63 protein-coding genes (2 of these 63 only partly in view) are annotated in these 55,746 nt (G+C 48.5%); 33 read left to right on the forward strand and 30 right to left on the reverse strand.

The window, feature by feature from the left end:
- Positions 1–183, forward strand: the 3' end of a protein-coding gene (locus LEUMU_RS0115645) for a SulP family inorganic anion transporter (RefSeq protein WP_022953236.1). 651 nt of this gene lie to the left of the window's left edge; 183 of the gene's 834 nt are visible here — the last part of the coding sequence; the start codon falls outside the window, past its left edge; the stop codon is at positions 181–183.
- A gap of 122 nt (positions 184–305) precedes the next feature.
- Here LEUMU_RS0115645 and LEUMU_RS26370 read toward each other — a convergent pair whose 3' ends face one another.
- The 6 genes from LEUMU_RS26370 to LEUMU_RS0115675 are packed head-to-tail and all read right to left on the reverse strand — an operon-like array spanning position 306 to position 7,967.
- Entirely contained in the window at positions 306–1,118 is an 813-nt protein-coding gene (locus LEUMU_RS26370; RefSeq protein ID WP_022953237.1) for a formylglycine-generating enzyme family protein, read from the reverse strand.
- The gene (locus tag LEUMU_RS29210; protein ID WP_022953238.1) at positions 1,115–4,183 is read right to left on the reverse strand and encodes a formylglycine-generating enzyme family protein; all 3,069 of its coding nucleotides are present in this window, start codon (positions 4,181–4,183) and stop codon (positions 1,115–1,117) included. Before LEUMU_RS29210 ends, LEUMU_RS26370 begins: the two co-directional genes overlap by 4 nt.
- On the reverse strand, positions 4,173–5,195 hold the full coding sequence (locus LEUMU_RS0115660; RefSeq protein ID WP_022953239.1) for an AAA family ATPase: 1,023 nt from the start codon (positions 5,193–5,195) through the stop codon (positions 4,173–4,175). Before LEUMU_RS0115660 ends, LEUMU_RS29210 begins: the two co-directional genes overlap by 11 nt.
- Positions 5,149–6,789 (reverse strand): hypothetical protein, encoded by a 1,641-nt coding sequence (locus tag LEUMU_RS0115665; protein WP_022953240.1) that lies wholly within the window; start codon positions 6,787–6,789, stop codon positions 5,149–5,151. The genes LEUMU_RS0115660 and LEUMU_RS0115665 overlap by 47 nt, the downstream gene beginning before the upstream one ends.
- Positions 6,770–7,108 (reverse strand): CU044_2847 family protein, encoded by a 339-nt coding sequence (locus LEUMU_RS28155; protein ID WP_022953241.1) that lies wholly within the window; start codon positions 7,106–7,108, stop codon positions 6,770–6,772. The genes LEUMU_RS0115665 and LEUMU_RS28155 overlap by 20 nt, the downstream gene beginning before the upstream one ends.
- Positions 7,109–7,157: 49 nt before the next feature.
- On the reverse strand, positions 7,158–7,967 hold the full coding sequence (locus LEUMU_RS0115675; RefSeq protein ID WP_022953242.1) for a formylglycine-generating enzyme family protein: 810 nt from the start codon (positions 7,965–7,967) through the stop codon (positions 7,158–7,160).
- Between the two features lie 203 nt (positions 7,968–8,170).
- Between LEUMU_RS0115675 and LEUMU_RS0115680 the strand changes: the two genes are divergently transcribed.
- A complete protein-coding gene (locus LEUMU_RS0115680; RefSeq protein WP_026744831.1) occupies positions 8,171–8,545 on the forward strand; it encodes a hypothetical protein in 375 nt (124 codons plus the stop codon).
- Positions 8,546–8,636: 91 nt separating this feature from the next.
- Here LEUMU_RS0115680 and LEUMU_RS0115685 read toward each other — a convergent pair whose 3' ends face one another.
- Positions 8,637–8,870 carry a type II toxin-antitoxin system VapB family antitoxin gene (locus tag LEUMU_RS0115685; RefSeq protein WP_022953244.1) on the reverse strand — a complete coding sequence of 78 codons (234 nt, stop codon included), beginning with the start codon at positions 8,868–8,870 and terminating at the stop codon, positions 8,637–8,639.
- A gap of 187 nt (positions 8,871–9,057) precedes the next feature.
- On the opposite strand from LEUMU_RS0115685, the gene LEUMU_RS0115690 reads away from it, so the two are divergent.
- From LEUMU_RS0115690 to LEUMU_RS0115705, 4 genes are all read left to right on the forward strand, one after another.
- Positions 9,058–9,429 carry a hypothetical protein gene (locus tag LEUMU_RS0115690; protein WP_022953245.1) on the forward strand — a complete coding sequence of 124 codons (372 nt, stop codon included), beginning with the start codon at positions 9,058–9,060 and terminating at the stop codon, positions 9,427–9,429.
- 181 nt (positions 9,430–9,610) lie between these two features.
- Complete coding sequence (locus LEUMU_RS26385) at positions 9,611–10,672, forward strand: type IV toxin-antitoxin system AbiEi family antitoxin (RefSeq protein WP_022953246.1); 1,062 nt, start codon at positions 9,611–9,613, stop codon at positions 10,670–10,672.
- Positions 10,659–11,498 (forward strand): nucleotidyl transferase AbiEii/AbiGii toxin family protein, encoded by an 840-nt coding sequence (locus tag LEUMU_RS26390; RefSeq protein WP_022953247.1) that lies wholly within the window; start codon positions 10,659–10,661, stop codon positions 11,496–11,498. Before LEUMU_RS26385 ends, LEUMU_RS26390 begins: the two co-directional genes overlap by 14 nt.
- Before the next feature lie 122 nt (positions 11,499–11,620).
- Positions 11,621–11,995 (forward strand): hypothetical protein, encoded by a 375-nt coding sequence (locus tag LEUMU_RS0115705; protein WP_022953248.1) that lies wholly within the window; start codon positions 11,621–11,623, stop codon positions 11,993–11,995.
- Between the two features lie 54 nt (positions 11,996–12,049).
- Here the strand turns inward: LEUMU_RS0115705 and LEUMU_RS0115710 are convergent, their stop codons facing one another.
- On the reverse strand, positions 12,050–12,835 hold the full coding sequence (locus tag LEUMU_RS0115710; RefSeq protein ID WP_022953249.1) for a DUF2189 domain-containing protein: 786 nt from the start codon (positions 12,833–12,835) through the stop codon (positions 12,050–12,052).
- Positions 12,836–13,018: 183 nt separating this feature from the next.
- Between LEUMU_RS0115710 and LEUMU_RS0115715 the strand changes: the two genes are divergently transcribed.
- Together LEUMU_RS0115715 and LEUMU_RS28820 are read left to right on the forward strand one after the other, a co-directional pair.
- A complete protein-coding gene (locus LEUMU_RS0115715; protein WP_040504496.1) occupies positions 13,019–13,327 on the forward strand; it encodes a TraR/DksA family transcriptional regulator in 309 nt (102 codons plus the stop codon).
- 114 nt (positions 13,328–13,441) lie between these two features.
- On the forward strand, positions 13,442–13,615 hold the full coding sequence (locus LEUMU_RS28820) for a type II toxin-antitoxin system VapC family toxin (RefSeq protein WP_022953250.1): 174 nt from the start codon (positions 13,442–13,444) through the stop codon (positions 13,613–13,615).
- Here LEUMU_RS28820 and kynU read toward each other — a convergent pair.
- A complete protein-coding gene (gene kynU / locus LEUMU_RS0115725) occupies positions 13,600–14,793 on the reverse strand; it encodes a kynureninase (protein WP_022953251.1) in 1,194 nt (397 codons plus the stop codon). The two genes, LEUMU_RS28820 and kynU, sit on opposite strands and share 16 nt — an antisense overlap.
- 132 nt (positions 14,794–14,925) lie before the next feature.
- Here kynU and LEUMU_RS0115730 point away from each other — a divergent pair, with 132 nt between their 5' ends.
- From LEUMU_RS0115730 to LEUMU_RS0115740, 3 genes are read left to right on the forward strand one after another with little or no spacing between them, the layout of a single operon-like run.
- Positions 14,926–15,846, forward strand: coding sequence for an acyl-CoA desaturase (locus tag LEUMU_RS0115730; RefSeq protein ID WP_022953252.1), 921 nt, complete (start codon positions 14,926–14,928; stop codon positions 15,844–15,846).
- Positions 15,839–16,174, forward strand: coding sequence for a metalloregulator ArsR/SmtB family transcription factor (locus LEUMU_RS26395; RefSeq protein WP_022953253.1), 336 nt, complete (start codon positions 15,839–15,841; stop codon positions 16,172–16,174). The genes LEUMU_RS0115730 and LEUMU_RS26395 overlap by 8 nt, the downstream gene beginning before the upstream one ends.
- A 4-nt stretch (positions 16,175–16,178) precedes the next feature.
- On the forward strand, positions 16,179–17,114 hold the full coding sequence (locus LEUMU_RS0115740) for a hypothetical protein (protein ID WP_022953254.1): 936 nt from the start codon (positions 16,179–16,181) through the stop codon (positions 17,112–17,114).
- 111 nt (positions 17,115–17,225) lie between these two features.
- Here LEUMU_RS0115740 and LEUMU_RS0115745 read toward each other — a convergent pair whose 3' ends face one another.
- Entirely contained in the window at positions 17,226–17,807 is a 582-nt protein-coding gene (locus tag LEUMU_RS0115745; RefSeq protein WP_022953255.1) for an LOG family protein, read from the reverse strand.
- Between the two features lie 80 nt (positions 17,808–17,887).
- Positions 17,888–19,123, reverse strand: coding sequence for an ATP-binding protein (locus tag LEUMU_RS0115750; RefSeq protein ID WP_022953256.1), 1,236 nt, complete (start codon positions 19,121–19,123; stop codon positions 17,888–17,890).
- 132 nt (positions 19,124–19,255) lie between these two features.
- On the opposite strand from LEUMU_RS0115750, the gene LEUMU_RS0115755 reads away from it, so the two are divergent.
- The 5 genes from LEUMU_RS0115755 to LEUMU_RS0115775 all read left to right on the forward strand — a co-directional run bounded on the left by LEUMU_RS0115755 (position 19,256) and on the right by LEUMU_RS0115775 (position 23,086).
- Positions 19,256–19,774 carry a chalcone isomerase family protein gene (locus LEUMU_RS0115755; protein ID WP_022953257.1) on the forward strand — a complete coding sequence of 173 codons (519 nt, stop codon included), beginning with the start codon at positions 19,256–19,258 and terminating at the stop codon, positions 19,772–19,774.
- Positions 19,775–19,854: 80 nt separating this feature from the next.
- Complete coding sequence (locus LEUMU_RS28160; RefSeq protein ID WP_022953258.1) at positions 19,855–20,478, forward strand: metallophosphatase domain-containing protein; 624 nt, start codon at positions 19,855–19,857, stop codon at positions 20,476–20,478.
- A 142-nt stretch (positions 20,479–20,620) separates the two neighbouring features.
- On the forward strand, positions 20,621–21,457 hold the full coding sequence (locus LEUMU_RS26405; protein ID WP_051156051.1) for an ATP-binding protein: 837 nt from the start codon (positions 20,621–20,623) through the stop codon (positions 21,455–21,457).
- A gap of 47 nt (positions 21,458–21,504) precedes the next feature.
- The gene (locus LEUMU_RS28165; RefSeq protein ID WP_026744834.1) at positions 21,505–22,329 is read left to right on the forward strand and encodes a DUF4184 family protein; all 825 of its coding nucleotides are present in this window, start codon (positions 21,505–21,507) and stop codon (positions 22,327–22,329) included.
- A gap of 10 nt (positions 22,330–22,339) precedes the next feature.
- Positions 22,340–23,086 carry an NAD(P)H-dependent oxidoreductase gene (locus tag LEUMU_RS0115775; protein ID WP_022953260.1) on the forward strand — a complete coding sequence of 249 codons (747 nt, stop codon included), beginning with the start codon at positions 22,340–22,342 and terminating at the stop codon, positions 23,084–23,086.
- Here LEUMU_RS0115775 and LEUMU_RS0115780 read toward each other — a convergent pair.
- Together LEUMU_RS0115780 and LEUMU_RS0115785 are read right to left on the reverse strand one after the other, a co-directional pair.
- Entirely contained in the window at positions 23,051–23,878 is an 828-nt protein-coding gene (locus LEUMU_RS0115780; RefSeq protein ID WP_022953261.1) for a metal ABC transporter permease, read from the reverse strand. The genes LEUMU_RS0115775 and LEUMU_RS0115780 overlap by 36 nt on opposite strands.
- Positions 23,871–24,602, reverse strand: a complete 732-nt coding sequence (locus LEUMU_RS0115785) for an ATP-binding cassette domain-containing protein (RefSeq protein WP_022953262.1) — start codon at positions 24,600–24,602, stop codon at positions 23,871–23,873. Before LEUMU_RS0115785 ends, LEUMU_RS0115780 begins: the two co-directional genes overlap by 8 nt.
- Positions 24,603–24,763: 161 nt before the next feature.
- Here LEUMU_RS0115785 and LEUMU_RS0115790 point away from each other — a divergent pair, with 161 nt between their 5' ends.
- Together LEUMU_RS0115790 and LEUMU_RS0115795 are read left to right on the forward strand one after the other, a co-directional pair.
- On the forward strand, positions 24,764–25,678 hold the full coding sequence (locus LEUMU_RS0115790; RefSeq protein ID WP_022953263.1) for a zinc ABC transporter substrate-binding protein: 915 nt from the start codon (positions 24,764–24,766) through the stop codon (positions 25,676–25,678).
- A gap of 19 nt (positions 25,679–25,697) precedes the next feature.
- Positions 25,698–26,150: a Fur family transcriptional regulator gene (locus LEUMU_RS0115795; RefSeq protein ID WP_022953264.1), complete on the forward strand. Its 453-nt coding sequence runs from the start codon at positions 25,698–25,700 to the stop codon at positions 26,148–26,150.
- 87 nt (positions 26,151–26,237) lie between these two features.
- Here LEUMU_RS0115795 and LEUMU_RS0115800 read toward each other — a convergent pair whose 3' ends face one another.
- Positions 26,238–26,795 (reverse strand): hypothetical protein, encoded by a 558-nt coding sequence (locus LEUMU_RS0115800; RefSeq protein ID WP_022953265.1) that lies wholly within the window; start codon positions 26,793–26,795, stop codon positions 26,238–26,240.
- A gap of 207 nt (positions 26,796–27,002) precedes the next feature.
- Here LEUMU_RS0115800 and LEUMU_RS0115805 point away from each other — a divergent pair, with 207 nt between their 5' ends.
- The gene (locus LEUMU_RS0115805) at positions 27,003–27,473 is read left to right on the forward strand and encodes a VOC family protein (protein WP_022953266.1); all 471 of its coding nucleotides are present in this window, start codon (positions 27,003–27,005) and stop codon (positions 27,471–27,473) included.
- Entirely contained in the window at positions 27,473–28,039 is a 567-nt protein-coding gene (locus tag LEUMU_RS0115810; RefSeq protein ID WP_022953267.1) for a sigma-70 family RNA polymerase sigma factor, read from the forward strand. Before LEUMU_RS0115805 ends, LEUMU_RS0115810 begins: the two co-directional genes overlap by 1 nt.
- A 65-nt stretch (positions 28,040–28,104) precedes the next feature.
- Here LEUMU_RS0115810 and LEUMU_RS0115815 read toward each other — a convergent pair whose 3' ends face one another.
- Together LEUMU_RS0115815 and norR are read right to left on the reverse strand one after the other, a co-directional pair.
- Positions 28,105–28,632, reverse strand: a complete 528-nt coding sequence (locus LEUMU_RS0115815) for a hypothetical protein (protein ID WP_022953268.1) — start codon at positions 28,630–28,632, stop codon at positions 28,105–28,107.
- Positions 28,633–28,882: 250 nt separating this feature from the next.
- Positions 28,883–30,448: a nitric oxide reductase transcriptional regulator NorR gene (norR, locus tag LEUMU_RS0115820; protein WP_022953269.1), complete on the reverse strand. Its 1,566-nt coding sequence runs from the start codon at positions 30,446–30,448 to the stop codon at positions 28,883–28,885.
- 322 nt (positions 30,449–30,770) lie between these two features.
- On the opposite strand from norR, the gene hmpA reads away from it, so the two are divergent.
- From hmpA to LEUMU_RS0115840, 4 genes are all read left to right on the forward strand, one after another.
- Positions 30,771–31,970 carry an NO-inducible flavohemoprotein gene (gene hmpA / locus LEUMU_RS0115825; protein ID WP_022953270.1) on the forward strand — a complete coding sequence of 400 codons (1,200 nt, stop codon included), beginning with the start codon at positions 30,771–30,773 and terminating at the stop codon, positions 31,968–31,970.
- A 134-nt stretch (positions 31,971–32,104) separates the two neighbouring features.
- Positions 32,105–32,587 carry a GNAT family N-acetyltransferase gene (locus tag LEUMU_RS0115830; protein WP_022953271.1) on the forward strand — a complete coding sequence of 161 codons (483 nt, stop codon included), beginning with the start codon at positions 32,105–32,107 and terminating at the stop codon, positions 32,585–32,587.
- Positions 32,588–32,698: 111 nt separating this feature from the next.
- Entirely contained in the window at positions 32,699–33,463 is a 765-nt protein-coding gene (locus tag LEUMU_RS28170; RefSeq protein ID WP_022953272.1) for a class I SAM-dependent methyltransferase, read from the forward strand.
- Between the two features lie 48 nt (positions 33,464–33,511).
- Positions 33,512–34,399 (forward strand): LysR family transcriptional regulator, encoded by an 888-nt coding sequence (locus tag LEUMU_RS0115840; RefSeq protein ID WP_022953273.1) that lies wholly within the window; start codon positions 33,512–33,514, stop codon positions 34,397–34,399.
- 42 nt (positions 34,400–34,441) lie between these two features.
- Here the strand turns inward: LEUMU_RS0115840 and def are convergent, their stop codons facing one another.
- The 5 genes from def to hutI form a co-directional block, all read right to left on the reverse strand.
- Entirely contained in the window at positions 34,442–35,017 is a 576-nt protein-coding gene (gene def, locus LEUMU_RS0115845; RefSeq protein WP_022953274.1) for a peptide deformylase, read from the reverse strand.
- Between the two features lie 97 nt (positions 35,018–35,114).
- On the reverse strand, positions 35,115–36,791 hold the full coding sequence (gene hutU, locus LEUMU_RS0115850) for a urocanate hydratase (RefSeq protein ID WP_022953275.1): 1,677 nt from the start codon (positions 36,789–36,791) through the stop codon (positions 35,115–35,117).
- 81 nt (positions 36,792–36,872) lie between these two features.
- Entirely contained in the window at positions 36,873–37,679 is an 807-nt protein-coding gene (locus LEUMU_RS0115855) for a phytanoyl-CoA dioxygenase family protein (protein ID WP_022953276.1), read from the reverse strand.
- An 11-nt stretch (positions 37,680–37,690) separates the two neighbouring features.
- The gene (hutC, locus tag LEUMU_RS0115860; protein WP_022953277.1) at positions 37,691–38,431 is read right to left on the reverse strand and encodes a histidine utilization transcriptional repressor HutC; all 741 of its coding nucleotides are present in this window, start codon (positions 38,429–38,431) and stop codon (positions 37,691–37,693) included.
- Positions 38,428–39,660, reverse strand: coding sequence for an imidazolonepropionase (gene hutI, locus LEUMU_RS0115865; RefSeq protein WP_022953278.1), 1,233 nt, complete (start codon positions 39,658–39,660; stop codon positions 38,428–38,430). The genes hutC and hutI overlap by 4 nt, the downstream gene beginning before the upstream one ends.
- Before the next feature lie 110 nt (positions 39,661–39,770).
- On the opposite strand from hutI, the gene LEUMU_RS26420 reads away from it, so the two are divergent.
- On the forward strand, positions 39,771–41,129 hold the full coding sequence (locus tag LEUMU_RS26420) for a formimidoylglutamate deiminase (RefSeq protein WP_022953279.1): 1,359 nt from the start codon (positions 39,771–39,773) through the stop codon (positions 41,127–41,129).
- A 3-nt stretch (positions 41,130–41,132) separates the two neighbouring features.
- A complete protein-coding gene (gene hutH, locus LEUMU_RS0115875) occupies positions 41,133–42,671 on the forward strand; it encodes a histidine ammonia-lyase (protein WP_022953280.1) in 1,539 nt (512 codons plus the stop codon).
- Between the two features lie 71 nt (positions 42,672–42,742).
- Here hutH and LEUMU_RS0115880 read toward each other — a convergent pair whose 3' ends face one another.
- On the reverse strand, positions 42,743–43,186 hold the full coding sequence (locus tag LEUMU_RS0115880) for a YtoQ family protein (RefSeq protein WP_022953281.1): 444 nt from the start codon (positions 43,184–43,186) through the stop codon (positions 42,743–42,745).
- Between the two features lie 286 nt (positions 43,187–43,472).
- On the opposite strand from LEUMU_RS0115880, the gene LEUMU_RS28175 reads away from it, so the two are divergent.
- Positions 43,473–44,105, forward strand: coding sequence for a putative signal transducing protein (locus LEUMU_RS28175; protein WP_022953282.1), 633 nt, complete (start codon positions 43,473–43,475; stop codon positions 44,103–44,105).
- On the opposite strand, the gene LEUMU_RS0115890 is transcribed toward LEUMU_RS28175, so the two are convergent.
- Both LEUMU_RS0115890 and LEUMU_RS0115895 read right to left on the reverse strand, forming a co-directional pair.
- A complete protein-coding gene (locus LEUMU_RS0115890) occupies positions 44,106–44,426 on the reverse strand; it encodes a DUF202 domain-containing protein (protein WP_022953283.1) in 321 nt (106 codons plus the stop codon).
- Complete coding sequence (locus tag LEUMU_RS0115895) at positions 44,427–45,317, reverse strand: radical SAM protein (protein WP_026744837.1); 891 nt, start codon at positions 45,315–45,317, stop codon at positions 44,427–44,429.
- A gap of 115 nt (positions 45,318–45,432) precedes the next feature.
- Here LEUMU_RS0115895 and LEUMU_RS29215 point away from each other — a divergent pair, with 115 nt between their 5' ends.
- A complete protein-coding gene (locus LEUMU_RS29215) occupies positions 45,433–45,861 on the forward strand; it encodes a type II toxin-antitoxin system RelE/ParE family toxin (RefSeq protein ID WP_022953285.1) in 429 nt (142 codons plus the stop codon).
- Positions 45,854–46,138, forward strand: a complete 285-nt coding sequence (locus LEUMU_RS0115905) for a helix-turn-helix domain-containing protein (RefSeq protein WP_022953286.1) — start codon at positions 45,854–45,856, stop codon at positions 46,136–46,138. Before LEUMU_RS29215 ends, LEUMU_RS0115905 begins: the two co-directional genes overlap by 8 nt.
- Before the next feature lie 88 nt (positions 46,139–46,226).
- Here LEUMU_RS0115905 and vapC read toward each other — a convergent pair whose 3' ends face one another.
- The 5 genes from vapC to LEUMU_RS0115930 form a co-directional block, all read right to left on the reverse strand.
- Positions 46,227–46,628 (reverse strand): type II toxin-antitoxin system VapC family toxin, encoded by a 402-nt coding sequence (gene vapC, locus LEUMU_RS0115910; RefSeq protein WP_022953287.1) that lies wholly within the window; start codon positions 46,626–46,628, stop codon positions 46,227–46,229.
- Positions 46,625–46,822 (reverse strand): type II toxin-antitoxin system VapB family antitoxin, encoded by a 198-nt coding sequence (locus LEUMU_RS0115915; protein ID WP_022953288.1) that lies wholly within the window; start codon positions 46,820–46,822, stop codon positions 46,625–46,627. The genes vapC and LEUMU_RS0115915 overlap by 4 nt, the downstream gene beginning before the upstream one ends.
- 89 nt (positions 46,823–46,911) lie before the next feature.
- On the reverse strand, positions 46,912–47,367 hold the full coding sequence (locus tag LEUMU_RS0115920) for a GNAT family N-acetyltransferase (RefSeq protein ID WP_022953289.1): 456 nt from the start codon (positions 47,365–47,367) through the stop codon (positions 46,912–46,914).
- Positions 47,368–47,411: 44 nt separating this feature from the next.
- Entirely contained in the window at positions 47,412–48,011 is a 600-nt protein-coding gene (locus LEUMU_RS26430) for a hypothetical protein (protein ID WP_022953290.1), read from the reverse strand.
- A 178-nt stretch (positions 48,012–48,189) separates the two neighbouring features.
- Positions 48,190–48,735, reverse strand: coding sequence for an RNA polymerase sigma factor (locus tag LEUMU_RS0115930; RefSeq protein WP_022953291.1), 546 nt, complete (start codon positions 48,733–48,735; stop codon positions 48,190–48,192).
- A gap of 232 nt (positions 48,736–48,967) precedes the next feature.
- On the opposite strand from LEUMU_RS0115930, the gene LEUMU_RS0115935 reads away from it, so the two are divergent.
- The 4 genes from LEUMU_RS0115935 to LEUMU_RS0115950 all read left to right on the forward strand — a co-directional run bounded on the left by LEUMU_RS0115935 (position 48,968) and on the right by LEUMU_RS0115950 (position 52,715).
- Positions 48,968–49,678 carry a spondin domain-containing protein gene (locus LEUMU_RS0115935; RefSeq protein ID WP_022953292.1) on the forward strand — a complete coding sequence of 237 codons (711 nt, stop codon included), beginning with the start codon at positions 48,968–48,970 and terminating at the stop codon, positions 49,676–49,678.
- An 11-nt stretch (positions 49,679–49,689) separates the two neighbouring features.
- Positions 49,690–50,418, forward strand: a complete 729-nt coding sequence (locus LEUMU_RS0115940; RefSeq protein WP_022953293.1) for a spondin domain-containing protein — start codon at positions 49,690–49,692, stop codon at positions 50,416–50,418.
- A gap of 96 nt (positions 50,419–50,514) precedes the next feature.
- Positions 50,515–51,237: a response regulator transcription factor gene (locus LEUMU_RS0115945; protein WP_022953294.1), complete on the forward strand. Its 723-nt coding sequence runs from the start codon at positions 50,515–50,517 to the stop codon at positions 51,235–51,237.
- Entirely contained in the window at positions 51,234–52,715 is a 1,482-nt protein-coding gene (locus LEUMU_RS0115950) for a sensor histidine kinase (protein ID WP_022953295.1), read from the forward strand. Before LEUMU_RS0115945 ends, LEUMU_RS0115950 begins: the two co-directional genes overlap by 4 nt.
- 168 nt (positions 52,716–52,883) lie before the next feature.
- On the opposite strand, the gene LEUMU_RS28180 is transcribed toward LEUMU_RS0115950, so the two are convergent.
- On the reverse strand, positions 52,884–55,746 hold the 3' portion of the coding sequence (locus tag LEUMU_RS28180) for a S8 family serine peptidase (RefSeq protein ID WP_022953296.1). Its footprint extends 2,675 nt past the window's final position; the window shows 2,863 of its 5,538 coding nt (coding positions 2,676–5,538); the start codon falls outside the window, past its right edge; its stop codon occupies positions 52,884–52,886.

Consider the following 55,746-nt stretch of genomic DNA (forward strand, 5'->3'; position numbering starts at 1 on the left):
GTGGCGGTGTTGAGTGGGCTGATTTTATGGTGTGCTTCGGACTTTCTGGCGTATATACCACGCTTTGTGATTGGCTCGGCAGTGGCTTATGTGGGGGTGTGTTTTTTGTTTGATTGGGTGATTAGGCCTGCTAAGCGCTTGTCTTGGGGTGAGTTTGCGGGGTTGGTTGGGTTTGGGGTTTGATTAGTGCTATTAACGTTCATCGCCCCTCTATGTGCGGCGCAATCAACACTGCTTATCTATGTCGCTCTCTAGCACAGCCCCGATTGCTTGCGCAAACCATACAGAAGCTCAAGCGCTACGTGCTAGTAACAACGAGCAAGCCGGAAACCATAGTTATCGTAGCGAACAACAGGTTGCCCATTGTCGCGGCAAGCAGAACGGCAGTACCTGCCATAGTAGAACCACGAGCCACCGCGCAATACACGGTCGACTCCTACTTCTGACCCAATAGGGTCTGTTGCGATTTTATCTGGATAAAGGCCATACCAATCCTGACACCACTCCCAAACATTGCCGTGCATTTGCCATAATCCCCAGTCGTTCTGATAAAACGACTCGACATCGACCGTATCATGTCGAAATTCACTTCTTCTGCCGTTGTTGTAAGGCTCTGTTCCATTAAAATTGACGAGTTCTGAATTAATCTGTTCACCCCAACAAAATGGCGTAGTACTTCCTGCCCGACAAGCATATTCCCATTGCGCTTCTGTCGGAAGGCATAATTTTAGCTCTGGTTTCATATGGTTCATTTTACTGATGAACTCTTGTGCATCATTCCAACTAACGTTGTCTACTGGGCGGTTTTCTCCTTTAAAGCGACTGGGACTCTCACCCATAACCGCCCCCCAAAGACCCTGAGTAACAGCAGTGTCAGCAATCCAAAAGCCTTTACTAAAAATCACTTCATACTGAGTTTCATTATCACTCCGCTCTGGCTCATCCTTCGGAGAACCCATCAAAAACGTCCCTGACTCACACCAACGAAATTGCTGCCGCGTCCCTTTATAAGTAAATGCCATCCAAAGGCCAAACTCATCCTCACCCCAGCCTGAGGCCCAGCTTTCGGGAAATTCATCAGGGTAGGCTTTGTGCCGACGGGTGTAAGCTTTTGTCATTTCATTCTCCCAGTCGCAAGACTGCCGATCTTCTGTTGTCCCATCCGGATAGAGCGGACCGGCGATTGACCATGATCTCGGGCAAGCCGAAAGCCAATGCTATAGTCGCGATGATTAGGATGGCGATAGCGACGATACGCGGAACGACAGAACCTGCCTAAGTCGATCCACGAGCCGCCCCGCAGCACACGGAGACCTTCTGACTCCCGCCCTTGCGGGTCAATTACAGAACCCTCCGGATACTCGCCATACCAATCTTCGCACCATTCGACAACATTACCGTGCATCTCGTATAACCCCCATTGGTTGGCAGGATAACTTTTAACCGGAAGTATTTTTCCGGCGGAATCAGATCCAGGGTTGGAATCATTCCACTTACCCGAATAGTTAACTTTATTTAGATCCAATTCATCCTCAACACCAAAATAGAAAGGTGTTTCTGTGCCTGCACGACAGGCATTTTCCCATTCGGCTTCGGTGGGTAAGCGTAAGCCTAGCTCTGGCTGCTTCTGGTTAATAAGTTGGAGAAAGTTTTGAACATCCTCCCAACTGACTTGCTCTACGGGATTGGCTTTATCTTTGGATTTGCTGGGATTATCACCAGTAACAGCCTGCCAGAGTTGTTGAGTACAAGTAGTTTCGGCAAGCCAATAACCTTGGCTCAGGGTGACTTGGCGTTGAACTTCACGATCTGATAATCGCCCTTTCTCATATTCAGGAGACCCCATTTGGAAGGTGGTCGGCTCTATCCAACGGAAGCGTTGGGTAATTCCAGCGATTTCGGCTTCTACTGCAACCCCATACTCATCGTAATAACACTCAGCAGCCCAATCTGGAGTCCAACCGGAGTACCTAGGTGAAAAAAACCAGACTCCACGAGTGCTATTAACCTTATGAGAGGTCAACTTTGGCTCCGATGACTCGGGCAATACAGCCTCGGACCAACTCTTCCACTTAATATAGTTCGGCGAATGCCAATACCAACGGTAAATACTCCCTTCACGAGACTCAGACTCAACAGAAAAGCCATTTTCATCAACGCTAACCACTGAGCGCATCCAAGGCTCTTTTCGTTGTTGTGCGGTACTAACATCCACGGTGATTAGTTCTCTGCCAATCTGAAACTGATGCTCTCTAGCACTACTAAAACCAAACCCTTTTTTAATTTTACTCAGATTCAGGCTAACCACTTTCTGATTCCCATGCCGATCTGTATTCACATGAAATATCCGCTCATCATCCAGAGTCATATTGAGCAGCAAAGCACCAGCGTGAGCATGATTGCCCCAATCATCTTCGGGTTCTGTTTTTTTCGTTACCTCACCATCCTTTGATTTTAATACCAGCTTCTCTCCTTGTTGCCATAACTCATATTCACGGAAGGTTTTTGCATGATTGATATAACGGCTGATCTCTGCAATTTCGTCTTCCGTTAAATAATCCGGGTACTCACTTTCCGCTGCACCTGTTCGCCGCTCCTCATGCAAATGAGAGAACGCCATAAACGCTAACCAAAAATCGTATTGCCCACGTAATTCCTTAGCTTGGTTTCGTAACAGATGGCGCTTCACCCAGCTATCCAGCAAGCCATGATCAGGATGCTCAGCGTAGGTTTTTACTAAGTCTTGCATATAGCGTTCGGTTGCTTGACTGACAACTTCAGGCACCATGCCTGATAGTTTTCCAGTGTTATCCAATCCTTCCAATAACATCAGATTGTGCATGGCTTCAAAGTACAACTCATCTGGCAACATCGCATGATAGCGTCCAATTAGCTCGACAAGCTTTGCCCGTTTTTTAACATCCAATTGTTGGAACAGTTTGAGTGCTTTTTCCTGATGATTTTCTCTGCTATTCGCCTGCCAACCCCACTCATCTCCCTCATAAACCGTATCGCGGTGCTGCCAAATGGCCACCTCATGCCCGATATCAAATGCGTTAAACAGGTAACGCGTTGCCCGTAGCAGGCCAGCATCAACCCGAAGCGTTGCAAAGAAATAACTGAGTAAATCATCAATACTTTCTGAATGATCAAGCTTATCTTTTTCTGCCTGATAACCCCCCTTCACGCGCTTTAGGTCACTACTACCATCCCAGATAAAACAATCAAAATAGCGCAATAAACGTTTATCTATGTCGCGCTCTGCCGCGGGCATCAGTACCATCGGGCGCACACCCTGAGCGTTTAACAACTGCCCAAAGACCAACCAACCATAGAGGGCGCTCCGTGTGTTTGAGTGCATCCCCAAGTCACTCAGAATAAGAAGAAGGGTTGTGTGTTTAGGAGCTGACCAAGGCTCGATAAATTCACGGCATTGCTCATAACGGACAACATAACCACCGGGCTCATCATGGATGTACTGGAGTTCTAACCCTTCTGTGCCTCGTGCCTGTATAAGCTTGTCACGTAAATGGAGGAAATCGCTGCGATAGGGAAAGTTGTCTTCGTTAATATCAATCAGCACCCTAACTTTTGTAGACCAGCTACGTCGCTGTTTACGGGGTATCCGATCAAAAGGTTTACCACTGGCAACCTGCTTAACTAACTGTTGCTCATCTACCTGCATACCTGAAACATTGGCACCTAGTATCTTTTTGAGAAATGGTTCGAGGCGTGACCAGCGGGTTAATTCAGTGTGGAGTGGTATGACGCGATGACAAGATGGAATCCGTGTTTTGGTTTCATCCAAGATAGTGGCGCTTGCTTGTGTAAACCAATCAGGCAATTGGTCAATGTCACTCGCATCAGAAGCCGATTGTTGTTCGTTTATTTTTCGATTACTGACACGATAATAGGCGGCGTTTTTTGACGGGCTTTCTTCTATTGGCAGACTCTGTTCAGGAGTCTCTTCACCAATAAGATCTTGATCTAGATTTTTCAGTATGCGGCCATCAGCCCTATCGAGGGATTCTTGCGTACTGTCTTGAGCGGGCGTCTTTTCAAGCTCAAAACCTAAAGATACCGCCAACTCATCGCGGGCCTGTTCATCTACCGACGAGGTATATAATCCCCACAACAAATCAGCCCGACTGAATCCATTCCGGCCCTGCCCCTCATTCGTCATGCATCACCGGATATTTGCGCATAACAAATTTTTTGATCTCTTCAAGCATTTCTAATTGCTTGTCTTGATCATTTCCACCGAGCACCGTCAAAGCGCGTAGCATGTCCAGATACTCCGCTTGTCCCGGAGGGGTTACGCCTTTTTCCTTTGCCAAATTACGGTCAGTAACTAATTGCTCTGCTGCTTTTTGCAGTATCACATCGCCACATTGCTTGAAGTGAAGCTTGCCTCTTTGTTTTAACAAAGTGATCAACTCATCATCATCTTTTGGAAGATTGAGATTCAGCACCAAACAACGACGGACAAAAGCCGGTGGTAGCTCTCGCTCTTCATTCGTCGTGATTATGACCAATGGCGGTACACTGTCTTTGCCACCGATGGTTTTATCCAACCACGGAATCTGGATGGCATTATTTCCCAAAATTTCCAACAGGCTATTTGGCAGTTCAGCATTGGCTTTGTCGATTTCATCGATAAGGATTACGCTGCCGTGTTCTTGCTCCCACCCCTTAGGCTTTTCAGGACTAGTTAGCTGGTATTGGCTGTCGTTGTAAGTTTTTGATGCAGATTTCCAGCACAGCGCCCACCAGAGAACGGCTGGAGAAATATAACGTTTTGTATCCAGAGCCTCCTTTCGTGCTTCTTCGCTCGTACCTGCCTGTAGCGTTTGTGCTTCTGCCAAGCGCCCTACTGCATCGAACTTCCAAAGCAAGTCCTGTCCTTCGGTATGAGAGTTGACTACTTCGTAAACGAATAGACGGTTTAGTGCGACTGCGGCAGCGTGGGCTAACTGGCTTTTACCTGTTCCAGGTTCTCCACGAAGGAGCACTGGGCGGCGTGCAGCTAAGGCAGTTTTTAGTACGTTGATACTGTCTTTATCAAATTGGTGGACTGAGGCTGACCATGAGCCGTAAGCGGGCAGTGGGAGTTGGCCGTTGTTTCCAAGCTCATCGAGTTCGGCAATATCACCCAGTAGCTTTTCGTTCAGTTTCTCTGGCAATTGTTGTGTCATATGCATCAACCTTCTCGTAAAAATTATGCAGCTCTATCATCAAATCATAGTCTGAAGTTATGTAAGCTCCGGATTGCATCGCTTTGTCTAATACGATGATGGGTAACTCGGGGAATATTTCAGTAAAAGCCTGACGATGTTTTTTATCCAATAACGGAGACTCATTTTTATCTCGTGGATTAACAGAAACCACTAGGTAGCAATTCTTTTTTTCAGGGTTATCTGCGACTAACTCTCGTCGGATATAATTACGCAAATATTCTCTGCTATATTCATCTGGAGAATAACGGGGGAAGAAAACACGCCATACTTCTTTCCCAACTTCATCTATCCAGCCATCCTGAAAACCTACTTCCAAGTCGAAGTGCGATACGGCATATTTTCCTTGTACCATCGGCTTGCTTTTGTGCCTTCGGTAGCTGGGCACTGACTGCATTCTTGCCGCTGAAGCTAGTTCAGCGCAACCAGGTAAATCGTGGGACATACGGATATTTAATGTTCCTGAAGTATGTTTAACCCCATCCCGTAATGCTTTGGCAGACTTCTTTTCCAATGAATACAGCGACAGCATAGAAACCAGTCGTTTAGCATCATCAAGTAATATTTTAGCTGGCCTATACTTTTCAGCACGTTCTAAGGATTTCAACTCACGAGACACAGAGGTGGTAAAATTTCTTAGTAGTTTTCCAATGTCCTCACGCGTTGTCTCTATAATCAGATGCAATAAATCAGCTTCGATTTGATCTTCCTTCCAGCGCTGCTTTCTTGACCAGTCTTTAAGCAGAGATGCTGGCAGCCCTTCCAATAGGCCCTCTAAGTCAAATTTAATATCATCCCAAAATACCTCATCATCAATCTGCTTGAACTCACCATATTGAGCCCTATGTTTCAGCAATGCTTCTTTGTGTGTTTCGCAGGCATCAACGACTTTGTACATAGGCGTCATATAGACTTTTTTGTACTTAAAGTTTTGTGCGCGCTCACCTCTCTGACTAATCAGCATACCGATTATTGCCTGTTCATCGTCACTCCAAACAGGTGCACCACTGGCTCCACCAATGGTTTCGTCAATACTTAAATCCAGCTCGATTAATCCATCAGCACATACAGATTTACTTTCACCCTCGAGAAGGCTTCCCTTCTCAATATGAAAGCCTTTGCATTTCACTTTATGGTCGGCATAAAACTCGTGATTGGTTTCATACTTCCAAGTAGACGCCAATGCTTCTGTTTTATTTAAATCCAAAGCTATCAAGGGCTTCAGACTTAGCACCGCGATATCAAAAATATCGTTCAGCCCCGCTTGCTTGTCATGTGGGCAGCTGGTTACCAATTCTGCCGTAAACAATTTCCCACACAAATCCTTATTAAAAGGAAAATCAATCACTAGTGTTTTTAGTAACCCAGCATCTACAGTATCTGTAGAGCTTTTACCAGAAATACAACTAGTTACCACGTGATTACACGTCACCAACCAAGGGTAGTTCGTAACAAAACCTGTACCAACCAACTTTCCTCTTTCCGGTTGATCAGCACCTTCTTTGAAACTAGCGAGACTAACCCTTGCTAGCCATTTATTCAGATTTTCCGACATTCTGAGCTTTTCTCTGCCATTTTAGTTTTATGACCATAGTCGCTTCACTATCTACTGACGCTAGAATTACACCAGCTTTTGCGCCAAGTTTAACACCCATTTCTATTTCAACTTCTGAAGGATCGCTTAGATCTTTGAGCATGCCTAGAACTGATTTAGCAACAGGCTTTATGCCTTGAATAGCCTTTTCAAATTTACCACCATCAATGGGTTCATCGCTTCCATTGCTAATTTCTTCATCAACATCAGATCCGGTAGACTCAGCTTCTACATAGACTTTTTCGCCTTCAATCTCGTATACAACATACTGTTTTGACATAACTTTTTCGATCCTTTAATTAAATAACTATGATAAACGTATTACAGAATTAGCACTCACGGATAAGCCGGAATCCGATAGTATCTGATCTAGTCTGAGGGGGTCGGCTAGCACGAAAAGCTGAGCGACATTGCCAGCCACCAGTGAACCACGAACCACCACGTATTAATTTCCCTTCACTCTTTGCCGACATTAGTGGGGATTTTTTTGGCAATCTCAAATAGTCACCGTACCAATCTTGGCACCATTCACTCACATTCCCATGCATTTGCCATAGGCCCCAATCATTTTGGTGAAACGATTTAACATCTACCGTATGTTCTCGGTATTCGCTTATTTCGCCTCCTTTATACGGATAGGTGCCCTCAAAATTAACCAAATCAGAGTTAATCTGCTCACCCCAACAAAAAGGTGTTTTACTACCTGCTCGACAGGCATATTCCCATTCAGCTTCAGTCGGTAATCGAAGCTTTAGTTCAGACTTCATATCATTCATTTTGACAATGAATTCTTGGGCGTCATTCCAACTGACGTTCTCAACCGGACGGCTTTCACCTTGAAAACGGCTAGGATTATTATTTACTACTTCCATCCAAAGCGCTTGAGTCACAGTAGTATCAGCAATCCAGAATCCTTTGCTTAGGATAACGTTATGCAGTGATTCGTCAGGCCTCCTATACGTTTCTTTTTGTGGCGACCCCATCAAAAACTCTCCTGGTTCACACCAACGGAATTTCTGCTGTATACCTTTATAAGTAAACGCCATCCACAGGCCAAACTCATCCTCACCCCAACCGGAAGCCCAGCTTTCAGGGAATTCGTCAGGGTAAATTTTGTGTTGGCGGATGTAGGATTCCATGGAGTTTCGGCTACTTAGACTAGATGCTCAGAATCATAGCACAAGCAACTCCAGTCACTAGTTGGTTTGTCTAATTCCAATCACTAACGTAACCTTTACCGACCCCTTACCACTTCCTTATGACTGATTTTCAGCTGGCCGCTAATCTACACCCATCGCTACACAATATAGCGGCCACCAATCAAAACCCAGAGGATACGACCATGAAAAACGCAACTATTATCACAACAACCATCGCCACATTATTAAGCACCGTTATGTTATCTGGAAATGCCGCTGCCGCTCAGCAGTGTGCCGCACGAGTGACCGTCGGCGGCGTGGCAGCAGCAGGCGCATTTGCCGGAGCCAGAGAACGACGCGCTACTCGTCGCGCCAAGCGGGCTTGGGAAGCTTATATTACCGGTCAGTCTGGCCCATCGATTCTGTCAAGCTTCACCAGCACCAACCATTCTTCTTTCGGCTTAGGTTCTCGCTTTGCTGATTTGGATAACGCGAAGAATGTGGTGGTTAACTGTAAAGGTGAAGGCCGAGGCTTAACGCGTTGCACAGTAACGGCGACGCCTTGTACTAAGAAATAATTTCCGTACCCCGCTTGATCATTCAGCCCGCTTCAATAGCGGGCTTTCCTGTATTTGGGGGATCATTGACAGTGCTTGGAGCTACGACAAATCAGGGGAAAGGATTCGGGCGATTTTCACGCTTAGTTTCGGGAAATGGGTTATCCGCCAATTCAAGCTGATGTAGCTCGTTGAAAGCATCACACAGGCTTTTACTGGCAGACTGCTTTTTATGACGGACTAACTCCTGCAGAGCGAAGTTGACTAGTTCGCGTCTGGTTTTGAGACCTGTCAAAGCAAATGCCTCACTGATAAGCGCCTCATCCAATTCGATATTAACTCGCATATTTATACTCCGCAAAATACCTACCCATCAAGACCATGCAACCTTAACAAGCTCATTCAACTTACCCCAAACCTCAACCTTTACCAAACCCTTACCACTTCCTTATGACTGATTTTCAGCTGGCCGCTAATCTACACCCATCGCTAAACAATATAGCGGCCACTAATCAAACTCAGAGGATACGACCATGAAAAACGCAACCATCATCACAATGACTATCGCCACTTTACTAAGCACTGTTATGTTATCTGGAACTGCCGCTGCCGCTCAGCAGTGTGCAGCACGGGTTAGCGTCGGCGGCGTGGCAGCAGCAGGTGCATTTGCCGGAGCCAGAGAACGACGTGCTACTCGCCGCGCTAAGCGAGCTTGGGAAGCTTATATCACTGGCCAGTCTGGCCCATCGATTTTGTCGAGCTTCACCAGCACCAACCATTCTTCTTTCGGCTTGGGTTCACGCTTTGCTGATCTGGATAACGCTAAGAATGTGGTGGTTAACTGTAAAGGTGAGGGCCGTGGTTTAACGCGTTGCACAGTAACGGCGACGCCTTGTACTAAGTAAGTTTCGTACTTTGCTTGATCACTCAGCCCGCTAATACAGCGGGCTTTCCTATGTTTGGCCACTTAGTGTATTGCCTGCAAAATAAATACTTTTAGCGGGAGCATTCGTGTTCATTATTTATCTCTGTTCATTTCTAGTGAACACTGTAAAATAATGAACATGCAATCTATGAGCTATTCTCATGTACGAAAATGCTTTCTTAGACAAAGTCCTACAGGCGCTTAAAGATAACACTGGCATTACGTCGGAGCTGCTAGGTGCGGCTAATACACCATACAGTGCTGCGCATCATGACCACGCCATCAGTCTAAGTAAGGGCGATGTGACACAAGCATTCCTTGTTGATATCAAACGGCGGCCATCAGTATCGCAACTAACGTTATTACTGAGTAATGATAAAAGCAATTTGGGAGTCCGAAACGATAACAGTGAATGGCACTACAGCGCTAAAACGCTGTTAGTCGCTGACTACGTAAATCCTAAGCTTTCACAGTTTTTAAAAGACAATGGCTGTAATTTTGTCGACAGTGCTGGTAATGCCTACCTGAACTTTGGCTCGGTTTTTGTTTATATAACAGGAAACAAAGCACCAGAAGTACTTACTGAAACAAAGCCCTCAAGAGCATTTCAAAGTACCGGCTTGAAGCTGATATTTGCGCTGCTTTGCCATCCCGAAAATATCATTAACCGCAGTTACCGAGACCTGAGTGAAATCAGTGGTGTTTCATTAGGCTCTATCGGTCGGATTATTAATGATCTGAAAGCCGCAGGATATCTCTCATCAGGAGAGAATGACCAGCGCAATTGGGCAGATAAAGACGGCCTGATAAAGCGCTGGGTTGTCGCGTATGCTGAAAATCTCAGACCTAAGCTTGTATTGGGCTACTACAAGTCACTTCAGGAAAACTGGCAGGAAGCGGTTGATATCCAATCTTATGGCGCGTTGTGGGGCGGTGAAATCGCTGCAGATCATTTAACACGCTATCTTAAGCCCGAGTTTTCTACAATTTATACCCAAGAGAAGCTTGGCAAACTCGTACTAATGAACGGCTTAAAAGAGGTTCCTGAAAAAAGTAGCGCAAATGTAGAAGTGCTTCAGAAGTTTTGGCATTTTGACAATCCTCAGAATCCGGGCTTGGCCCCTACACTGCTGGTCTATGCTGATCTGATCGCTTCAGGAAATTCCAGAAATATTGAAACTGCAAACATCATTTATCAGGAGTTTTTAAATGTCAGTGAATAGTCGTCTGAGCCCTGACTGGCTGGCAGCGTTGAGCATTATAAAAACTCAGGCCGATAGTCTTGGGATTCCGTTTATGGTCATTGGCGCTTCGGCGAGAGATATACTGCTCAATTTGTGGAGTATCTCACCAACTCGTGCCACCAGAGATGTTGATTTAGCGATAGAAATCGCAAGCTGGGGGCGCTTTGAGGAATTAAGAAACGCTCTCGTTGCCACAGGATCTTTTCAATCTAACAATCAACTGCAAAGGCTTACTTTCGAAGGCCATCTACCAATTGATCTGGTGCCTTATGGTGCTATCGAGCGCTCAAACTCGGAAATATCCTGGCCACCAGATCATGCTGTTCTCATGTCAGTTGCGGGAATGAAAGATGCCTTTGATTCATCGTTAACGCTGCCACTTTCTGAATCACCTAACCCGCTGGAAATACATGTCGCTTCTGCTGCTGGTATAGCGTTACTCAAGCTGATTGCATGGGAAGATCGTAAATTGAGTACAACCAAGGATGCAGAGGATCTGTATTTTCTCCTGCGTCATTACATCGACCTTGGTAATCAGAATCACTTGCAGAGCGATCATGAGGATTTGTTTGAGGACTTTGATAGTGCGCATGCACGCTTACTTGGTAGAGATCTTTTGGAGATTTGTAGCTCTGAGACTTTGCTTGCTGTTAAGTCAATTTTAGATAGAGAAACGGCTTCCTCAAATGAATCGATACTTGTACGAGATATGCTGCCCAGACGCGCGGAATCCGACCAAATTTCACTTTGTAGAAAATGGCTGACGGCCATGTGGGCAGAGATGTTTGAGATGGACACCTTCTAATCCAAAACTCAACCTTTACCAAACCCTTACCACTTCCTTATGACTGATTTTCGGCTGGCCGCTAATCTACACCCATCGCTACACAATATAGCGGCCACTAATCAAACTCAGAGGATACGACCATGAAAAACGCAACCATCATCACAATGACCATCGCCACGTTATTAAGCACTGTAATGTTATCTGGAAATGCCGCTGCCGCTCAGCAGTGTGCCGCACGAGTGACCGTCGGCGGCGTGGCAGCAGCAGGTGCATTTGCCGGAGCCAGAGAGCGACGCGCTACTCGCCGCGCCAAGCGAGCCTGGGAAGCTTATATCACTGGTCAGTCTGGCCCGTCGATTCTGTCAAGCTTCACTAGCACCAACCATTCTTCTTTCGGCTTAGGTTCTCGCTTTGCTGATCTGGATAACGCGAAGAATGTGGTGGTTAACTGTAAAGGTGAAGGCCGTGGCTTAACGCGTTGCACGGTAACGGCGACGCCTTGCACTAAGAAATAATTCCCGTACCCCGCTTGATCACTCAGCCCGCTTAGATAGCGGGCTTTCTTGTGCCTATTGCTCCCCAACGCCGGGGTTTCGCTCCCACGCCGATGCATCGATCACTTCCTGATACGCATGCCAAGTCGCATGACCAATCACTGGTAACGTGACCGCCAAACCAACAAAACCCAGCGCAATTCCCAGCAACACACTGACCACAATCACCAGCCCCCAAGCCGCCATCACTACTTTATTTCTCAGCACCGCAGAAATCGAAGACAGTACCACCGTGACCGCATCCACTTTACGATCCAGTAACATGGGGATAGAAAAGGCACCGACGCAAAATACCACGCCAGCAAAAATAGCGCCCACGGCGCTGCCGATCCCTAAAAACAAACTGAGGTCCGATGCCGTTGCATTACCAAAGCTGGGAAAGAATATATGCACCATCGACGCCGCACGCGCCCAAAGTAAAAACACAATCAGGAACATTAATGACAGAACCAGCTCATTGCTCATGTTTTTACGTCCTTCTCGCACGCCGCGCATGAACGTGGGAGTAATACCACTTTCCAGCTGTCGACTCATGGAGTAAAGGCCGATGGCGAGGGCTGGACCGATAAAGAAAAAACCTCCGGTGAGCGCGATGGCAAGTACCAGACTGTGCGCTTGCCACGCGACCCAAGCCACAAGTAAGGCAATTAGTAACATGACGAATCCGTAGCTCAGGCTGAGCCGTGGAATGCTCCTGAAATCTTGCCAGCCGAGCTTTAGCCACCGCAACGGTGCATCCAACCCGATAGTCCGCGATGGTGCAATGATGGGGAGATTGCTTTCATCGTTTGAATTACTCATGACTCATCCTCCTGTTCCTCGTCGTTCTAGCTTAGCGCATTCATTCAAGCGCCCCAAGTAAGACATTCACCGATTAGAGAGACTACCTGCTGCAAAACTGACACATGTCAAAGCCGCAGACTAAAATCGTTTTATGCTAGTAAAGTACTAAAATACTAAGAGGGCTCTGAGATGAACCAAGACATGATTGCTACACAAAAAGCGGCGTTACTAGCACTGGAAACGGAGCTATCGGAGCGCCTTAAAAACTTGCAGGCCGATATGATGAAGCCTCATGATCAGGACTCCTCAGAGCAGGTCGTTGAGCGGGAGAATGATGAAGTAGTTGATCGGCTTGCTAATGAAACGCAGGATGAGTTAGTGCAGATAAAACATGCGCTTGCTGCAATTCAGGCTGGGACTTATGGTGAATGTGAGCAGTGTGGCGAAGACATTGCACCCGCTCGTTTAGAGAGTATTCCGTATGCTAGTAAGTGTGTGAAGTGCGCTTGAGCTAGCGTGACTGGTAGGCAGTTGCAATACGACCACTCTGTTCATTATTTTTATCTATTCATTATTTTTATCTGTTCATTTTAAATGAACACTGCAAAATAATGAACAGACGGTATGTATGGCGTAGAAAATAGCGAGCCCACAACACAAGCAGCCCGCAGAGCACAGCTTGAGTTGTTTTTGCAAAACTTAACGGTGCTGCCTTGGCCTGAAGAAGCGGGTAGACACTATGGCCACATTCGCTCAATGCTACGTCGCAATGGCACTCCCAATCAAGTCACCGCATGAGCAACCCGATACTTAGCATCATCCCAAAGCCGCCCCTCAATAATTTCCTCCAACACATCCACCGCCGCAACCACATCCGCCACATCAATATACAACGGCGTAAACCCAAACCGCATCAAATTAGGCGCACGAAAATCACCAATCACCTGCCGATCAATCAAGGCCTGCATCACCGCATAGCCATGCTCATACGCAAACGACACTTGCGAACCTCTTACCGTAGGATCGCGCGGACTCGCTAGCGTTAACGCCGGACAGCGCGCCCCCACCTCGGATATAAACCGCTCCGATAGCGCAATACTCGCCGCTCGCAATTCCTGCATATCAACACCTTCCCAAACACTCAGCGCCGCTTCTAATGCACTCACTTGCATCACTGGCGGCGTGCCAACCCGCATGCGCTCAATCGAAGCCGCCGGGCGGTAATTCTGCTCAAAAGCAAACGGCGAATCATGCCCCATCCACCCTGCCAGTGCGGGCTTAACATCAGCCATCAAATCAGGTCGCACATAAATAAAGGCCGGTGCACCGGGGCCGCCATTGAGGTATTTATAAGTACAGCCCACGGCAAATTCACAATTGCTCGCTTGCAAATCTAATGGCACTGCGCCTGCACTATGCGCAAGGTCCCACAACATCACCGCGCCAGCCTGATGCGCTTTTTGAGTGATCTGCTGCATGTCGTGCATACGTCCGGAGCGGTAATCAACTTGCGTTAGCATCACCACGGCAACCGATTCATCGATGGCATCAATCACGCTTTCGGGATCAACCACACGCAATTCATAATCTTTGCCGATGGTGTCAATCAACCCCTCCGCCATATATAAATCGGTAGGGAAGTTGCCATTATCAGAAAGAATTACTTTGCGCTCTGGTCGCATTTTTAATGCCGCCGCCAGCGCCTGAAACACTTTAATGGAGAGCGTATCGCCAATCACCACGCTGTCATCTGGCGCGCCAATCAACTTCGCTACTTGGTTGCCAACCCGAGCCGGTTGCTGCATCCATTGCGACACGTTCCAACCTTTAATCAGCTGCTGGCCCCACTCGGCACTAATCACTTCCGCAACGCGCGCAGGCACCACTTTTGGCAGCGGGCCCAACGAATTACCATCGAGGTAAATCATGCCTTCCGGAATATCGAACAGTTCTTTTCTAGGGAGGGTAACACCCATTTTATAATCCTCTGCATCGGCTAACGTTGAGCGGTGATTCTAACGCAGATGTACCAAGTTTAGGCAAGCCATTGACATTGCAGTGCTAATAATAAATAGTTAATTAACTAATAAGTTAAATGGTTAACTATCATGCCGATCGATATTCCCAGAGTTACCAGCCAGCCCCGAGACAACACCGCCCTACTCGGTAGCGTTCACTATGCACCGCTAAAATCATTCTGGATATCCGGCATGTATCTTTTCGCCATTATCGGTGGCGCGATGACGTTCAGCTGGACGGCTTTGAGTGTGTTTCTCATCACCTCAGCCATCACGCTGTGCCTTGGCCACTCCCTTGGCATGCATCGCCTGCTCATCCACAACAGTTATGAATGCCCGAGATGGCTGGAATATCTATTCGTGTATCTCGGCGTATTGGTTGGTTTAGCGGGGCCAATCGGCATGTTGAGAACGCATGACCTGCGAGACTGGGCGCAACGCCAAACACATTGCCATGACTACTTTGCGCACCAGCAATCTATGTTACGCGATTGGTACTGGCAGCTGCATTGCGATATTAAGCTCACGCACCCGCCAACCTTTACCGCAGAACCGCGCATCGCCAATGATCAATTTTACCAGTTTATTGAGAAATACTGGATGTGGCAGCAACTCCCCTTGATTATCTTGTTAGGCGCTCTCGGTGGCATTAGCTGGATTATTTGGGGAGTGTGCGTACGCGTTGCTGTGAGTGTGACCGGCCATTGGTTGGTGGGCTACTTTGCGCACAACGAAGGCGATAAGCATTGGCACGTTGAAGGCGCAGCGGTTCAGGGCCACAACATTAAACACCTTGGGCTAATCACCATGGGCGAGTGCTGGCACAATAACCATCACGCCTTTCCCGGCTCGGCTAAACTGGGCTTACACGCCGGTGAGGTTGACCCTGGTTGGTGGGTATTACAAACACTGCAAGCGCTTGGCTTGGTGTGGAATATTAAACTGCCAGAACACTTAGCGCATCGACCCGAACTCATTACCAGCATTAATACGGACAGCATCAATGGATAATATCAACCTAGTATTTGAAGCACTTTCCTCAACCCCTCGCCGCCGTATTCTGAGTTATTTATCGGCGACCAGCTTAACCGCAGGAGAGATCGCAGAACGTTTTGACATGAGCAAACCCGCGCTCTCAAAACACCTCAAAATATTACAAACGGCCAACCTCATCGTCGGGGAGAAAAAAGGCCAGTTTATGCATTACAGTTTGAATCGCGACAATCTGGTCAGCAGCCTGCACGACTTCACCGCAAACTTTTGTCCGGTCGGCTCTGGTATCAAAAAAGAAAGTAGAAAGCTGGCCAGCGATAGCGCCGAAAACACTCAAGGAAACTAAGCTTATGTCTATTCAAACGGCGGTTCGCTCGTATCGCTTCATGATCTTTTGCATCATCGTGACGGTCTCCATTGCCATGCATTTGATCTTGCGTTCTGATATTGATGGCAGCGCGATTTTATACGTCGGCATCCCCACGGTGATTGCTGGTTTGCTGCTGTTAACCGATAAGCAACATCCGAATCAGCAATGGCAAAACAAGTTTGGCCGGCTGATCAAATATTCGCTAATTATTATGTTGGCCAGCTCAGCTTTATTATTTGAAGGGTTCCTGTGTGTCGTGATGTTTATGCCGATTTATTTCGGGGTTATCTTCATCATCTTTCTGATCACGCTGGCCTATAAACACAACAAATCAAAAAGCCGCCTGCACTTGCATATCCTCCCCGTGCTCTTGGTGATTGCGGCACTTGAGGGGACGCATCCTGATTTGAGTTTTAACCGCTATAATGAAGTAAGCAGCACTCAAGTTGTTAATCTCAGCATTGACCAGATCAAACAGAATCTAATTACACCGGTTGAATTAGACCAAAGCCGGCACTGGTTTTTAGCCCTGTTCCCAATGCCTTATGAGTTTGACGCCAAGTCGCTAACCGAAGGCGAAGTGCATACCATTAACTATCGCTACCATCGCTGGTTCGTCACCAATACGCATGAAGGCTTTACCAAAATGAAGGTCGCGGAAGCCTCTGATCAGCGCATTCGCATGCAGATCATTGAAGACACGAGCTATACCTCAAACTACATTAATGCACATGGGACTGAGATCAATTTGAAACCAATTGATGCCAATACCACCGAAGTTAGCCTAACGATAAAGTATGAGCGCCTGTTAGATCCGGCTTGGTACTTTGACCCATTGCAGCATTACGCTGCAGGCTTGCTGGGTGAGTATTTGATCGAGATAATGATTGATCAACCGGCTAATCAGCAGGGTTAATAAGAACAAGGCGCAACAAGCATATAAGCCCCAGTCATTAAAACAGGGGCTTATATGGCTTTAATCCGTTTAGTAGCCAACCGCTTGTGTGTTGATAGTGCCAGCGACTATTTACAGATCTTTGCGGGTAATCCATTTGCCATCGACCGGCGCTTGGTAACGGCTTAATAGCTCCAGCAAAGCATCCGGCTCAGTGGCGGTTTGCAACATGCCAAAGTGCTGCGATTTCAGATACTCCTGATCTACTGCGTGCTCTAAAAAGGCAATCAGATGATCGTAATAGCCATCCACATTTAGCACGCCACAAGGCTTTTGATGAAAGCCCAACTGTGCCCAAGTCAGCACTTCGAACAACTCTTCCAAAGTGCCCATGCCGCCTGGCAATGCGATAAAGCCATCGGAGTAATCCGCCATCATCGCCTTGCGCTCGTGCATATTGGCGACGACTTTTAACTCGGTTAAACCCGTGTGGGCGATCTCTTTATCGGCAATCGCTTGAGGGATAATGCCAATCACTTCGCCACCTAACTCCAATACAGTATTGGCGATTAAGCCCATAATGCCGACGCTGGCCCCGCCGTAAACTAAACCGATATTACGATCGACAAGGGCTTTGCCTAAGGCTTTTGCGGCAGTGGCATATTCGGGGCGCTTGCCGATACTGGAGCCGCAGTAAACACAGATTCGTTTCATAAATTTTTCCTAAATTTTCTCATATTAAAAAGGCTTGATGGTCAGCACCAAAGAATCCAGCAAATACATGTGCATACGCCTCATGAGACCAAGTCTCCCGTGAACGCTAAGGCAACGGGCACCGCCCAAAGTTGAACGCCTTCATACTCACCAAATGGCAATGCACGCTCACCGGTATACATCACAATACCCTGCTTCATCCGGTCCGGTTGCTCAGCAATAAAAGACTTAATATGCTTAAAATCAGTTGCTGATACCGACTGCGAGGCTTTAATCTCAACCGCGACCAGCTTAGTGCCATTATCCAGAATAAAGTCAATTTCCTTGCCATCACTAGTCCGGTAAAAGCTCATTTCCACAGGCTGTTGTGCATAAGTATTGGCTTTGATTAACTCACTCATCACAAAGGTTTCGTAAATCGCACCTTTTTCGCGTGACTCATACAAGGCTTCCGGCGTGGTAATTTTCAATAGATGGCAGAGAATACCGCTGTCCAACATAAACAGTTTGGGCATTTTCACCAGACGCTTCATGGCATTATTAAAGTACGGCTTCAGCAAGCTGATCTGGTAGGTATTGCGTAAAATGCCGAGGTAATTTTCCAGTGTCTTGGTGTCCAGATCGCTGTCGCGCCCCAAAGCCGCCTTATTTAATAGGTTGCCACTGCGCAACGCCAACATAAGGTAAAGGCGCATAAAGCTGTCTAGATTTCGAATATTCGCGACATCGTGTAGGTCGCGTTCGATATAAGTTCGGATATAGGAGGCAAACCACAACATGCGTGTTTTCGGGTGCTCAATACTTTGAATCTCCGGAAAACCACCTTCGATCACATGTCGCTCAAGTGCTATCGGGGTATCGTTATTCATAAATGGCTGACCAGAGAAAGCATGATCAATAAAGTTGCCGGAAGTGCCATAAATCTCTGCCAGATTAAAAGCATACAGATCAATAATCCCAATGCGTCCGGCGAGTGAATCTGACAAGTTTCGAAAGCCTTGTAAATTGCTGGAGCCAGTCAGAATAAACCTACCAGGCGTTCTGTCTTGATCAATTTGCTCTTTAATGGCAACGAATAATTCCGGAACACGCTGAATTTCATCAATCACCACAGGCTTTTGTAAGCTCATGATAAACCCTTTGGGATCAGCCTTCGCACTTTGATAAGTGGCAATATCATCAAGGGTCACGTAGTGCTCAATACCTAAACCAATCGCTAGTGTAGATTTACCGACCTGACGCGCACCAGTAATCAGGATTGAGGGAAAGTGCCGGAGATACTCCTGAACATCTTTTGTAATTTTACGCGTAATCATAGGCTAATCCTGTAAATTCTAGGATCATAATACCAGAATTTACAGGATTAGCCCAAAAACACCTTCACGTTACCTCGACATTACACAGCGCACACTTACCAGTATTATTCCTATACTCCCGAGGAACGTACTATGAAACACGCTTTCGCACTGGCCACACTATTACTCGTCAGCTTAAACAGCAGCCCGCTATTCGCCAACACCTCACTTTCCAATACACCACTGAAAACCGTTGGAAAAGCAGAAATGCGCTGGCTCATGTTCCCGCTGTATCAGATCTCATTAAAAACACCCGATGGGCGCTATCAGGAAAACCGCTTCCCGCAAGTGCTTGATATTACTTATCGTAGAGACATCGACAAGCGTGATCTACTAACCGCTACCGACCAGCAATGGCAACGCCTTGGCTTACCACAAGCACAACGCCAAAGCTGGATTAATCAGCTGCATGCCATTTGGCCAACGGTTAAATCCGGTGATCAATTAGGCTTTAAGCTCGATAGCCAAGGTAAGAATTACTTTACTTACAATGGGAAAAATATCGGCGGTGTTGCGGATGCGCAATTTGGGCAATCGTTTCTGGCAATTTGGCTCTCGCCGAAGACCTCACAGCCCGGTATTCGCCAACGCTTGATTGGCCCGAATTCATAAGGCGGCATTGTAATGACTAAAAAAGACACTAAATTAAATCATTGAGAGAGCACATTAATTGATAAGAAAACGGATTAGTCATGAAAATTACAGTGATCAGCGACACGCACAGTCTGCACCGGCAGTTCAATCAACTCGAAGGCGACGTGTTAATTCACTGTGGTGATATGTTCAATCTGTGGGATAAAGATCCATCACAAATCACTGAGCTGGATGAGTGGTTTAGCCAGCAGAAATTTGACCTGATCCTATGCACTGGCGGTAATCATGATCACGCGTTAGAGGATTATATACAGCAGAATGCTAATCCATTTAAGCATGCCGTATTCCTTCAGGATGCCAGCTATCAATACAAGGGCGTGAACTTCTACGGCGCGCCTTGGGTACCTGATTTAAGCAGTCATGCCTTTTATCAAAGCAGTCGTGATTTAGTAACGAAGTGGTCGAAAATTCCTGTCGAAACTGATGTACTGATTACCCACACCCCGCCTTCTGGCATACTCGACCGCTCCAGTCGAGGCTTGGAGTTGGGCTGTGAGTTTCTCTCCAGAGAACTGGTGAGAGTCGCGCCTAAACTGCATTGCTTTGGGCATGTGCATGCCAGCCCCGGAATGGTCAAACAAGGCCGAACCACGTATATCAATGCCTCATCGGTGAATAGCCAGATTGAGTTAGTGCGCAAGCCGTTGGTTTTTGAGATTTAACCTGTATGAGACGGCATTTGTAACTAGCAGTATTAAAGCGCCAAACCATAGGCAGGACGATTATTAAAAAGGCCCGTCAGATTCATCTATTCCAAACACCGCCAAAGCTTGCTTGGGTTCAATACTGTAGTATGCTCTTCCCATGAACATAGACCTGCTATCACTCATCAGCCAAGGCGAAAACCAGTCACAAGAATTCACATTTACCTTGGCCGAGTTGATGCGTATGTTTCAGCAAAGCGGTATGTTCCACTTCGATCAAGTCGCCGTACCAAAAACCAGCATCAACGATCTGAACATGGCGGCACTCGATCAATACTTCACACCTTACGAATTCGAGTTCTCAAAAGAATCTGAAGCCGAACGCAAACAGCTGCTGATCAACACCGACATTCTAGCCATATCCGGTGAAGCCACTGTTGGTGGCTTACTAATGTTCGGTATCAACCCCAGTCGTTACCTGCCACAAGCCAGTATTATGTTCGCGCATTTTGATGGCATCGAGCCTTCCGCTGAGTTATTCAATCGACAGGAAATCATCGGCACGTTGCCTTATCAAGTCGATACTGCCGTTGCGATTTTGAAAAATCATTTGGTGCGCCCCTCGACGATTGAGGGAATGAAACGGGTTGATACCGTTGCTTTACCGCCAGATCGGGTGCTGCGGGAAATGATAGTAAATGCTTGTGTTCACCGTAACTACGGCATTACTGGCGCACGAATTCGCTTGTTTATCTATGATGATCGGATTGAATGTATCAGCCCAGGACGCCTACCTAATAGCGTCACCGTGGAGAAGTTACGCTTCGGCGTTTCCCATGCCGCAAACCCTGTACTGCTAAAGTTTATGGATAATTTGCGCTATATCGACCGCCTTGGCCGTGGCTTTCCGATGATTTTCCGCGAAATGGAGAAGCTGGGGAAAACGGTTGAAGTGGTTGAGTTTGGAGAAGAGTTACGAGTAATTATTTCATTGTAAATACTCAATAACCAAGCCCACCCACAGACTTTGAATAAGGATATTCAATGCCATTCACCCTCGCTCACCCTGCCATTCTTCTCCCCCTACAAAAAACCGCCAGCCGATACCAAGGACTGTTATCCGCACTCATCATCGGCAGCCTGATTCCTGATTTTAGCTATTTCCTGCCGCTCGGCGTCACCCGCTTTGAAAGCCACACTTGGCTCGCGCTGCTCTGGTTTAGCTTGCCCGTCGGCCTCCTGTTTTATTTGGTGTATCACCGACTACTGGTGCCTGTGGTTTATAGCTTTTTACCCAAGTACTTCCAAAGTCGGCTCAATCCAAGATTTTCCACCGGCAGCCTACCGCCGCTGAAACTACTCCCGCTGATTACCATCGGCCTTGTATTTGGCGCTGGAACGCATTTATTTTGGGATTCGTTTACGCATTCGTACTCCTACAATTGGCCCGTGCAGCACTTTGAATTTATGAAAAGCACCGCCTTTCACATTGGCAATTTTCCGCTAAAAGTCTATCGCTTACTGCAACACCTAAGCTCGATTATTGGACTGATGATTGTCTTTTTCTGGATTCGACACTGGTACCGCCAAGCCGATCAAAACCAAGCGCCCAGCTGGCAACCAACCGCCAAACTAAAGCGTTTCTCGCTGATCGCATTACTTACCCTGCCACTACTTTTCGGGCTGTATTACGCCGTTTCATTAATGGATAGAGAAGGGCCGCTGGCCTATCGCAGCATTATGTTTATGCGTGATTGGGTGATTTTTGGCGCTCGACTACTGCTACCGTTATGGCTACTGTTGGGGCTTTATTATCAATGGCTGATTCGACAACAAACGCCTCGCCCCATTCCCTCAAAACACAACTGATACCAACGCCATGACAACCACATTAATCATTCTAGCTCACCCCGGCGCGACCTCATTTAACGCGCAATGGGCCAAAGCCTCTGCCGATGCATGCACCGGAAAAGTATTGTGGTCGGATCTCAATGCAATGGGCTTTGACCCCGTAGAACGCGCCGAGCATTACGGCATGTCGGGCGATGAATTTGACCCACTCAGAACGCAATCAGAAGCCGCCGACCGAGGCGAATTACCCAGCGATATCATGGCAGAAATCGAAAAAATTCGCGCGGCCGATCGCATCATCTTTCACTTCCCGCTTTGGTGGTTTGCGCCGCCCGCTATCATAAAAGGCTGGACCGAACGCTGCCTCACACATGGCGCAATGCACCGCAGTAATGCCCGTTTTGACTCCGGCCTTTGCAAAGGGAAAGACGTATTATTCTGCGTAACTACCGGCTCATCAGCGATTGAAAGCGGAGCCGACGGCAAAGAAGGCGACACCAACATGCACCTTTGGCCGCTCGCTTACACGCTGCGCTATTGCGGCTTTACAATCAAACAACCGCTGCTATTTCATGGCATTCATGGCTTTTTTCAAGGTGATTCGCAAGCGGAATTAGAAGCGCGTTGCAAAGCCACTTTAGCTGGCCAGCAGCAAGTGATTAATGACTGGAATAGCAGACCTGAGATTACGTTTAATGCGGATACTGATTTTGATGAGGAAGGTCGATTGAAGCCAGGGTCACCAACTCATTCGCCGTTTATTAAACCTATCTGAGTGCCATCTAAACACCCTAAACACCAGATTCGTCAAGATAAATAACACCGTGCCCACACAAACAATCGTCGGCCCGGTCGGTGTATCAAAGACATAGGACGACTGAACCCCAGCCAAGCCACAGAATGCAGCAATAATCGCCGCGATAATCGCCATGGACTCCGGCGTGTTGCTAAACGAGCGCGCCGTGGCGGCCGGAATCAGTAACATCGCCGCAATCAACAACACACCCACCACTTTAATCGCAACCGCCACCACAATCGCCAAGGCAATAGTGAGGATCAATTGCTCCTGTTTGGGCTTAAAGCCGCTCGCCAATGCCAAATCAGAATTCAAGGTGGAGAGCAGCAAGCCAGACCATCGCCAGATAATCAGGCCGATCACAACGGCAGCCCCACCCCAGATCAGCAGCAGATCGCTTTTACCGACCGCCAAAATATCGCCGAATAAATACGACATCAGATCAATGCGCAAGCCGGAAATAAAAGAGACCGCCACCAAGCCGATGGCCAGTGAGGAGTGCGCCATCACGCCTAGCAAAGTATCCATCGCAAAACCACGCCCGCTCAAGCTCGACACCGTGACCGCCATAATCAAGCACACTGCCAGCACACCGGAGAATATCGGCAGCGAAAACGCTAATGAAAGCGCAACGCCCAATACCGCAGCGTGTGCCGTCGCATCCCCGAAATACGCCATCCGTCGCCAGATAACAAAGCAGCCCAAGGGCGCAGCGGCCAAGGCAACCCCAACACTGGCGAACATGGCACGCACTAAAAAATCATCAAACATGAGGCACCTGCCCTTGGTGTGAGTGGGAGTGATGACCACGATGCAAATACAAGGCGGATTCGCTTTGCTCGTCGAGGCCAAATAATGTGTGGTATTCCGGTGAGCGACTGACTGTTTCAGGGACGCCTTGGCAACAGATATGGCCGTTTAAGCAAATCACCCGATCGGTCTGACCCATCACTACATGCAGATCATGACTAATCATCAAAATGGCACAGCCGAGCGTTTCCCGAACACTGGCAATCTGTCGGTAAAATGCGGCAGTCCCCCGATAATCCAATCCTTGCGTTGCCTCATCCAATAACAGTAACTCAGGGTTTCCCAGCAGCGCTCTGGCTAATAACACACGCTGAAACTGACCACCTGACAAGCCCATAATTTGCTGCTTATCCAACTCGGGAACACCCGCATGCGCCAGCGCTTCAGCCACCGCGGCTTTGGAATGACCGCCCGGTAAATTCATAAAGCGCTTCACCGTAATAGGTAGTGTTTCATCAATATGTAGGCGCTGCGGCACATAGCCAATTTTCAATCCAGGCTTTTTGCTTACCACACCCGCACTGGGGCTCAATGCCCCGATTAAGGTTTTGAATAAGGTAGTTTTCCCCGACCCGTTCGGCCCGATAATCGTGACGATCTCTCCCTGCTCGACGGATAAATCAATCCCACGGAGGATGGCCCGCTGACCAATATGAACCGACAAATTGTCGCATTCGATTAACATAACTAAATTCCTGAACTCGCTATTGATGACTGTGCGCTGCCTTTTTTACTTAGCCGGCTCTCGACGGCTTGCACATAGTATTGTTATGTTATAACGTATCATTTTTAATTTCTATTCCAGTATTCATTTTTTAACACATCGTCATTTTATCGGAGTCACTCATGCGCCCTCAGTTATTCGCCTGCGCAGCGTTAATTTTTAGTTTGTCGAGCAACCTGCAAGCAGCGCCATCGGTTGCCGTCGATATTGCTCCTCTGCATTCACTGGTGAGCCAGGTCATGGAAGATGTCGCCAAGCCAAAACTGATCATTCCAGCAGAAGCCTCGCCCCACCAATACACCCTGCGCCCTTCCGAAGCTAAAGCACTGGCCGATGCCGACGTGGTGTTCTGGATCAGTGAAGACCTGACACCTTGGCTGGAAAAAGCGCTGGAAAACCTAGCGGGTTCTGCGGAAAAAGTTGAGATGCTGTCACTAGACGGAACAACAACCTACGCGTTTCGCGAAGGCGCAACCTTTGAATCTCATGCGCATCACGATGAAGAAGAGCATGATGATCACGAAGGCATCGATCCTCACGCATGGCTAGATCCTGAAAATGCTAAAGTGTGGGTAAAGGTCATCAGCGAAACACTCTCAAAGCAAGACCCTGAAAATGCCGCGATCTACAGCCGTAACGCTGAAACGGCGACCACGTCACTGGATGCCTTAATCGCTGCCACACAGACTCAGATCGATACACTTGACCAGCCAAAATTTATCGTGTTTCATGACGCGTACCAGTACTTTGAAAAACGATTTGGTATTTCTGCGGCAGGGTCGATTTCATTAGGCGATGCAGAGGATCCAAGCCCGGCACGCATCCAACGCATTCGGGAAACCATCCAAAAACTCGGCGTGAGCTGCGTGTTTACTGAGCCTCAGTTTAACCCCGGCATGGTCAAGAATGTATTCGCCGATACTGGCGTTTCAACTATCGGTGTGATGGACCCGTTAGGTGCAGAGATCGCCACTGGCAGCGGCCACTACTCCGCGCTGATACAGGCAATGGTTAGCAGCGTGAGTGAGTGCAAATAAACTATTAACGGGGTTATGTGTGGAATCGATTGAACAGACTATTCATCTGGCGGAGCAACGCTGTAAAGAAAACGGCACCCGCCTGACGGATAAACGAAAAAACATACTGACCCTGTTATTAAAATCGGGCAAAGCACAATCGGCTTATGAGTTAATTGAGTCCTATAAAGCCGAGCTAGGCACCGCCTTATCCGCCATGTCAGTGTATCGGTTTTTGGCCTTTCTTGAACAAGAGCACTTGGTGCATAAGCTAGAGTTAGCCAACAAATATGTCGCCTGTGAGCACATCGGTTGTGAGCATGGGCATGCTGTTGCTCAATTTTTGATTTGTCGCGAGTGCCAGAAAGTGAAGGAAATCAGCATTAGCCAATCCATTATTGCTGAGATTAAACGCAGCGTGAGCGAGTCCGGTTTTCGTCTGGTGAATCAGCATCTGGAAATGCATTGTGTTTGCGATGAGTGCTCAGTGTAACTGCCTTAATAATCACCGAGAGTCGAGAAAGACAAAGCCCGCATAAAGCGGGCTGGTAGAGCGTTGAGCAATCGTTTCACCTTCGATTTAGTGAGCCTGAGCACCCCGACCAATCTGGAACGTCATCTTAGGTGAGCAGCCATTACCAGCAACATAAGCTGTCCAAGCATCACGATTATCACCACGGTCTGTTGAGAAGCAATAGCCACGGCCGTGACCAGTATCCCAATTACCCGGTATCAAGTGCTTGAAGCCGGTGTTAGGCGCGCCCTTATCATACTGGTGAATCTGTACTTTATTCGCCCATAAGGCATCCTGGCCACCGGCAGAAATCTCGACTTTACTGAGCGTATCGTTATTCGGCAGAGCGATCTGTGGCGAGCGATAAACAATCTTATTCCCTCTGGAGCAGGTAGTTGTTGGCTGCATGAGTTTACGGCCTGAATACGTTTTACCTGATGAGGTAGTGAACATTACTCGCAGTGCATTTTTAGAACCCGTGTTCTGCATTTTGGCGTTATAACAATCCATGATGACTTCATAAGCGCGGTAATTGCTAGTCATTGGAGCGGTACTTGCGGCAGTCGAAGTCAGGGCTAAAGCCAATGTCAGAGCGGTGGCAGTCAGTGTAGTTTGCTTAAACATGATAGTGATTCCTTTAGGTTTATTTGTTGGTGTCAGCGTTGTGCTGTGACCTTGGAATCCAGTTTAGGGACGACCCGCTTTTCAGTCATAAGGGTTGGGTAAAGGTTTGGTAAGGATTGTTGTGATGCGGATATCTACCCCATAAAACTCTGCGACCTTTTCCCACCTGCTCCGTCTTTATATCTAACAACCCTAAAGGAGCAAACCATGAAACGTTTCCATGCACACATCGCAGTAGATGACCTCACCACCAACATCGACTTTTACAGCAAACTCTTCGGCCAAGCACCTAGCTTAGTCAAAGATGATTACGCAAAATGGATGCTGGATGATCCACGTGTTAACTTTGCGATATCCACGCGTCTTCAGGGCCAGGGCTTGAACCATTTCGGTTTTCAGGCAGAGACTGAAGAAGAGTTAGCCATCCTGAAACAACAAGCAGATGCCGCTATGAATATCGACATGCCGGACCCAGAATCCGAAACCTGCTGCTACGCGGTCAGCGTAAAAAGCTGGGCAGTCGACCCTTCCGGCATTCCTTGGGAGCAGTACATTTCAATGGCGGAAAGCGAGACCTTTAACGCACCCTCTCCTAAAGCCAATCAGAGCTGCTGCGTCCCCTCAGCTGCCAGCAACGTTGACGAGAAAGCCGACGCTAAACAAGGCGGTTGCTGCTAATGACTAACTCGCCATGCACTCCGGAAAATCAAGCGCTGGCCGATGCCTATCAAACCATGCGTGGCAATTTGTTGGGGTGGATGGCGAGCAAAGTGAACAACCCTGCGGATGCGGAAGATTTGCTGCAAGAGGTGTTTAAAAAGGCGCTGATTGCCAACAGCCAAAACGCCACGCCCAATAGCATGAATGCCTGGCTGTTTACCATTGCCCGAAATACCGTGATTGATTTTTATCGCAGCCAACGCACGACGGCCGAGCTACCGGAAGATTTGCAATCAGAGGTGGACGATCACAAGGCACATCAGCTACTGTCGTATTGTCTGTTGCCAATGGTGAATCAGCTGCCGCCTATTTATCGCGATGCGTTGATTGCGGTGGATTTCGAGCAACACACCATGCAGTCACTGGCCGATGCTGAAGGGGTTTCATTGTCGGCGATTAAAAGTCGCGTCAGTCGCGGTCGTAAGTTACTGCAAAAGTCACTGGTGACTTGCTGCCATATTGAGTCATCTAAGACGGGGATCGTTGAGGAGTTTAATCTTAAGCAACACTCAAATGGATGCTAGGTTTATGCGCGGTTATCGACCTGAGCCAGCTGCTGCGCACTAGTGCTAAGCAACATAGACACGTCTCACCTATCTGGCTTTTTAGTGTTCGGGTCATAATCCAGAAAGTCATCTTGTAAGTCGAAAATGCGCCGTTTGGGGATAGACTCATCATCGACATACTCTGTTTCAAATAACCCAAAGTCGCCACCAAACGTGCCATCTAATGCCTGCATAACATTAGCAAGCGTGTTTCGCTGGTTCTGCCTAATAATGTTATGCAAATCTTGTTCTTTAACGCCTAGGTTGGCTAGGTTTTCTAGTGACTTAGCGTATGACTCAGCATCGGACTCATCCCATAGCTCCAGTATTTCACCATCATCTCTGTCGGGTTTGTTTTGATAAGCATCTACCGTTCTTTGCATCCACCCACTTTTCATCGGTTGAATGACAGCTTGTTTGTTGTAGCAAAGCATTAAGAAAAATGCCTTTCTAAACTCTGCGTACTCGGGGTCATCATCTTTTAAGATTTCAGATATTCGCTCTTGGTCAAATCCAAGTTTGTTTAAGTACTCAATAAGCTCTTTGGTATTTATATCGTCCAGATTAACCATGCTGTCTCCTATGAACTAGCTGTGTCACAAATGGCTTTAGTAATGCATGACATATGATTCCACCTTGCCACCAAGCATTTTTCTCACTGAGGTACACAGAAAGTTGATAGGTTTGTTGGTGACAAATGAACCCAGTATTTGAACATGCAGATCGACACACATTTCATTGGCATTTTTTATTGTACAATGGATAACAACTACGATTCAGTACTTTGGGCTGAGGCGCAGCGTAATACGGTGCTGTCCATTTTCATAGAGCAATCCGCTTCTCAACCCGAATATCCAACCGCTTAGCCAAGCGCACAAGGTTCGCACGATCAACCTCCAACACCTTGGCCGCTGCCGACCAATTGCCCTGTGCCTGCTCCAATGCCTGCACAATAATTTGCCGCTGAAACTGCTCGGTAGAAGCCTTAAGTCCCGCCGGATGATTCAGCGTTTGTGGCAATGCCGGTGCGCTCTGAGCCACTTCATCCGAGGCCGTTAGCTGCCCCAATTGCTGCGCGCTAATACTCACAATCGCCGACTTAGCCCCTGCCCTTGCCCGCAGCGCCGCCCGCCCAATCAAGTGCTCCAACTCACGAATATTACCCGGCCAATCATAGCCACTCAGCTGCTCCAGCATGGCAGGCTCCAGCACCAATTGCTGCAAACCCAACTTACGCCGCAGTTGTTCGGCAAAGTATCCCGCTAATAAAGTCACATCGCCCTGTCGTTCCCGAAGTGGCGGCACCACAATCGGATACACACTCAGGCGATGGTATAAATCCGCTCTAAATCGTCCGGCATCTACCTCATCTTTTAGCGTGCGATTGGTCGCAGCCAGCACTCGCACATCCACATGCTCAACGCGATCTTGCCCGACTGGCTGTATTTCCTGACTTTGCAACACGCGCAATAATTTACTCTGCGCCTGAAGCGGTAGCTCACCAACTTCATCCAGAAAAATCGTGCCGCCGCTGGCCAGACTAAACTTACCCGCACGTGCTTTATCCGCGCCGGTAAACGCGCCTTTTACATGCCCAAACAGTTCACTCTCGACCAGGTTTTCAGATAAGGCGGCGCAGTTCACATACACCATCGGGCCTTGTTTGCGATTGGATTGCCGGTGCAATGTGCGCGCGACTAACTCTTTACCCACGCCAGTTTCACCTTCGATCAGCACCGAGAAATCCGAGGCCGCCACCACATCAATTTCACGCTTGAGCTTGCGCATCACGCTGCTATCGCCGATCAGCTCGCCGCCATCTTTGGTCAATGCTTCTTGCGTTAACTCCGCCACCACCTGCTGATTGTGTAGGGAAACGCCCTCCAATTGCTGAATGAGAATCGCCGTTTTTAAGGTCGCCGCCGACATGGCAGAGATGATTTCTAAGGTTTCAGCAGGGATTTCATCGAAGATATTCGGCTGCATACTGTCCAGCGTGAGCACGCCAATCAACTGGTTATCGGCGAGTAATGGCAGGCCCATACAGGCATGCACCGGCAGATTCCCCTGATGGCTGAGCAACATGCCGTCGTAAGGGTCGGGCAAGGGGTTATTCGACGCAAAGCGCACCGGCACCGTGGAATCACAAATGACTTTAAAGCGCGGATGCGCCTCGATTTCAAAGCGTCGCCCCAACACATCGGAGTTTAAACCCTGATGCGCTAATGGCTTGAGGCGCTCGCCCTGCATTCTCAGCAAGACCACCGCATCGCACTCAATGGTTTGGCGCACGGTATTGAGCAAGCGCTCGAAACGGTCGCTGGCAGACAGGCTATTGCTTAAGCCTAAAGCCAATTTGATTAATGCAGCGGATGAGACTTTGGTCATTCTAGTGCCTTTGTGTTGCTGTGCGTTTAACTGTGTGACCGCTTCCGTCGCTCACTCGCCAAGCATGGGTGAGGTATGCGCTAAGTGTATAGGCCACTTAATGACTCAGTGGTTAAGCGAGGAAGCAGCCTGTGCAGTGATAACTAGCGCGAATCATGTCAATAACACTTTATCGAGTCAAATAGACATACTTTTAAACTATGTCAAAATGACACAAACCACCTCAGTTAAAACCTAAACCACTGTTTTACAAACTAATAAAAAACTGGCACACCCTTTGCAATGTATAAAACATTGTTTACCCCCATTTAAGGATGAAGCCATGTTAACCCAGCAACATATCGATACCGTAAAGAGCACGATCCCCTTATTAGAAAGCGCGGGTCCTGCCATTACTAAACACTTTTATCAGCGCATGTTTGAGCACAACCCTGAGCTGAAAGACATTTTCAATATGAGTCACCAGAAAACCGGTGGCCAGCCAGTGGCGCTTTTCAACGCAATTGCCGCCTATGCCAAGCACATTGAAACACCACAAGTCTTGATGGATGCGGTCGAGCGCATTGCGCAAAAACACACCAGTTTCAATATTCAACCGGCGCAATACAGCATTGTTGGCCATCACCTGATTGAGACGCTGCGCGAGTTAGCAGGCGATGCCTTTACCCCTGCCGTCGAAGAGGCCTGGGGCGAAGCGTACAATGTGTTGGCGAACATCTTTATTGATCGCGAAGGTGAGCTTTATGCACTGAATGCGGCGGCAAATGGCGGCTGGATTGGTGCCCGCAAGTTTGTATTAACCGAGACCAAAGCCGAGTCTGAACTAGTGAAAAGCTTAATCTTCAAGCCGGCCGATGGCCTGCCGATCATGACTTACAAACCCGGCCAATACATCGGTATCGAAGTAAAGCCGAGCACCAGCGACTATCAGGAAATTCGCCAGTACTCTTTGTCTACCAAAGCTAATGGCGAGTACTACCGCATCTCTGTAAAACGCGAAGCGGTAGGTATTCCGGGTGTGGTGTCTAACTTCCTGCACGATGAGCTGGCGGTTGGCGATGAGGTGATTTTATATCCACCGGCGGGCGACTTCTTTTTTGTTGATCGCAATGCGCCAGTGGTATTGGTGTCTGCCGGAGTTGGTGTAACACCGATGCAAGCGATGTTGGAGACACTGAGCGCGGCGGACTACAACCACCCGATTCATTATGTACACGCTTGTGAAAACGTAGCGCAGTTATCTTTTGCAGAGCGCTTGCAGGAAATCCAGCAAGAGCGCCCATTCCGCCAGCATATCTTCTTGCGTGAAACGGCAAATAATGGGGCTGCACAAGCGGTTGAGCACCACGCCGGATTATTAAATCTGGCCGCGATTCAGGAGCAATTACCGCTCAGCACGGGGGATTATTACCTCTGCGGACCGGTTGCTTTTATGCAATTTGCCAAGCAACAGCTGCTGGAGCTTGGGGTTAATAATGAGCGCATTCACTACGAAGTGTTTGGCCCGCATAAAGACCTGTAATCGCGCTTAGCTTAAACCGCACTGACAGTCGCCATCCAACGTCACGGCTTGGATGGCGAAATTGTCATGCCCGACGCGAGGCGTTTGGTGTAGCATTCTTAGCCTCGATATCAGCAACCAAGACACGCCTTCTTATGCCTACACCAAACTTCACCATTCGCCAAGCACACGCAGCCGACGCCCCTGCCATTGCCGAATTTAACCGCCTGATGGCCTTTGAAACCGAGCACAAAAAGCTCCTGCCCGATGTGATTCTCGCGGGGGTGAATGCCATGATCGCCAACCCGGCGCATGGCTTTTATCTGGTCGCCGAAAGCGCGGGTGAGATTGTTGGCTCGCTAATGATTACCACCGAGTGGAGCGATTGGCGCAATGGCGTTATCTGGTGGGTGCAGAGTGTTTACATCGTCGATACACACCGCCGTCAGGGCATTTATCGGGCGCTGTATGACGAGGTTAAGCGACTGGCCACGCTGGATTTATCGGTGTGCGGCTTCCGTCTATATGTCGAAAAAGACAATGTAAATGCGCAAGCCACCTACCGCTCACTTGGCATGCAGGAAACGGATTACCTGATGTTTGAAGAGCTACGCGATGGCATTCGTTATTGCGAGTAAGACTTGAATAAGCACCATCGAAAAATATAATCGTCGGCCACTCGCTTGTGCTAGTGGCCGCTAAATTATACAGATACACTGGTGATTCTCTGATTACCGGAAGCATCAAGGATGAGCGACCAACACAACAGCATGCAGGCATTCGCCGAAATCTGGGATGTACAAACACGGGAGTTATGGGACGAAAACTACGCCCAAGCGCTTGCTGATTTATTCAACTTTTACAGCATCAAAACCATTCTCGACTGCGCAGGCGGCACGGGCTTTCCTACGCTTGAATTTAAACGCCAAGGCTTAAACGTCAGCTATTCCGATGGCTCCCCCGAGATGCTGGCCTTTTTTAATGCGAAACGCTTTGCCGAAAAGCTGACGATTCCCACCTATTTATCAAGCTGGCAGACGCTGCCGGAGCGCGTGCCTTATACCTACGATGCTGTATTGTGTCGGGGAAATTCATTAATGGATTTGGCTGTTTATAGCGATGAGGCACCGATAAGCCGTGCATCTTTTCTGAGCGCCATGAGTGAGTCGCTGGCGGGTATGTTTAGTAAAGTCGCCGAGGATGGTTTGCTGTACATCGATATACCGAAGCCTGAAAAAGTCATGCCGGCTAAGCCGTCGATTAACTCTGACACCGACAGCATGACCTTTAAGAGTAAAACAACAGTGGCGTATGATCCGGAAACTCAGATAAGCACCACCACTGAGCTAACGACCAATCTGCTGAGAAATACTCAAAGCACGAGCGTTGCCAAGGCCTATGCCATTGATGAGGAGGAGCTTATTGAATTGCTGTTAACGGTGGGCTTTGAGCGGGTAGAAAAGTCCCCGCTCAAAGAGGCTTCATTTATTGATGCTTATATGGCGTTTAAGTAGCGCGCACTTCCCCGCGCTATCGCACTAAATCTTGCTTATACTGCCCTCATGAAACCCAACTACTCATTAGATGATCTACGCTGCTTTTGCGCAGTGGCCAAACTCGGCAGTTTTAAAGAGGCAGCCAAGAGCTTAGAGATGCCGCTCTCCACCCTAAGCCGGCGAATTCGTCAATTAGAGCAAGATCTCCAACTGCGCCTACTCAACCGAGACGCCCATCGCGTGTCATTAACGCATACCGGCGAGCAATATTTCGAGCGCTCCAATGCTTTGTTTGATGAGCTTAATGACATCGATCAGGACTTACATAAAGAGAAGCATCAGCCCAAGGGCAAGATTCGCATCACCGCACCGATCTATTCCGGCAAACACTTTCTACGTTCTATCTTTTATGATTTCTTATTAGAGCACCCAGAAATTCAATTGGATTTGCGCTTTTCAAACTCGCTCATTGATATCGAAGCAGAAGGCATTGATGTGGCTTTTCGCATGGGCCATCCTGCTGTTGATGAGTGGATTGTTCGCCCGCTAAAGTACACGCACAACCTCTTGTGCTGCCACCCAGATTACCCCAACGACAGCATCACTCATCCGCAGCAGTTATCTGATCACTCGACAATTATCAGCTTTCCGATGATCCCTTGGCACTTGGTAAATCAAACTAGCGGCGAAGCCTTTGACTATCACCCAACGCAGTCGGTGCGCTTAGAAGTGGATGAAATCGAAACGGTGATGAATGCTACTCAAATTGGCCTCGGCATAAGCTACTTGCCCGACTACCTAGCGATGCCGATGATTGAGCTGGGCAAAGTAAAACACATACTGCCAGAATGGCGCAGCAAGGATCTTACGCTCTATATGCTATATCGCGATCGGGATAATATGCCGCTGCGAGTAAGGCTTTTTATTGAATATGTGCTGCAGCATTTTGACTAATGCGTGGCTTTGAATAGGCCTGCTTTAGCTCACTGTTTCCAACTAGCTTCCCCAGCGCTGCACCAGCCCTTTAACGTGCTCCGCGTAGCTCGCCTGTTGAAACTCCTGAAAGATCTGCCAAGAGCAAAACGATTGCTTATCCGTTACCCGATGCGGAAATAAAATTCCATCCAAATGATCATATTCATGCTGCCAAGTACAGGCAGAATAACCGCGGATGACTTCCTCATGATGCTGCCCCTCGCGGTCGTAATACGACACGGCAATTTCCACATGTCGATCAACATTCCCACGCATTTGCGGCACGGATAAACAGCCTTCATTCGAGACAAAGGTTTCATCACTTAAAAAGCGAATCTCAGGATTAATCACCACTGTTAAAGGGATTTTCGGCTTATAGGGATAGCGCGGATTATCCCCAACCTCAATCACAAACAAGCGATAAGGAATCCCCACCTGATTCGCCGCAATACCTGCACCATTGGCATCGCGCATGGTATCAATCAGGTCATCAATCCAGCCTTGTACCTCTGGCGTTTGAATATTGGCAAGCTCCACGTCTGCCGCGCGCGCCGCGAGCACTGGGTGGCCAATTTGCAGAATATCCCTGATTGCCATGATGTATTACTCCCTTTAGAACCAACTATGAATATGTGTAAGTCAGCTAGATAAGGGCAGGCTCATGTGGCAAACCTACCCCGCAATAATGACCAATTTACAACTCAATCGCCGGTAAATTCAAACCAAACTCACGCGCACATTGCTTAGCGATTTCATAACCAGCATCGGCATGGCGCATGACGCCCACAGCTGGATCATTCCACAGCACACGCTTAATTCGCGCGGCAGCTTCATCGGTACCATCACAACAAATCACCAATCCGGCATGTTGTGAGTAGCCCATCCCCACGCCACCACCATGATGGAAAGAGACCCATGTTGCGCCGCCGGAAGTACTTAACATCAGGTTTAATAAGGCCCAATCCGATACGGCATCCGAGCCATCCATCATCGCTTCGGTTTCGCGGTTAGGGCTGGCGACCGAGCCGGAGTCCAAATGGTCACGACCAATCACCACCGGTGCTTTTAACTCGCCAGATTTCACCATCTCATTAAACGCCAAACCAATGCGGTCGCGATCACCTAAACCAATCCAGCAGATGCGTGCAGGTAGGCCCTGAAAGTCGATACGCTCATGCGCCATGTCCAGCCAGTTATGCAGGTGTGGATCATCGGGAATCAGCTCTTTAACCTTGGCATCGGTTTTACGAATATCTTCAGGGTCACCGGATAATGCTACCCAACGGAATGGCCCAACACCACGGCAGAATAAAGGACGAATATACGCAGGCACAAAGCCTGGGAAATCAAAGGCATTCACCACGCCACGGTCTTTCGCTTCCTGACGGATATTGTTCCCATAATCCACCGTTGGAATGCCTTGCGCATGGAAATCCAACATAGCTTGTACATGTACCGCCATCGAGTCACGCGCGGCTTCCGCAACCGCATCGGGATTACTGTCAGCTTGTTCGCGCCATTGTTCAACACTCCAACCTGAGGGCAAGTAACCATTGACTGGGTCATGTGCGGAAGTCTGGTCGGTCACCAAGTCCGGCTTAATGCCTTGCTTGACCATCTCGGGCAATAGCTCTGCCGCATTACCCAATACGCCCACTGAGAGTGCTTTGCCTGCGGCATGCGCTTCATCAATCAGCTGTATTGCCGCTTCAATGGTTGGCGCACTGGTATCTAAATAACGGTTGCCAATGCGGAAGTCGATGCGGGTCTGGTCACATTCAATTGCGATCATTGAGAAGCCAGCCATGGTCGCCGCTAGTGGCTGCGCCCCACCCATGCCCCCCAAGCCTGCGGTGAGAATCCATTTGCCTTGCGCATTGCCATCAAAGTGCTGGCGGGCGGCTTCTACAAAGGTCTCGTAAGTGCCTTGCACGATGCCTTGCGAGCCAATGTAAATCCAGCTACCTGCGGTCATTTGGCCGTACATCATCAGGTCTTTTTTATCTAACTCATTGAAGTGTTCCCAGGTTGACCAAGCGGGCACTAAGTTAGAATTTGCGATTAATACGCGCGGGGCATCTTTATGGGTTTTAAACACGCCAACCGGCTTACCCGACTGTATGCACAAGCTTTCGTCATCTTCTAAGGTCTTCAGCGTTTCTAAGATTTTATCGTAACTTTCCCAGTTGCGCGCAGCACGCCCAATCCCGCCGTATACCACTAAATCTTCCGGGCGCTCGGCCACTTCAGCATCAAGGTTATTTTGAATCATGCGATACGGCGCTTCGGTGAGCCAGCTCTTGCAATTGAGTTCACTGCCACGAGGCGAGCGAATGGTGCGGGAGGTGTCCCGACGAGTCATCTTAGTCATGATTTTATCCTGCTAAAAAGATTTAACAAAAAATTGAGCGGTGTTCACGGGTAAGTTAGTCGTGCCACATCGCTCAATTCGTTACGAATGGATAATCGGAAACCAGTCGGTTCGTAAACGTTCGCCAGTTTGCTGATTAATGTCCGGAAAATTAGGCGAGGTACGCCCGCCACGCTGTCGATAGCGCGCATCATCACCCACCATTCTGAAAGACACTGTACGGCTACGGGACGCTACCGTATTCGCATTCGCGCCATGAATTGTGCGGAAGTCAAAGGCGACCGCATCACCCGGCTGCATCGCCCATTCGCGTACTTCATAGTCACTGTTGTCAATATCGGGAATATCCATAAACTGGCTATCATCGACATAAAAACTTTCATTAGTTGCCCAGCTAGTCGGACGGATTTCTTTATCTAATAAGTGACTGCCCGCCGCACAGCGTAACGACACTTTTTGCTCCCGCGCTTCCAGTGGAATCCAGAAACTCACGGTTTGTGTGCCACCGACGCAATAAAACGGAATATCCTGATGCCACGGTGTCGCCACGCCAGAGCTGGCTTCTTTATAAAGCAAATGATCATGGAAGAACTGCACACTATTGGACTGCATTAACTGCGCCGCAATCGCGGCCATAGGCGAGCGTCGGATAAAGTCCTCATACTCAGGAATGCGCTGCCAACTGCAAAAGTCTTCCAGAAACAGGCCATCATGCCCCTCGGCTTTATGGGTTAAGGCACTCTCATTGGGGTGCTGGATATTAAACTCCACGCCACGCTCCAACACGGGCAACCAGTCCTTAAATACGCCGGATAAATGCACAGCACCATCACGCTGAAAGTCGCTAAGCAGCTGCGGATCAATCTCGGGAATACCTAGTTTATTCATAGCCAACTCTCCTAAGGTTTGTAACGTGCGCTAAGTTCATAACGGCTGCTTGGGTATGTGAGGTAGACGCTGGTCACCACGGTGTTGTCTTTCCATGTGCGCCGTGACAGCCGTAAACAAGGCTCATATTCAGGAATCACCAAACGCGACATCAGCACAGCATCGGGCATAATGGCTTGCACAATGTGCTCCATTTCATCCGGCTTGATTTGGCTCACAAGGTATTCGGTCGGTGTGGTTTGGGTGAAATCAACCTGCATAAAATTTGGCACTAAGGCGGGATTCACATAGCGGTCTTCCACCTGAATCGGCACCTCATCCTGAAAGTGTGTCACCACGATATGAAACAGCTGCTCACCGGCTTGAACGCCTAAGCGCTGCGCCACATTCACGGTCGCGGGTATAACTTCCAGTAGTAACACTTCGGCGCGGTGCTTTTTGCCTTGCGCGGTAATTTCTTCGGCAATCGAGCGCAGTTCCAGCAAGCTGGCATGTTGCGGAGGCTCAGCGACAAAGGTGCCTAAGCCATGCACACGCTTGAGTATCCCTTCGGCAGTTAGCTCACGAAACGGACGATTAATCGTCATCCGGCTTACATTCAAGTCTGCCGCCAGCTGATTCTCCGAAGGAATCTGCGTACCCGGCGGCCACTCGCCCTGCCGAACTTTATCTTGAATGGCATTTTTAATGCGTTGGTACATTGGCAAACTGGCGTCATCCTGCAAGTCTGCCAAGGCTAAAGTCGCGCTCATCGCGGTACTCCATTAAATAGAACGGACTGGCATTCTACACCACCGATTCGGTAACTTAATTCCGCTGGCTCTTGCGCTTGCCAACACACCAAATCAGCCTGTTTGCCGACGGCTAAAGTACCGATTTTATCTTGCAGAGCCAGCGCCTTTGCAGCATGGCGAGTTACACCCGCTAACGCTTCTTCGGGCGTCATCCGAAACAAGGTACAGGCCATATTCATCACTAATGGTAATGAGCTAATCGGCGAGCTTCCGGGGTTGCAGTCAGTGGCTAATGCCATCGCAACGCCATGCTCTCGAAGTGCAGCAATCGGCGGTAGTTTGGTTTCACGTAGATAGTAAAATGCGCCCGGCAATAACACTGCCACGGTATTGTTTTTGGCCAGTACTGGTACATCCTCATCGCTAAGGTATTCCAAGTGATCTACCGAAATCGCACCCTGCTTGGCAGCTATAACTGCACCCTTTAAATCGCTAAGCTGCTCGGCATGTAGCTTAAGCGGCAAACCATACTGCTGAGCGACCGCAAATACGCGAGCCACTTGCTCAGGGCTAAACGCAATGCCTTCGCAAAAAGCATCGACATGATCGGCTAGCTGCTCTTTCGCTACTGCGGGTAATACAGTGGTGCAGAGATAATCAATGTAGTCATCGCTACGACCAGCATATTCAACCGGTAAAGCATGTGCGCCTAAAAAAGTGGTGACGATATTCACCGGATAGTCCCGACCCAATTGGCGGGCAATGCGGAGCATTTTCAGCTCATCATCAAGATTCAAGCCGTAGCCGGATTTGATCTCAACAGTGGTTGCGCCTTCGGCCATCATCGCTTCCAGCCTTGGGGCGGACTGTGCGTAGAGTGCTGACTCGGATGCTTGGCGAGTTGCGGCAACGGTTGACACAATGCCGCCGCCAGCCTTGGCAATCGCTTCATAACTGGCACCGTTTAAACGCATCTCAAATTCTTTGGCACGATTACCACCATGCACTAAATGTGTATGGCAATCGACTAAACCTGGCGTGACGAGCTGGCCGTGGCAATCGTGGATGGTGGTGCATTGCTGCGGGTAATCGGTCGGTAGTTCGCTCATCGTGCCCAGCCATACGGTCTGGCCCTGATGAATAGCAATCGCTGCATGCTCGATGAGCCCATAAGGCACATCGCCATCAACCATGGTCGCGAGATTGGCATTCACCCAGAGCAGGTCGATAGGCATGGTTGGGAACATAGAAAAATACCAGTGTTGGATATTGAACGATGATCTATTAAATCATACTTGTATATACAAGTCTATATACCTATACTTTCCTCTATCAACGACGCACGGTGGACCTTCGAATGAATACTCTACATGTCACACACGCACTACTCTCAACCGGCTGGGCTGAGAATGTTCGCATCAGTATCGACGCCGCTGGCACGGTCTCAAAGATAGAAACGGATATCGCTGGCGCTAATTCGGGATGCCTACTACCCGGCATGGCCAATCTGCATTCTCATGCCCATCAACGTGCGATGGCTGGCTTGGCCGAGCGCGCCGGTAGTACGGATGACAGCTTTTGGACTTGGCGTAAGATCATGTATCAATTTCTGCAAGCGATTCAGCCCGAACAGTTACACGCCATCGCCGCTCAGCTCTATGTGGAGATGCTTAAATCCGGCTATACCCGCGTTGCCGAGTTTCAATATTTACACCATCAACCCAGTGGCCAGCACTACGACAACCCTGCGGAGATGTCGCTACAAACTTTGCAAGCCGCGCGCGAGACTGGTCTCGGCATGACGAATTTGCCAGTGCATTATCAGTTTGGTGGCTTTGGTGAGCAGCCATTAGGCCAACAGCAACAGCGTTTTGCGAATGATCCTGAGCTGTTTTTGCGCATCGTCGAGGAGCTACAACACGCCTCGGCGAATGATGCGAATGTGGTGACTGGTATGGCGGCGCATTCATTACGGGCGGTGGGCAAACAAGGTCTCAGCACCATCTTGGCCTCATTACAAAAAGACAGCGCCCTACCCGTGCACATCCACATCGCGGAACAAACTAAAGAGGTGAACGACTGTATTGCCTGGAGTGGCTTGCGGCCTGTGGAGTATTTGCTGGATAACTTCAAGGTCGATCAACACTGGTGCCTGATCCATGCCACGCACATGAGCGAGAGCGAAACGCGCGCGGTGGCAGGCAGTGGCGCAGTCGTCGGTATTTGCCCTGCCACCGAAGGCAATTTGGGTGATGGCTTTTTTAATGCCGTTGAGTACCTCAAGGCTGGCGGACAATTCGGGATTGGCTCGGATAGCCATATCTCAGTATCGCCCAGCGAAGAGTTGCGTTGGTTGGAATACGGCCAACGCCTGCTGCATCGCTCACGCAATGTGCTGGCCGGTGGCTATGAACGCAGCACAGGCCGCACGATATTTGATAAAGCCGTGGCCGGTGGTGCGCAGGCTTGTGGCCATAACAGTGGAGCCATCGCCGTCGGCAAGCGCGCGGACTTTATTGTGCTAGATACCAACCACCCTCTGCTGTGCGAGCGCAGTGGTGATGAGTTGCTCGATAGCTGGATTTTCTCCGGTAACAGTAATGCCGTTCGCGATGTATGTGTCGGTGGTAAACACGTCATTCAGGGTGGGCATCATGCGCAAGAAGCCGCGATCGCCGACCGTTTCAAATCAACGTTAAAAACCTTAAGGAACTGATTCATGACTGCATTCACACTCAAACCGGGCGAGCAGACCTTAGCTGAGCTGCGCGACATGTATTTCAACGGTGTTAGCTTGTCGATTGATGACGCGACCTGGGCGCAAATTGAAAAAGCGCAGGCATTGGTACGCTCTAAGGTCGATGGCGGTGATATTGTTTATGGCGTGAACACTGGATTTGGCTTGCTGGCATCCAAGCATATTGAGGAAGAATTACTCAGTACGCTGCAACATAATCTAATCCTGTCGCATGCCACTGGCGTCGGTAAATACCTGCCGAATGATGTGGTGCGGTTGATTTTGCTGCTGAAGATTAATGGCTTATCGCGTGGCGTATCGGGTATCCGTCGTGAAGTGTTGGAGCTATTGGTGGCGATGCTGAATAAGGGGGTTTTTCCGGCAATTCCGGAGAAAGGTTCGGTCGGTGCATCGGGCGATCTCGCACCCTTGGCTCACCTGAGTTTACCAGTGATTGGCGAAGGTAAGGTGTATTACGAAGGCGAGTTAATGGATAGCGCAACCGCTTTTGAGAAAGCCGGTTTGCAGCCTTTAAAGTTAGCGGCTAAAGAAGGCTTAGCCCTGCTCAATGGCACGCAGGTTTCTACTGCTTTGGCAATGAAAGGCTTGTTTGAAGCGGAGCAAAATATCAATAGCGCCTTTGTTGCGGGGAGTTTAACAGTTGAAGCGGCATTGGGCAGTCGCGTTCCGTTTGACCCACGCATTCAGGCAGTGCGTGGACAACATGGCCAGATCGAAGCGGCGCGGGTCTATCGTGAGCTACTCCAAAGTAGCGAAGACAGTGAAATTGCTAACTCACACGCCAAGTGTGACAAGGTGCAAGACCCCTACTCGCTCCGTTGTCAGCCGCAGGTAATGGGCGCTTGCTTAGATCAGCTAAAGAACGCAGCCCGCATTATTGAAATCGAAGCCAATGCGGTGTCGGATAACCCGCTGATCTTTACCGAAGAAGGCGACATTTTATCCGGCGGTAATTTCCATGCCGAGCCGATTGCTTTTGCCGCAGATAATATTGCACTAGCGATTGCTGAAATTGGAGCCTTATCGGAGCGCCGCATGGCCTTATTGCTTGATGCCAATATGAGCGCATTGCCACCCTTTTTGGTGAAAGATGCGGGCGTAAATAGCGGCTTTATGATTGCACAAGTCACGGCAGCGGCATTGGCCAGCGAGAATAAAAGCCTCGCGCACCCAGCCAGCGTCGATAGCCTGCCAACCTCCGCCAATCAGGAAGATCATGTCAGCATGGCGACCTTTGCCGCGCGGCGCTTAACCGATATGAATTTGAATACGCGTTATGTGGTCGCGATTGAGTTGCTAGCCGCTTGCCAAGGGATTGAATTGCGTCGGCCCTTAAAGTCGAATGATGTACTCGAAGGTTATTGGTCAGATGTGCGCTCGGTGGCGGCTTACTGGGATCACGATCGTTATTTTCAACCGGATCTGGAAGCAATTTCCGAGCTGATTCAAGCCAATACGTTTGGTGACTGGGCAAATGATTATATTGCCGATACCATTTAATATGACGGAGTAACCCCTCCCTTCAGAGCAATCGGAGCACTAACAATATGAGCCAGTGCTCCGCTAGTCGCTTAAGATTCTGAGAGTGAATACTGCAAAATTTCGACCACTTGCTGTGGTGTAGTCGCCCATGCCTGTGCGGCACCATCCACTTCTTTTAAAGGATGCACGATCGACTCATCATGCAAGGTGATGTATGGCTTGCCTAATGCAGCGCAGTAGCCCGCATCGAAAGCAGCATTCCACTGCTTGTATTTAGACCCGAAACGAATCACGGCAAGGTCGCATTTTTCAATTGATGTTTTGATTCGCAGAGCATTCACTTTTGCAGATTTGTGATCGCGCCAAAAGGAGTCGGTCTCTTCGCCCAAGCAGTCACCAGCGGCATCGCTTGCTTCATGGTTGGTGACGGCTGAAGTGAAAGTAATATCCAGCCCTAAGCTTTTACAACCGTCGATGATTTGGGTGCGCCAGTCTGTGTGAATTTCGCCGGAAAGATAAACGTTTAATTTCATTTTGTTACCTGTTTGATAGATGCTGACAGGGCTACCTATTTAGCTCAGAAGTAGCCTGTCGTTATTGGATGGGGCCATGATAACGCATTGCTACATTAGGTGCCTATTCCTGGTATGCCGAGGTAGTAATTATCCTATCAAGTACTTTCAAACGCCCCTCTCTGATCAATCAAGCACATTTATAAATAACTATAATTAGTGCATAAATTAAGCCAAAGGAAGATAGTTTCATGTGACTGATCGCTATTTTCCATCTGGATTCACCAAGGAAGGAGGAATCAGCACCATGAGTATTGTCGTATCCGTACATACCATCGCCATTGATGCATTCATCGTTAAAGGTCGCTTAGAAGCGGAGGGGATTCCTGCTTATATTCAAGACGGCCACTACATCACCGCGGACTGGACGCTTTCAAATGCCGTGGGTGGCGTGAAAGTAAACGTGCCTGATGAGTGCAAAGCAGAGGCCTTAGCAATTCTGCAAGCGGCCGAAAATGGCGACTATCAAATTAGTAAGCTGGAAGCGGCTTTAACCCCTGAGCAAGCCGACACGTATATTCCCGAAGAACCGTTACATTGCCCGGCTTGCAATGCGGATAAGATCTCACGGCTCGAATGGCCTCGGCGTTTGGCGCTGGCTTTTCTGTTTTTGCTATCCACGCCCATTGTATTTACCCAGCAATATTATGTCTGTAATAGCTGCGGCAAAGTCTTCGCGCCGAACAGAGGCGATTTCTCGCGCTATCTCACCATGCTATTAATCATACTGTCGATTTGCTTGTCGCTGCTGGTGTCATTAACGTTGATGACGACCAGTTATTCACCCGAGACGTATCTCTCTAGGGCAAACGGAGGTACTGCTACGCTGATGATTAATGACGTACCTCCCGATTGGGAATACGAAGAAATGACGGAGTAATCAAACCGTATGCCATGCAAAAATTCCCAGCATGGCAAACAGCGCAACGACTAATAAAATCATTAATGTATCAACCGGAATCGCAGCATCATCCAACTCTTCACTGCTGATAATACGACGGCGGAGTAACCTCATGCGCAGATAAGCGATGAGTACAACGAATCCACCACTGGCAAGTAGCAATAGCTCAGAACGGTAATCGCCTGATGTATTACCAAGCCTGCCAGCGCCAAGGCCGAAGCCCACCACTGAAATGGCGGTTCGCACCCAAGCCAGAAAGGTACGCTCATTGGCAGAGTGGTCGGAATAGTTTTTGATCACTTATAAACCCCGCTGCCACTCCGGTCTCAGGCTCACACTACCTGGCAAAGAAATCGCCTGATTGACGATCTGCAGCAACTTCTCTTTATCCTTATTTAACACGCCTTTGAGTACTAAATAGTTTGAGGCATGATCACTGCGGAAAATAGTTTTCTCCAGCTCCAAAGCTTCCAACATCATCTGAATTTCACGGAATAAGTCCATTTGTTCCAGCGGTTTATACTGACCATTAAAGCCCGCCTGCACCCGCTCCATGCCCATTGGAAATGACACGACCAGCGTTGCCAAATAATCCGGTTGCGCCTCATTCATCAGTCGCGCCGAATTCAGCGCATGTTGCTCGCTGTATCGCTGGCCGCCCATGCCATTGAGAATCATAACCGAGCTTTTCATGCCACTTTGTTTGATCTTCTTCAACGCTTGTAACGAGCTTTCAAAGGTCTCGCCTTTTTCAATCGCCGCCAGCACTTCATCATCCCCACTCTCGCAGCCGACATACATGAGCGACAAACCCAAATCACGTAGCTCGGTGAGCTCTTCAACAGTTTTATTGCTCAGATTGCGTGGCAAGCAATAGGAAGAAACACGCTGCACGGTTGGCAGGTATTTTTGGATGGACTCCAATATTCCTTTTAAGCGTCGGAAGGATAAAGTCACCGCATCGCCATCGGCTAGGAATACGCGGCGAACTCGTTCGCCCGTTGCAGCAATCGCCTGTAACTCTTGGTCGATTTCAGCTTGTGGCTTGGGGCGAAATTTCTTTTGATCAGCGGTGTACATATCGCAGAACGTGCACTTATTCCACGAGCAGCCATTAGTAACTTGCAGGATGAGGGAATGCGCTTCGCTGGGTGGGCGGAAGACGGGTTCGATGTAGTTTAGTGGGTACATATTTTTGGAGTTTTTGCGCCGGAACGAATCGACAGTGTAGCAGAGTTTACCAGGCGACTAGTGATGACTTATTAATAAGTTAAACTCCCAGCACAGCGGTCGGCAGGCGGTCAGTTTGACAACCAACATCAAAGTAGTCCACTTCAAGCTACTGAACTTTCTTGATAAAAGTAATCCAATGGATTACATTAAACAAATGCAGACGACTATTACCGAACTACCCGAGTACATCAAGCGCTCAGAATCCATGCTATCTGATTCTGAGCGAAAAGCTGTCATAGACTACCTTTCGATAAATCCAAAGGCTGGGGATATCATGGAAGGAACAGGCGGCATTCGTAAGCTTCGATGGAGTCGTGGAAACAAAGGAAAAAGTGGTGGCGTCAGGGTGATTTATTACCACCATGATGAACGTATACCACTGTACTTATTGACCATGTTTGGTAAGAACGAGAGAGCCAATTTGTCGAAAGCAGACAGAAATACGCTGTCTAAACTTGTAGAAATTTTAGTAAATTCAGCATTGGAGAAACATAATGACTAGCGCATTCGACAGTATTGCCCAAGGACTGCAGGAAGCAATCGACCTAAACGGTGGCAAACAAGTTGCCGCCAGAACGCATCGCCTTCCTGAGGTCAACGTTTCAGAGCTGCGCAAAAACTTAGGACTCACTCAAATGGAGTTTGCTTCAAAGTTCTGTATCAGTGTGGCAACTTTGCGTCATTGGGAAAGAGGAGACCGAAAACCTCACGGTCCTGCTTTGGCGCTACTTCATGTAGTTACTAAAGAGCCAAAAGCAGTGCTCAGAGCATTGGGGTGATCTAATGAAACGGCAACATAAGATCAAGTCTCACAAGCTCAACTTAAACCCTTCATGAGCTGCAGCGACGATAAACATTCGAATTAACTCACCGCGACGGCAAGGCATTCCTCAACCCTAAATATTCATGAAACGGTTGAAAGTCCTTATCCGCATGCAGCAATGACAGGTCTTGCTCAATGCAAACGGTGGCGATAATCACATCAATTGTCTTGCGAACCGTTAGCCCGCGCTTTCGCAAAGTACGGAAGTTTTCAGCGCTTTTAATGGCAATGTCCGTATTTAGCATAGTGACTTGCTCCAGATTCAGCATCATCTGTTTAGCTTGCAGGTAGTCGGCATCGCTTCGAAAACCTTGCAATACTTCCGTCAGCACCAATTCACCCGTCGCAAGCAACTGGACGCCTAGCAGCTCATCTAAATAGTCCGTTTCGCGAGAGACTTTTCCATTGAAATAATCAATCCAAACACTCGAATCAACAAAGATCATTCCTGGGCATCTCTGCTGGCTTCAAGGTCACCCTCCCATTTTAACTTGCCACGAAACTCCCGAATGCGAGCTTGTCGTGTCAGGCGCAGTAACATTTTCAGCGACTGCTCAACCGCTTCCCGTTTGGTTTTAATCCCTGTTTCAGCCAATACTTCTGACATCAGGTGCTCATCAATAACAATATTTGTACGCATAATTTTATGTGTATGAATTTATATAAACATACACACTATAGAGCAAGACGCTGACTGCTGACAAGTGCTAAACCGCTCTTACCAAGCACTCACAAACTCAACTTAAACCCTTCATGACTCGCCTCAAACCCAAGCCGCTGATAAAACTTCAATGCCCCTGCCCGCTGCTTATTCGAGGTCAATTGTACCATCGGACAGCCCTTCTCTTTGGCTCGCTCAATCGCAAATCGAAACATCTTCTCGCCAATGCCCCGACCACGAAAATCCTCATGCACTCGCACGCCTTCAATCAAACAACGCCATGAGCCTAAATGCGTGAGATACGGAATAAACGTCAGCTGCAACATGCCGATCACCCGTTCTTCCAACTCCACCACCATCAACTCATTATTCGGGTCATTCTCAATGACCTCAAACATGGCGAGGTACTTGGGGTTTAGCGGCGAGCTGGCATCCTCACGGGCAGCGCCCAGCTGATCATTGGCCAGCATGGTGACAAGCGCAGTTAAGTCTGCCGAGCTTGCGGCTCTAAATTTGATATCCATTAGCGTTCCGGGCTTAGTCTTAAAAACTCGCCCAGTCTAGCGCACTACAGATCTTTTAACTTTTTAAAGTCAATCGCTTCGGCAAATCCAATCAGTGTTTCTTCAGTGACTTTTTTGCCTTCGATCGTGATCAGATAGGAGTCTGCCACCACCATTCTGATCTCACCGCTCTGCTTATCTTCATCGTATTTAACGATGGCTTTTTCACGGCCAATGCGTTGCAGCTGACCGCCATCGGCAGTAGCAATCATGGGGTTGGAGATCATCATAATCATGGTCTGCATCATCGGCGAATCGGTAATCATCTGCACAGACACCGAGCTGGTATCTTTGCGATAATATCCCTCAACCGTAATGCCGCCACCTAGCATCGACGCGCCAATGGATTTGGACTCGGCTTTGGTCGCGCTCCAGCCTTCAATTTTGGGCAGAAATTCTTCCAGCTTCTTTCCTTTCATTTGCTGGATCAGCTGCGAGGCATAGTTCAGGCTCTCAACCGCATCTTTGTATGCGCCCTCCTGATAGTACTCCATGGCTTCTTCAATGGAGTTTTTCACATCATCTGCCAGCGCATTCCCCGATACTGCTGCCAAACATAAAAATAATCCGCCAATTTTCAACTTACTGCTAGTCAGGTCAAACATCGCTCTACATCCTATTTAAAAACAAAACATGCCCCACAAGTCTTGCAACTTAAACTCGGCTTGCGACGCTCCGCGGCCATTACAACGCCCGCTTACTTTGTATGATAGGACAAAAACAGTGAGATTTTTTAGTAAAACCGGCCACCTTAAACAAAGATTAATACTGAAACAGGCTAAATCACGCCATCGCCACAGGCATTGCTAATTCTGATTTAGCCAAACGAATCCAAGTCTTAATCGTGCCTAATGGCTGCCCCAACTTATCCGCCAGTTCAGAGTGTGAGTAGCCGTGATAGCAGGACAGAATCAAGCATTCACGCTGTAATGGGTTGAGTTTTTTCATGCCTTCAACAATCCATGCCAGTTCGGTATTGATGGCGAACTGGCGCTCCGGTGTCGCCTGCTCCGCTTCGATATTCTCAATAAAGTCACTGCACTCATCTTGGTAATGGCGCACTTTCAAAGAGCGCAATTTATCACGTGCTGTATTGCAGGCGATGGTGCGCATCCAAGTCATCGCGCCACTTTTACTGGCGGTATAACGGTCTGCGTTTTCCCAAATCTTCAGGTAGCTGTCTTGCAGAATATCTTCGGCCAGCGCCTCATTTTTTAACATACCGATCAATACACCAAACAACTTTGGAGAACTGGCTTCGTACAATGCCTTAAACGCTTGCTGATCTTTATTAGCACTGCGCAGTAGTAAATCATTTAAATCGGTCATGGTGGTTTCCCTCGTAGGCCACAGCGGCACGGTTTCAAAACATGCTGACTACGTTACGGGGCTACGGCGTTCTATTCTTAAACTTTTTATAAACTTTTCGTGGAAAAAGTGTCTCGGCGAATAAAAATAACGAGTTTATAAATTGTTTAGAATTCGGTGAAACTTCCGTGATTTTTACACAATAGACTGATTCTCGTCGAAACAGCAAACTAACTAACAGCGAGAAGACACTATGAAGCAGATCATCTTATCCAGCAGCTTGGCCACCGTATTAGCCCTTAGCAGCGGCTTCGCTAATGCGGCAACCTTCACCGTGAGCGTGCAAAACTTAACTCAGGGCTTGTACTTCACGCCGGTATTAGTGGCGGCACACGACAGCGATAATCATTTATTTAAAGCCGGCATGGCAGCCACCCCATCACTTCAGGCCATGGCAGAAGGGGGTAGCCTTGATGGACTAGTTAGTGATCTGAGCGGCACCTCAGCAGAGTATGTCGCAAATCCTGCAGGCGGCTTATTAGCTCCGGGTGAAACCACCACGACCGACGCCATCGACACTCACGGCAACGACAATGATTACCTTTCAGTGGTGGCGATGATGCTGCCAACCAATGATGGCTTTATCGGCCTTGACTCCTATCCCATCCCAACGGCTGCAGGCACTTACACCATCAATATCAATGGCTATGACGCTGGCACCGAAGCCAATGATGAGATCGTCAATGGCGGTGGCGCACCCAATACCCCAGGCATTCCAGCAGCACCGGGTGGCGATGAAGGCTCTGGCGCAACCGGCGCAGCAGCGGCCGATACCAATACCACTGTACACATTCATCGTGGCGTACTCGGCGATACCAATGCAACTGGCGGCAAAAGTGACTTGGATAGCCGCATTCATCGCTGGTTGAACCCTGTCGCTCGCGTCACGATTACTGTGCAATAAGGAGCGGGATTATGAATTTTTCAACGATTAAACACACAAGCCATTTACGCTTAAGCATTCCGCTCATGATGGCAGCCACATTGCTGGCCGCTTGTGGTGGCAGTTCCAACAATGACTCGGATACTGAAAACCGTACCTTCCGCATTAGCGTGACAAATTTGACGGCTAATCACCCCTTATCACCCTTGGCGGTTATTGCGCACAAAGATACCTACCATGCCTTTATGGATGGCCAGCCTGCCAGCAGTGGCTTGGAAATTCTGGCCGAAGGTGGCGATAACAGCACGCTACTAGCTGCCGCTGAAGCAGACGCTGCACACCTTGATAGCAACTCCGGAAACGGTGCAATTAGCCCCGGTGCGACCGCTAGTGTTGAGGTGAGCGTGACCGAAGGCAGCATGGCGCACCTATCCCTAGTCTCGATGTTGGTGAATACCAATGATGGCTTTACCGCGCTAAATGCTTACGATGTGAGCGGCCTAACGCTAAACCAATCACAGAGCATGATGCTCCCTGCTTGGGATGCTGGCACCGAATCCAACTCCGAAGCCAGTGGCACGATTCCGGGACCTGCTGATGGCGGCGAAGGTTACAATGCCGCCCGCGATGACTTAGTGAATTTTGTTGCGATTCACCGTGGCGTGATCAGCGCCGATGATGGACTAAACAGTTCAACTCTGGATGAGAGCCACCGTTTTGACAATCCAGTAGCCCGTGTCATGATTGAGCGTATTGACTAAGCACTGACGAGGTATGTCGCCAAATACAGCCACAGTTCACCCTTGGCGACATACTCTCAACGCTTAAGCGACTCCGGTAAAACAGGATTTTCCACCATGAACCATATCGTTATTGTAGAAGACGACGCCTCCATTGCGGAGATGCTGTCGTTTCATATGAAAGCACAAGGCTACACCGTCACGCATTTTGCCGATGGTGAAGAGGCGCGCCAAAACCTGATCACCACGCAATATGATTTGGTGCTGCTGGATATTATGCTGCCGAACTGCAATGGTCTGGATATCTGTAAGGAGTTACGCCAACGCAATGCGGCTGTCCCGATCCTAATGCTGACTTCTCTGGATGGCGAAGCTGATCGGGTCATTGGCTTGGAGCTGGGTGCCGATGACTACCTCACTAAACCGTTTAGCATGCGCGAATGCACTGCACGAGTTAAAGCCCTGCTGCGTCGCTCGCAATTAAGTGCGCCAGTGGAAGTGGCCGAGCCAACCTCCAGCGAACAACTCACCATTGCCGAATTAGTTTTAGACGCTGGCAGCCGCGTGGTCTCGCTAGCCGGTCGTGAAACCGAGCTAACCGCCCGCGAGTTTGACCTATTGTTTTATCTGGCCAAAAACCCTAATCGGGTGTATTCCCGTGCGCAGCTCTTGGATGCCATTTGGGGCTACAGTCACGATGGCTACGAGCACACCATCAACACGCACATTAACCGCCTACGCAATAAACTCAAACGCAGCGATGGCTTGAGTGATTTCATTCAAACCGTGTGGGGCGTGGGTTATAAGTTTGTGAATGCGGAAACGGCGGCCGAGTCATGATTAAGGGTTTATACAAGCGATTAGCGCTGGTATTGCTCACGGTATTTTTGATATTGGGTGCGGTGCTGTTTTGGGTATACGACACCGCCAGTCATCAACTACAGCAGGAAACCGCTCAAAAGTTACACCTGAATTTAGCCAGCTATTTAGTGCAAGATATCGCGCTCTACCCCGGCGATGAGCTAAATCGTGAGAATGTGAAAGAAGCCTTTAATAAGGTCATGCAACTCGACCCCGGTACTGAGCTGTATGTGGTTAGCCCCGATGGCAAGGTATTGGAGTACAAAGCGCCACACGAAAAAATCATCAATCACCATATCGATTTAGCGCCGGTAAAAGCCTTTATTGCCAATGAAGAATTCAAACTCACATTGGGTGATGATCCCCGTTCGAATAAACAAAAAGCCTTTTCCGCTGCACCAATTCCAGATAAAGACGGCAATCTACTGGCGTACTTATACATCATTATCCAAGGCGAAATTTATGATGATGCCGCCTCACTCATCAATGCCAATAAAACGTGGTTGATTAGTTTAAGTGTGATTGCGGCAGCGCTGGTGTTTTTACTGCTAACCACTTTGCTGTTGTTTTACCAACTCACGCGCCCGCTAGTGCGCCTGAACCGTGAAGTGGCGGCTTTTGAGAAATCCGGCTTTCAGTCATTGATTACGCCGGCTGACTTGGCCGCGAATGGTGATCGATCACAAGACGAGTTACAAGCGCTGCGTGGTTCGTTTTATCGCATGGCACAAAAGATTGTTGATCAGATTAGTTACCTGCAAAAGCATGATCAGATTCGACGGGAATTTCTGGCGCATGTTTCTCATGATTTACGCACGCCGTTGGCCGGTATGCGGGCGTATTTGGAAACGCTGCAACTTAAAGGAGATGACTTGCCGGAAGCCGACCGACATGACTTTTTGGAGAAGGCCCTACTCACCAATCAAAAGCTTGGCGACATGATTAATGAGCTATTTGAGTTGGCACGACTGGAGCACGGGCAAGTCGCGATTAACCCAGAGCTGATTCGTATTTCTGACCTGCTAAGCGATATGTATGCCTCATTGAGTGGCTTGGCCAATAGCAAAGGTGTGCATTTGTCTGTCGAAATGGAGAGTGAGGATATTAATGTGTTTGCCGATGTCGCACGCTTGGATCGAGTGCTGCAAAACTTGGTAGGCAATGCAATTTTGTACACGCCATCAGGTGGCTCAGTGCAAGTTCGGGTCAGACAAGCGCCGGGCTTGAATGTGATATTGGGGATTGAAGATACCGGCCAAGGCATTCCGGCGGAAGATTTACCGCATGTGTTTGAGCCTTATTTCCGCTCGACCAATGGGCAGCAGGCTTATCATAAAGGCAAAGGCTTGGGGCTTGCGATTGCGGCGAAGCTACTGGCGCTGCATGAATCTAAGATTCGGGTGACTAGTGAGCTTGGTAAGGGGACTAAGTTTGAGTTTAGCCTGCCAGCGTCGTAAGTTCACTAGAAATGGCACGCAACCTCCTACTTCGCTAATTTCCTACTGAAGTTTTCGAGGGACTAAAACGAGTAACCACCCAGAAAGATATAAACATGGTGCATTCATTTCTTCTGGGTGATCACAAGTAAAACTAACCTCAATCAAGGGATTAACGAGGCTGACTGCTTACTCCACAGGCTCTCTATACAGGGTATCAATCCGTCGTTCAACACCACCAACCTGATCTGGCGCAATGACTGACACGGTAAACTGATCGTCACTCACGCTCAGCAAGCGAATCACCCAACGTCGATCATCGCCATCTTCAGCCATGAACAATAGGTTATTCCATAACCACCAGGTGACGCCAACCGCATCGTCTTCACCGAGGGTATAGCGAGAGCCCGTACCATTTGCATTGAACGCAATTCCCAGCTTATGCGTTGGACTCGTGAAGGTTTTACCCGAAAGCTCTGACTTGCTAAAGCCCGGTCCTACCCGCGAACCCGACCAATTAGATGCCATGTACCGATCAATACCCGATAGCACATTACCGACAGTTACTGTCTCAAGGGTTTCAAGCGAAGTCACAAAGGCTTGCGCCGCTCCGGTTTGATTGACACTGTAGGTTACGTGCTGCCCATCTCCCGATAGCACTGCGTGCTCAATCCCATTCGTGTTATACAGAACATCGGTAATCGTATCTGCCTCAAGATCTTTTACACGGTAACGTAGCAGTGATAAACGCTCTGACCACCCGACCTTGTTTCCATCATTGGTAATACTTGGGTGATACAGTTTCTTACGACGTGCAATTCTAAAGACTTCTTTGTACAGACTATTTTTGATGTCGTAGCGCATGACGGCGAACGAGCTTTCCCGTAGCTGCACAAAGGTCATCCACTTTCCGTTAGGGCTCAGCGAAGGTTGCACGAAGGGCGTCGCACTGGCGAGCGTTTTACTAGTATGCTCGCCATCCTCCGTATAGCTGCGTAACTCGATAGCCTGTCGACCATCTGCCAAGCGCATTTGCCAAGCAACCACTCGGCCATCAAGGCTTCGGGTGATGTCCACATCATCGGTGTCATTGTCAGTAATTTGAGTGGTCAGCTGAGACTTCACGTCTAGCTCATAAATCTCATAATCACCACTAGTCGACTCTTGAAGTGAGTACAATACTGTGGCGCCTGCAGGATCGCATGCCACGGATTGTATTTTGCGGTTCTTCGTCATGCTGAAGACCGGATTAGCTGTCGCGTCGGGCAGGTCCGCTGCGTTGTACAGATCAACCCCCCATCGACGGCTTGCACTTGGACTATTGATGGCATTACACACATACCCCCAAAGCCCACTACCAGCGACACTATCCAAATCATCAGTGATGCCATCACCATCCGTATCGGGATTCCTTGGATCAGTCCCTAGGCGATACTCGTTGACGTTAGTCACCCCATCACTGTCCGCATCTAGCTTGGCGTCTTTTGAGCTCAAAGGGTTGAGGCTGTAAGCGAGCTCCCAACTATTTGGCATCCCGTCATTATCGGTATCGCTATCCCTATTATTGCCAACACCATCAGTATCGGTATCTTTGGACTCTGTGCTATCAAACGGGAACGAGTCTTTCGTATCTACCACACCATCATTATCATCATCGGTGTCAGCGTTATTTCCCGTGCCATCATTATCAGAATCTAGTGACTCGTTGGCATCGTGAGGGAAAACATCCACACCATTTAAAACACCGTCTCCGTCGATGTCTCCATCATCTGGTAACGCAACAGATACTTGGACGGGGTTATTTCCGTCTGCGTAACGGGTCTGGTTGCCGGTATCGTCGATAGCTAACAAGAAGTATTCGAAGTCTTGAGTGGTGTAGCTCCCCTCAATGAATACCGAGTATTGCCCCGCTACGAATGACACTAACGGCCTCGTTTGATAAGCAGCATCCCCTTTATGACGGATTTTTACCGAAACCGACTCTACCTGCACATTATCCGAAACTTCCGCTTTTAGGATAAAGCTACTGCCATAGTTTGCTTGGTTTTTCGGCGTGTGGGTAATCACCGGAGCGATATCATCCAAGGCGGTAACAGACACAACATTAGATGGGTCTGACTCTTTAGAATCGGTTGAAGCCGTAAAGTAGTAATAGTACGTTTGACCACCAACAACACTGGTATCCGTAAAGGTAGACTCATCCGCGGTGATTAATTGCTGTGAGATCCGCTGGAATTGACGATTCGCAAATTTCGAACGGTAAATATTGTAGCCATGTAGCAAATCATAATCATCTTGTGTCCAAGATAAGTTGATTGCACCAAGTGTGGCACTACCTTTTAGGTCTAATGACTTCACATCAAAACCACGGACTTCAAAGGTAAAGCGACCACAGTCTCGACCAGGCACCAGCCATGCGTCATTCGCAGCTTTACCGCCGTCAGCGCACAAGTACTGCTGGCCACTTTCTAGGCTAGGTATTACTTGTACTTCACCTCGCCATTTTGTGCTGCTGACCCACTCTCCTGAGAAACTTGCATCAGCGTATGGTTCTGCAGGTCCGAAACTGACTATAGGATCTTCATCTTGAGCCATTGGGCGGTTGTAAGTAATTTCAGCAACGACACTTTCAGCTCCAAATATACTGCGCTCATTGGACTCGGAGTCATAAAGCTCTATGTCAACAACAAAAGGGTAGGTACTTTCAGAGGGAATACTCTGACTTGGTTCAACTATGATTTTATTAGCATTGAATAAACCATCACTGCGATCTGTAATTGCTTGGTGTATCGTCGCTTCAACTACTCCGCCCCAATAATTATCCGTTAAATCAGCGTCAAATTCTGCGCTAGAGTCTGACATTAAAAAAGTGATCCAATTGTCTTTGACTGGATATGTATTCCAAGGGTTCAAAAAAGCATTATTTTTTAAGTTAAAACGACCGTAAGCAGGGTCTTCTCCCGTTAAGACTATTGCTGAAGAAATATTATCAACAAAAACAGAATCGGTTGGAGAACAATCGCCCCTACCAAGACGTCTGCTAGAAGATGTC

It is taken from the genome of Leucothrix mucor DSM 2157 (assembly GCF_000419525.1).
GTDB lineage: Bacteria > Pseudomonadota > Gammaproteobacteria > Thiotrichales > Thiotrichaceae > Leucothrix > Leucothrix mucor.

Bases quoted from the DNA above. Each gene is read 5' to 3' on its own strand.
- LEUMU_RS26370 (WP_022953237.1), bottom strand. From the start codon at position 1,118: ATGACAAAAGCTTACACCCGTCGGCACAAAGCCTACCCTGATGAATTT.
- LEUMU_RS29210 (WP_022953238.1), bottom strand. From the start codon at position 4,183: ATGACGAATGAGGGGCAGGGCCGGAATGGATTCAGTCGGGCTGATTTG.
- LEUMU_RS0115660 (WP_022953239.1), bottom strand. From the start codon at position 5,195: ATGACACAACAATTGCCAGAGAAACTGAACGAAAAGCTACTGGGTGAT.
- LEUMU_RS0115665 (WP_022953240.1), bottom strand. From the start codon at position 6,789: ATGTCGGAAAATCTGAATAAATGGCTAGCAAGGGTTAGTCTCGCTAGT.
- LEUMU_RS28155 (WP_022953241.1), bottom strand. From the start codon at position 7,108: ATGTCAAAACAGTATGTTGTATACGAGATTGAAGGCGAAAAAGTCTAT.
- LEUMU_RS0115675 (WP_022953242.1), bottom strand. From the start codon at position 7,967: ATGGAATCCTACATCCGCCAACACAAAATTTACCCTGACGAATTCCCT.
- LEUMU_RS0115680 (WP_026744831.1), top strand. From the start codon at position 8,171: ATGAAAAACGCAACTATTATCACAACAACCATCGCCACATTATTAAGC.
- LEUMU_RS0115685 (WP_022953244.1), bottom strand. From the start codon at position 8,870: ATGCGAGTTAATATCGAATTGGATGAGGCGCTTATCAGTGAGGCATTT.
- LEUMU_RS0115690 (WP_022953245.1), top strand. From the start codon at position 9,058: ATGAAAAACGCAACCATCATCACAATGACTATCGCCACTTTACTAAGC.
- LEUMU_RS26385 (WP_022953246.1), top strand. From the start codon at position 9,611: ATGTACGAAAATGCTTTCTTAGACAAAGTCCTACAGGCGCTTAAAGAT.
- LEUMU_RS26390 (WP_022953247.1), top strand. From the start codon at position 10,659: ATGTCAGTGAATAGTCGTCTGAGCCCTGACTGGCTGGCAGCGTTGAGC.
- LEUMU_RS0115705 (WP_022953248.1), top strand. From the start codon at position 11,621: ATGAAAAACGCAACCATCATCACAATGACCATCGCCACGTTATTAAGC.
- LEUMU_RS0115710 (WP_022953249.1), bottom strand. From the start codon at position 12,835: ATGAGTAATTCAAACGATGAAAGCAATCTCCCCATCATTGCACCATCG.
- LEUMU_RS0115715 (WP_040504496.1), top strand. From the start codon at position 13,019: ATGATTGCTACACAAAAAGCGGCGTTACTAGCACTGGAAACGGAGCTA.
- LEUMU_RS28820 (WP_022953250.1), top strand. From the start codon at position 13,442: ATGTATGGCGTAGAAAATAGCGAGCCCACAACACAAGCAGCCCGCAGA.
- kynU (WP_022953251.1), bottom strand. From the start codon at position 14,793: ATGGGTGTTACCCTCCCTAGAAAAGAACTGTTCGATATTCCGGAAGGC.
- LEUMU_RS0115730 (WP_022953252.1), top strand. From the start codon at position 14,926: ATGCCGATCGATATTCCCAGAGTTACCAGCCAGCCCCGAGACAACACC.
- LEUMU_RS26395 (WP_022953253.1), top strand. From the start codon at position 15,839: ATGGATAATATCAACCTAGTATTTGAAGCACTTTCCTCAACCCCTCGC.
- LEUMU_RS0115740 (WP_022953254.1), top strand. From the start codon at position 16,179: ATGTCTATTCAAACGGCGGTTCGCTCGTATCGCTTCATGATCTTTTGC.
- LEUMU_RS0115745 (WP_022953255.1), bottom strand. From the start codon at position 17,807: ATGAAACGAATCTGTGTTTACTGCGGCTCCAGTATCGGCAAGCGCCCC.
- LEUMU_RS0115750 (WP_022953256.1), bottom strand. From the start codon at position 19,123: ATGATTACGCGTAAAATTACAAAAGATGTTCAGGAGTATCTCCGGCAC.
- LEUMU_RS0115755 (WP_022953257.1), top strand. From the start codon at position 19,256: ATGAAACACGCTTTCGCACTGGCCACACTATTACTCGTCAGCTTAAAC.
- LEUMU_RS28160 (WP_022953258.1), top strand. From the start codon at position 19,855: ATGAAAATTACAGTGATCAGCGACACGCACAGTCTGCACCGGCAGTTC.
- LEUMU_RS26405 (WP_051156051.1), top strand. From the start codon at position 20,621: ATGAACATAGACCTGCTATCACTCATCAGCCAAGGCGAAAACCAGTCA.
- LEUMU_RS28165 (WP_026744834.1), top strand. From the start codon at position 21,505: ATGCCATTCACCCTCGCTCACCCTGCCATTCTTCTCCCCCTACAAAAA.
- LEUMU_RS0115775 (WP_022953260.1), top strand. From the start codon at position 22,340: ATGACAACCACATTAATCATTCTAGCTCACCCCGGCGCGACCTCATTT.
- LEUMU_RS0115780 (WP_022953261.1), bottom strand. From the start codon at position 23,878: ATGTTTGATGATTTTTTAGTGCGTGCCATGTTCGCCAGTGTTGGGGTT.
- LEUMU_RS0115785 (WP_022953262.1), bottom strand. From the start codon at position 24,602: ATGTTAATCGAATGCGACAATTTGTCGGTTCATATTGGTCAGCGGGCC.
- LEUMU_RS0115790 (WP_022953263.1), top strand. From the start codon at position 24,764: ATGCGCCCTCAGTTATTCGCCTGCGCAGCGTTAATTTTTAGTTTGTCG.
- LEUMU_RS0115800 (WP_022953265.1), bottom strand. From the start codon at position 26,795: ATGTTTAAGCAAACTACACTGACTGCCACCGCTCTGACATTGGCTTTA.
- LEUMU_RS0115805 (WP_022953266.1), top strand. From the start codon at position 27,003: ATGAAACGTTTCCATGCACACATCGCAGTAGATGACCTCACCACCAAC.
- LEUMU_RS0115810 (WP_022953267.1), top strand. From the start codon at position 27,473: ATGACTAACTCGCCATGCACTCCGGAAAATCAAGCGCTGGCCGATGCC.
- LEUMU_RS0115815 (WP_022953268.1), bottom strand. From the start codon at position 28,632: ATGGTTAATCTGGACGATATAAATACCAAAGAGCTTATTGAGTACTTA.
- norR (WP_022953269.1), bottom strand. From the start codon at position 30,448: ATGACCAAAGTCTCATCCGCTGCATTAATCAAATTGGCTTTAGGCTTA.
- hmpA (WP_022953270.1), top strand. From the start codon at position 30,771: ATGTTAACCCAGCAACATATCGATACCGTAAAGAGCACGATCCCCTTA.
- LEUMU_RS0115830 (WP_022953271.1), top strand. From the start codon at position 32,105: ATGCCTACACCAAACTTCACCATTCGCCAAGCACACGCAGCCGACGCC.
- LEUMU_RS28170 (WP_022953272.1), top strand. From the start codon at position 32,699: ATGAGCGACCAACACAACAGCATGCAGGCATTCGCCGAAATCTGGGAT.
- LEUMU_RS0115840 (WP_022953273.1), top strand. From the start codon at position 33,512: ATGAAACCCAACTACTCATTAGATGATCTACGCTGCTTTTGCGCAGTG.
- def (WP_022953274.1), bottom strand. From the start codon at position 35,017: ATGGCAATCAGGGATATTCTGCAAATTGGCCACCCAGTGCTCGCGGCG.
- hutU (WP_022953275.1), bottom strand. From the start codon at position 36,791: ATGACTAAGATGACTCGTCGGGACACCTCCCGCACCATTCGCTCGCCT.
- LEUMU_RS0115855 (WP_022953276.1), bottom strand. From the start codon at position 37,679: ATGAATAAACTAGGTATTCCCGAGATTGATCCGCAGCTGCTTAGCGAC.
- hutC (WP_022953277.1), bottom strand. From the start codon at position 38,431: ATGAGCGCGACTTTAGCCTTGGCAGACTTGCAGGATGACGCCAGTTTG.
- hutI (WP_022953278.1), bottom strand. From the start codon at position 39,660: ATGTTCCCAACCATGCCTATCGACCTGCTCTGGGTGAATGCCAATCTC.
- LEUMU_RS26420 (WP_022953279.1), top strand. From the start codon at position 39,771: ATGAATACTCTACATGTCACACACGCACTACTCTCAACCGGCTGGGCT.
- hutH (WP_022953280.1), top strand. From the start codon at position 41,133: ATGACTGCATTCACACTCAAACCGGGCGAGCAGACCTTAGCTGAGCTG.
- LEUMU_RS0115880 (WP_022953281.1), bottom strand. From the start codon at position 43,186: ATGAAATTAAACGTTTATCTTTCCGGCGAAATTCACACAGACTGGCGC.
- LEUMU_RS28175 (WP_022953282.1), top strand. From the start codon at position 43,473: ATGAGTATTGTCGTATCCGTACATACCATCGCCATTGATGCATTCATC.
- LEUMU_RS0115895 (WP_026744837.1), bottom strand. From the start codon at position 45,317: ATGTACCCACTAAACTACATCGAACCCGTCTTCCGCCCACCCAGCGAA.
- LEUMU_RS0115905 (WP_022953286.1), top strand. From the start codon at position 45,854: ATGACTAGCGCATTCGACAGTATTGCCCAAGGACTGCAGGAAGCAATC.
- vapC (WP_022953287.1), bottom strand. From the start codon at position 46,628: ATGATCTTTGTTGATTCGAGTGTTTGGATTGATTATTTCAATGGAAAA.
- LEUMU_RS0115915 (WP_022953288.1), bottom strand. From the start codon at position 46,822: ATGCGTACAAATATTGTTATTGATGAGCACCTGATGTCAGAAGTATTG.
- LEUMU_RS0115920 (WP_022953289.1), bottom strand. From the start codon at position 47,367: ATGGATATCAAATTTAGAGCCGCAAGCTCGGCAGACTTAACTGCGCTT.
- LEUMU_RS26430 (WP_022953290.1), bottom strand. From the start codon at position 48,011: ATGTTTGACCTGACTAGCAGTAAGTTGAAAATTGGCGGATTATTTTTA.
- LEUMU_RS0115930 (WP_022953291.1), bottom strand. From the start codon at position 48,735: ATGACCGATTTAAATGATTTACTACTGCGCAGTGCTAATAAAGATCAG.
- LEUMU_RS0115935 (WP_022953292.1), top strand. From the start codon at position 48,968: ATGAAGCAGATCATCTTATCCAGCAGCTTGGCCACCGTATTAGCCCTT.
- LEUMU_RS0115940 (WP_022953293.1), top strand. From the start codon at position 49,690: ATGAATTTTTCAACGATTAAACACACAAGCCATTTACGCTTAAGCATT.
- LEUMU_RS0115945 (WP_022953294.1), top strand. From the start codon at position 50,515: ATGAACCATATCGTTATTGTAGAAGACGACGCCTCCATTGCGGAGATG.
- LEUMU_RS0115950 (WP_022953295.1), top strand. From the start codon at position 51,234: ATGATTAAGGGTTTATACAAGCGATTAGCGCTGGTATTGCTCACGGTA.